A 57671-nucleotide genomic window follows, 5' to 3' on the forward strand; every position below is an offset into this window, starting at 1 on the left:
TCGTGACCCAAACAAAGTGATACTCAATTTTGTACTTCGTATGACTGCCTCTGCGGTATTCCATACGGAGAATATAAAGCAACTACTAGCTGAAAGCTACCCGGCTGAAGCCGGGGGATTTAACCTTAGAGGCGGACGATTAAAATGAGCTTCAAGAAGACCCTTTCCGTGCTTTGCGCAGGTACTGCCCTGCTTCTGTCCATGTCCACCATGTGCATGGCTGCTGACGACTACAAACTGACCCTTAAACTGAGTCACGTTTTCAGCCCCGCTGAGCAGCTTTCCAAATCCATGGACGCTGTGGCCGAGTCCATCCACGAAAAAACCGACGGCGCAATCAACATCCAGACTTTCCCGCAGGCCCAGCTGCCCGCATACAAGGAAGGCGTGGAGCAGGTTGTTCGCGGAGCTAAATTCATCTCCGTAGAAGATCCCTCTTTCATCGGTGACTATGTTCCCGATTTCAAAGCCCTTTACGCTCCCATGCTTTACCGCAGCTTTGACGAATACGTGACTCTCACCCAGTCCGACCTCGTTAAGAAAATGAAAGCTGAAGCTGAGAAACAGGGCATCAAGATTCTTGCTCTCGACTACATCTACGGTTTCCGTAACCTTATCACCCAGAAAGTCATCAAGACTCCTGCTGATCTCAAGGGCATGAAAATCCGTACCCCCGGTTCCAAATCCTACATCGACACCCTCACCGCCATGGGCGCGGTTGCTACTCCCCTGCCTTGGGGCGAAACCCTCTCCGCAGTACAGCAGGGCGTTGTTGACGGTCTCGAAGGTTCCGAATTCACCAACATCGGCACCAAAGTGTACGAAGGCCCCACCAAAAACGTAGCCAACACCCGCCACATTCTCGGTACCTGCGGTGTGTACATCTCCACCAAGGTCTGGGAAAAGATTCCTGCTAAATACCAGAAGATCATCGAAGAAGAGTTCGCTGGTGGCGCAACTCACATGGTCAACCTGCTCAAGTCCCAGCACGGCGGCGTGGTCAAGGAACTGGAATCCTACGGCGTGAAATTCAATGAAGTTGACGGCGACGCTTTCCGCGCAGCCCTCAAGCCTCTCTACAAAGAACAGAAAGGCATGACTCCCGGTATCTACCAGACTATCTTCAAAGAACTCGACGCAATGAGATAAACAATAAATTCAGGGCATGGGCGTCACATCTCCCATGCCCTGCTTTTGGTGGTGAACAATGTCTACTACAGCATGCAGATTTATTTTTAAAAATTTCGACCTCCTGCTCAGCGGTTTTTTCCTGTGCATTACCGTTGCGGTGGTCATCGTCAATGTCGGGCTGCGCTACCTTTTCCAGGGCGGTCTTTTCTGGGCCGAAGAAGTAGCGACAACCGCATTCATCTGGTCCGTTTTCGTTGGATCAGCCGCTGCATACCGCTACAAAATGCATATCGGCATTGATATGATCAGCAAGATCGGCCCCAAAGTCTGGCGCAGATTCATTGCTGTGGTCATCGACCTCATGATGTTCATCATTAACGGTTACATCGTTTATCTCAGTGTTTTCTACATTCAGGCAAACAAGCTGAAACGCACACCCGTTCTCGATATTCCCGCCATTTACGTGAATCTGGCACTTACGGTCGGTTTCTCCTTGATTACTGTCTACGCACTGGCTTTCCTGTATCAGGATTTAGGAAAACTTTTCGGCAAACAGGCAGAAGAAGGAGAATAAACATGCTTACATTTCCCGTAACCATCGTAATGGCCCTGTATTTTACCAGTATCCCCATTGCCTTTGCCCTTTTGGCCGCAGGTCTCGCATATTTCACTTTCGGCGATGTCGGCACACCGCCGGACCTGATCCTGCAAAAGTTCATCACCTCCACCGCTTCCTTTCCTTTACTGGCCATTCCATTTTTCATCATGGCCGGAGAGATCATGAACTTTTCAGGAATCAGTGCCGCCCTCATGAAGATGGCAGAAGTACTGACCGGACACCTGCGCGGCGGTCTGGCTCAGGTCAACGTACTGCTCTCCACCCTCATGGGCGGAATTTCCGGATCAGCCAACGCGGATGCAGCCATGCAGTCCAAAATTATTGTCCCGCAGATGACCAAACGCGGGTACAGCGCGCCGTTTGCTACCGCCATCACCGCCGCATCATCTGCAATTGCCCCGGTAATCCCACCGGGTATCAACCTGATCATCTACGCTCTCATTGCACAGGTTTCAGTGGCAAAAATGTTCATCGGCGGTTACACTCCGGGGCTTCTCATGTGCCTTGGACTAATGCTCACCGTACATTTCATTGCCAAGAAAAGAGACTACAAGCCTTCCCGCGAAAAAATGGCTTCCGGCAAGGAAATATTCAAACAGTTTCGCGAATCCATCTGGGGACTTTTACTCCCGCTGGGCATCATCGCCGGTATTCGTTTCGGTGTATTTACCCCCACTGAAGCCGGAGCCATGGCCGTGCTGTTCTGTATCATCATCGGAGTTTTCTTTTATAAGCAACTGAGATGGGAGCATTTCCCCATCATCATGAAAAACACCATTCTGGGCACCAGCTCGGTTATGCTGATTGTTATCGCCGCCTCCGTATTCGGGCAGTACATGAGTTGGGAACGTATTCCCCATCAGCTGACCAAGAGCATTCTGGCTATCTCCGAATCCCCGTGGCTGATTCTGGTTGTGATCAACTTCCTGCTCCTGTTCCTCGGAATGTTCCTTGAAGGGGGAGCACTGCTGATCATCGTAGCCCCGCTGCTGGTTCCGCTGGTCAAAGGCATGGGCATCGACCTTATCCACTTTGGTCTGATCATGATCGTCAACATTATGATCGGAGGGATAACGCCGCCGTTCGGCTCAATGATGTTCACGACCTGCGCCATTACCGGATCAACTGTAGGCGAATTCTGCCGTGAGATCTGGCCGTTTATTCTGGCCCTGCTCATTGTTCTGGTAATCGTGACTTACATGCCCTCCGTGGTAATGTTTCTCCCCAACATCCTATAGTGGAGTTTGAAATGATACTCATCGGCCATCGGGGCTGTAAGTACCCCGGATATAACCAGAACACCATCCGTTCCTTTACCAAAGTAACCTCCGAAGGCGTTGCGGCCATTGAATTTGATGTCCAGCTAAGCGCAGACAAAGAACTGGTTATCGTTCACAATCTTGACCTTGAAGAGGTTTCAACCGGCAAAGGCGAGGTTTCCAGTACGGATTCAGCAACCCTGAAAAATCTCTTTGCCGGAGACCCCACACAAGGAGAGGACCGCATCCCCTTCCTTGCGGACGTTTTCGATTTCTTTGCTTCCTGTGCAGCGGACAAACGCCCGGCAATCCACATGGAACTGAAAGGGAATAATACCGGCAGAATGGCAGGAGAACTGTTCAATAAATATGTTGCCGCTGAAAAGCTTAGTATGTCCGACATGCTGGTCAGTTCCTTCAATTGGAAAGAGCTTGAAGCCATCCGCGAAGTCTGCCCTGAAGTTAAAGTTGCCCTGTTGGACGGGGCCATCCGCCGCAATCTCCTGCTGAAAAAAACAGGGCCGCAGGCAGAACAATACTTTGCCGAACTTTTCGCTTACGGTAACGAAGATTACATGCTGCCGCGCTTTCCTGTTTTGGCAGATAATCTGAAACTTCTTGATAGGATTTGCGCTGATCAACAAATCCACAGTCTGCTAAGTCAGGAACTGAAAGATTGCCTTAATGGTCGCTACTACACGGATGAACTGCTGGACAGTGCTGATTCCATGAAAGCCACTTCTATCAACCTCTGGTACCGCACTGTTGCGCCCGAATTCATCGAAAAGGCCCATGCACGGGGACTTGCCGTATTCGTGTACACCGCCAACCTTCCGGAAGAATGGACGGCCCTTGCCGATATGGGGATTGACGGTGTTTTCACTGATTTTTACGCAGAGGCCGCACGTACGCTGGCAGACTATAAAATTTAACCGGACATGGGGTTCAGGCAAGGGGCTTCCGGCTTCTGCCGGACCCCGGACCAACTCCATGCCATGACCAAAATATCTTCTCTTTTCTTCGACAAACTCGATTATCAACTATTGCAAATTGTTGATGATGTTCTCAAGCGCGGCCCTAAATCCCGCGCTTTCCGCTCCCTTTTTGTTGAGTACATGCATCCTCACGGGATCAAAGAGATGGCTGCGCCGCAAGGATTGCGCATTGCCTATGCAGTGATCAGCCTGCTGGGAAGTTTTGAGAACGGCATGGCCCACGACCGCTTGAAAGCTCTACGCTCTTTGCGCGATGAAGTATTCCTTTCCTCTTCCGGCTTCTACCGCAAAAATACCGCCCGGGTACTCCTGCAAATCATGAAAAAACTGGTCCGTCCGGGCAACAGTGAACTGAGCAGACTCAAACTGGCTCATGATTTTCGCATGGTCTCAGCAGGAAACCCGCGCAAGATCAGAAAAGAACTGGCAAAATATCATCTGGTAGAAATGCCCGAAGAATGGAACCAGTACGCTTTTGACCATCACGTACATGATGCCAACACCAAAGGAAGGAAATCACCCACCCACCTGATCATGGATGCGTGGATCAAGGGCATCCGCAAGCTCACGGTGGTTTACTACAACTACGTGCGCCCGCAGGTCATTGAGGAACTGCTTGAAGCAGGAAGCATACTGGACATTAAAGTCCGGGTAGGCATCGAGCTTTCTGCTCGTTTCAGGGATAAATACGTCCGCTTCACTTGGGAGCCGAATGTTCTTTCCGACAGTTCCAGCTACCAAAAGTTTCTTGAAAAAGAACGAGTGGTCAATTTATTTGAAGAAGGTCTGGAGGTCTCGCGTTACCAGCAGAAATATGTTTTCGACGTCCTCGCTGAATTCAATAACAACCACCGCAAGGCCCTAAGCAAACAACTGAGCTTGCAACTTCCCCTGCTGAATCAGGAAGAATTTATGGGTTTTGTAGGCACCGGACAACCGTCCATCCTGCATCTTGGACGTTTCATCCACAACAAACTTTCTATTTACGCTGAAAACAAATCCAATTGCGAAGCGGATGGAGACACAGCAGAAACAATAGAGACTGCTCTCACCCCGGAACAAAAAGAAAAACTTCACGGGCTGACTGTCAGGGCCATCATTGCTGAATATCTGATACCCGAGAAGAACCCGCATTTAAACGACCCGGCAAATCCGCATGCAGAGACAGAGCTTCCAATACTCCTGCGCTGCAACATCAATGAATTGATGACCCGTTTGCTACGCATTCACTCAAGCTCGAAATTCACCCTCAATCTGGCCAACCTCACTGCGCAGGATACACTGGAACTGCTTTATGACGGCGGGGGGATGATCACCCATATTGAGGCCTACAACCTGAAAGATGCCTGCAAGGAAATCACCGAAGGGGACAACTCTCTTGAGCAGCAGAATACCCAGCTCAGCGGACAGGAAAAGCACTATAAGCTCATCGGAAGATTGCAGAAAGCCCTCAACGAAGACAGCGTAATCACCCTGAAAAGTGCCATTCGCGAAATCATTTATGATTACGACGACCAACTGGAATGTTTAAAAAAAGAAAAGACAGCCGGTACGGTAAACTTCAGCATCATGCAGGAACGCAAGCCGGAGCTGGTGGCCATCCTTTCTGATCTGGAAAAATTTCATAAAATCTACCGCAAACGAAGCCTGAAATCACGCATTGGATCTGGCTCAACCGGACAAGCGGAACACCGACACGGCATGGGTTTTGTAGTTCTAGACACCCTCCCGGCACGGGCACGCAAACCCTTCTACCGCAACATTTGCGGCGAAGGAGGCACCCGTATCCCGGTCAGCGGTCTGATGACCAAAAGCATCAAAAGCAAGGTGGGGCGTTCTGGAAAAGGGCTCTCCCGTATTTCCGAAAACAACGACAAACGCTGGATAAAATGGAGCCTTGATTCCTTCAGGATTCACGCAGGAAAACCGGGCAATGTCGGCACCCTCGGCGGCCTGACCCTTCAGTCCGAAAACAACATGGACTGCAAGAAAGAAGCAGATACGCTCGATAAACCGTGGACCTACCTGAATACCAACATCAAAAATACCGCCAAGGTCCTGCTGGGCTTTATCCCCGCCTTCCTGACCTTTTACCTGACCAAGGACTGGTGGCTGCTGTCCTATTTCGGGGCGGTAATCTGGTTTGCCATCACCGGATCACGGAATATTATCCAATCGGTCCTCGGCGGCGGAGGTTTACGCCGTTCTCCCTTACTGCCGTGGAACTCGCTGGTCAGCTGGAGCCGCATTTCCGACTCTCTGCTCTACACCGGATTCTCGGTACCCCTGCTGGATTATCTGGTCAAAACCCTGCTGCTGGACAACACCTTCGGAATAACCACCGCCACCGATCCCATACTGCTCTATTCAGTAATGGGACTGGCTAACGGTATTTATCTTTCCAGCCACAATGCCATCCGAGGACTGCCCAAGGGAGCCACTGTGGGCAACTTTTTCAGGTCCATTCTCGCCATTCCCGTAGCCGTAGCCTTAAGCGGACTGATCGGGGCCTCGCTGGGCATGGCCGGAATCCCGGACGCATCAGGAATCTTGCAGAAATGGGCTGCGATCATCTCTAAATTCGCATCAGACGGGGTTGCGGCCTTTATCGAAGGACTCGCCGACAGGCAGGCCAACATCAAAGCCAGACTTACCGGATACAAAACCAAAATAGCCCAGCTCTTTTCGGTTTTCTCCAGACTGGACCTCATGTTCCCCGAAGAAGACGTGCTTGAGATGCTCCAGACCCCTAAAATGATGATACGGACCCTTGGTAAGGAAGCGCAGGACCTTGAAAGACTGATCATCGTAAACGCCCTTGATCTCATGTACTTCTGGCTTTATCAGCCGCGTTCACGAAAAGCATTGGCCATTGTTATGCAAAACATGTCCCGTGAGGAATGGCTCATCTTCTACCGTTCACAGCTGATTCTGAAACGGCACAAAGAGATCAGTCAGGTCTTTGTGGACGGTCTGGTGGGCAAGCATTTCTCCAAGGCCCTTGCTTTTTATCTGGACCAATCCCCGCAATACTTGGCCGATATGGAGAAACTGGGCAAGAAAAGAAATTCGTAACGGGGGCAGGCAGCCTCCGCTTCTCAGAGTATGGATATAAAAAACTCTTTTTCAAGCTCTCAAGACTTGCCCCACCGGCAACAACAGGATAGGCAATGCTGCATCACGTGACACCCAAAAACGTCTTGCAAATCCCATGAGCGAATCGATTCATACCCATTGCCCCAAGCTGGCAGCACAACTCAGCACCCCCATTACCATTGGCGGAAAAACCATCCCCAACCGGTTATGGCTGGCCCCCATGGCCGGATTGACCCATAGTGCTTTTCGGCAGGTTCTCGCCCACTATGGGTCCTGCGGCCTGGCCTTTACGGAAATGTGCAACGCCAAGGCTGTTCCAACAGAAAACCCCAGAATATCCCCGGTATTTCGATGGCACGAGTGGGAACTACCCAGCCTGGTATGTCAATTGGTAGGTGCTACACCAGTAGAGTTGGTGATTGCAGCAAAACGCGTGGAGCGCGAAGGTTTTTTTGGCGTGGATATCAACATGGGATGCTCTGCGCGGGGAATGATCAAACGCGAAGCAGGAGCTGTCCTTCTCAAAACACCGGACAAAGCCGTGGCCTTGGTGGAAGCAGTTCGAAAAGCTGTGTCCATTCCTGTTTTTGTCAAATTCCGCACCGGCTGGTCCAAGGATATCGGTCCGGCAGTGGCTCTGGCCAAAAAGCTTGAAACAGCAGGAGCTGATTGCCTTGTCTTCCACCCGCGAGTGGCCCCGGACAAGCGCACCCGCCCCCCCGTGATTGACAACATCCGCTTCATCAAGGAAGCGGTTTCAATTCCAGTCTTAGGCAATGGCAATGTGACAACCCCGCAGAGCTGCCGGAATATGCTGGATACAACAGGCTGCGACGGAGTCTCCATAGGCCGTATGGCTATAGCGCGCCCATGGCTCTTTGCACAGTGGACAGAAGGCTACACGCCCGGTGACACAATTTTTGAGGATTACATCCTGCGTATGGCAACAGCATTGGAGCAGGAATTTGATCCTGTCCGGGCAATCAAACGATTTCGGATGTTCATGCCTTATTTTGCAGCCAACTTCCGATTTGGGCACAGCCTGCTGGCCACATTTTCCACGGCGAAAACCATAGAGGATGTCCGCCGATTGACCAAAGAACACATCAGGCCGGACATGCTTTTGAGCCAGTCTCCCAATATGAATTTGTACAATCTTTAAACCAGAAGACCTCACTTATAAAGCGGTAACTTCATAACCGCTACAGCACCTCCACCGGGCGGGGATAAAAATTCAAGGCTGCCGTTATTCTTTTTGATTATGCTTGAGGAAATGGAAAGGCCAAGCCCGGTCCCGCCACTGTCACGTTTGGTGGTAAAAAACGGGTCCTCGATATGACGCAGATTCTCTTCCGGGATGCCGTGTCCATTATCTTTTACGATGATCATGGCCTGCGCATCTTTATTGTTCTCATCCCGCTCCGTGTTCACAGAGATGGATAAATGGCTGTCTTCCTCTGACATAGCCTCGCAACTGTTGACTATGAGGTTCATAAGCACCTGAATGAGCCGCTGCGGGTTACCTTCCACCACCGGACCCTTTTCAGGTAGCGTAAGTTCGAAATGACGAACAGACTTTTTGATCTTATGCCGCACAAAGGTCAAAGCCCCGCGCACTATATTGTTGAGCTCCACAAGCTCGCGGGCATCTTCACTGTCCTGCCTTGAATAGTCCTTAAGCTGGGAGACTATGTCCTTGATGCGCCCCGCTCCTTCAATCATTTCGCCTAGCAGGTAAGGAAACTGTTCGCGCAATTCGGAATATTCCAACCCTCCAAGAACAAAATCACCGTGCTCGTCACTGTATTCATCAAGAATCTCCTGCGCATCATTCCAGACATCACGCAATGTGGGCAGATTCAAGGTCAGGTAGCTGTTGGGATTATTGATTTCGTGGGCCACCCCGGCCACAAGAACGCCGAGCGAGGCCATTTTCTCAGCCTGCACCATCTGCTGGCGGCGGCGGTCATTTTCCTTTCGCGTAGAAATATCGGTGAGCTTGCCCTCCACATAAAGGGTGTGCCCTTCTTCATCTTTTTCGCAGCGGGCATTGAATTCAACCCAGATGGATGTGCCGTCCTTACGGAACATGCGCGTCTCGAAGTCCTTGACCAGCTCCTGATCGCGCAGGATAGCCATGACCGTATCCCGCTCAACCGGGTCGCAATAAAGCTGACTGCTGATGTCGAGGATAGACTCCATGAGATCTTCCGGGCTGGCATACCCCAGAATTCGAGCCATCTCCTGATTGGCCTCTATGAATCTTCCTTTTGCCGTAGAGCGGAAAATTCCTTCGAGAGCCTTGTCAAAAATTGCCCGGTACTTACGGCCCTCCTCTTCTATTTCGCTCCATTCGGTAATGTCATGGGCTGCCACCGATCCGGCAACGATCACCCCATTTTCAAAAACCGGAACATAGGTATTTTCATAGAAACGGGTTTCACCTTTGCGACGCTTATATTCCCTTTTCAGGATATACGACTCGCCTCTTAGAACCCGGTCAAAATGGCCCCGTGCGGACTCACGGTCCTGATCATTGGGAAATATATCCAGAATATTCATTCCGGGCCGGATGGTCACACCCCAATTGTGCTTGATGAATTCAAAATGGGCCTGATTGTAGGTTATGTAACGATACTGCGGATCAAATGAAAACTGCATCAAATTGCGAGGGGCATCAATGAGTGTCCGCAACTGCTTTATTTCTTTACGTAAACGGCTGTTCTGCTCTGCGAGAAGACTGATCTTTTCCTTTAAGTGCTTTGTCTCTGACCCCATAATGAATCCGTCAGTTATCGTTATTTTCCCGTTTCATATTATTCAGCCTCTTATTCAAGGCCTGCCGGGAAATTCCAAGGCTCTCGGCTGCTACGGACTGGCTGTTGTCAGCACGGCGCATAGCTTCAAGGGTCAATTCCTCACACGCTTCCTTTAGAGTGGGCAATACGGCCCCGAATGCAATTTTCTGCCCTGCCGGAACAGGCTGGGAAGGATCAGCAGCCACAGAGGAGACTTTCCCAATATGCCTTTGCAACCGTTCAATGTTCAGGCTCTTACCCTCGGTACAGCTGACCGCATCCATAATCAGAAATTGGAGTTCACGCACATTGCCGGGGAAATTATAACCCATGAGCAGATTGATCAACTCCGCAGGCACATCTGGTCTGGAGCGTTTTTCGGCTTTACAATACTCGTTTATAAAATGATCCACCAACAACGGCAGATCTTCCCTGCGTTCCCGCAGTGGCGGAATGTGAATGTGGTGGGCTTTGAGCCTGTAATAAAGATCGCTACGGAACTTGTCGCTCTCGTTCAGTTCTTCGGGATCGATGTTGGTGGCGGCGATGATACGGGCATCGGTCTTGCGGGTCAGGTCCGAGCCGATAGCCATGTATTCCCGTTCCTGAACCAACCTCAACAATTTCAACTGCGAAGCATGGGCCAAGTCTCCTATTTCATCGAGGAAAAGGGTTCCCCCCGCGGCATTGACCACCAATCCCGGACGGGCCTTATCCGCCCCGGTAAAGGCTCCTTTCTTATGTCCGAAAAGGGTATCGGCAAAGATATTATCATCAAGTCCGGCCACGTTGACCGGAACAAATTCCCCGGCACGTCCGCTGGCTTTATGCACGGCACTGGCCACTAGTTCCTTGCCCACCCCGGATTCCCCGGTAATCAACACCGGTTGGGACGATTCGGCAATGGCCTCGATGTATTTGAAGATGGAACGCATGGCCGCGTTTGCAGTGACTATATTCTCAAAAATTTCAGGAAGTTCTAGACGATCATCAAAAAACCGGGAACGCAGGGTGGTGTTTTCCCTTTTAAGCTCCCTGATTTGAATCGCGTGTCTGATCCCCGAAACCAACGAACTTTTATCGTAAGTTTTGACGAAGAAATCAAAGGCCCCCAGCTTGACACACTGCACAGCAGTTTCAACCTGACTCATGCCGGTTATAACCAGAATGGGGATATCCGCATGTTTTGAGGTGACCAGTCTGATCAAATCTTCCCCTGAAACATGAGGCATAGCTAGATCTGCCGCAATAACTTCCACTTCAGTGGTTTCAAGGATTGATTCCACTTCGCGGCTGTCGTTACAGCACAAGATATTGTTTATGCCCGCAGACTTGAGGGCAAGAGAGAAGGAGCGGGTCCATGTTTCCTCGTCATCAACAAGGAGCACAGGATTTTTAGGAAATAAGGTTTTGTTCATCCAGATGCCTCCGGCGGCTCTCCGAGGGGCACCCTGCCGGGGGCCGCCTCCAGCGGGGCCAAAGAACCCTTTAAAAAGGGTTCTCTGGACTCTCCCAAACTTTTTTAATAGGGCTTCGCCGCTTTGGATGCTAAATTGTCGTTGGTAAAATGTTATTTAATATTTATCTAATATTACTCATAAGTGCGCTCATCCACAAGGGGGACAGCGTCATCTTTGATGGCATCATTGTCTGCAAGGATTTCCATGACCGGACGCAGCTTGATCTTATCCTGAAAGGCGGGGATAAACGCTTTCTCGTCCAGCTGACCTTCAAGAACCATCTTGAGGGTCAATTTGTCTTTGCCGCCCTCGTTGCTGACAACTATCTGGTGTTTTGCAATAGCCGGAAAATCCCGGATAACTTCAGCGACTTGAGATGGATAGACAAACTGGCCCTTGACTTTTGCGGTATCGTCGGCGCGGCCGAGAATTCCCGCCAGTTTAGGCGCGGTACGTCCGCACCCGCACGGCTCGTCCACCATGCGTGAAAGGTCCCCGGTAGCGAATCTGACCAGCGGATAGGAAAGGGTGTAGGGAGTGACAACCACTTCACCGATCTCGCCCATAGGCAGCGGTTCCCCGGTCTTGGGATCACATATTTCCACATAGCAGCGACTGGAAACATGCATGCCGCCAAGTTCAAGGCACTCGTAGGAGATGCAACCCAGATCAGCAGTTCCGTACCCCTGACGGACCTTCATGCCGAAGGCTTCTTCCACTTCATTGCGCAGGGATTCGGGCAGTATCTCCGCAGCCACAAAGGCCACATCGAGATTAAAATCCTTTTTCAGGTCCAGCCCCTCAGCCTGTGCTTTTTCGGCAATAACTTTCAGGTAGCTGGTCATGCCTACAAATCCGGTTACGGGCAGGCTGGTCAAAAGCTGCATCTGCACCGGGGTATTGCCCGGTCCCGCAGGAATCACCGCACACCCGATTTCGCGCAAAGGCTGCTCAAGCATAAGCCCCGCGGGAGTCAGGTGATAGCTAAAAGTCATCTGCACCAGATCGCCTTCACGGAAACCTGCGGCGTAAAAACCTTCAGTCCAGCCCCAGTAGTCAGCTTCACGACCTTCGGGATCGAAAATGGGACCGGGAGACTGATAAATCCTGCTCAACTCACCCGGTTTGGCGGTGAGCAGCCAGTCGAGCCCCTTTTCCTGCTGCAGAGAAATTAAGTCTTTCTTGCGCAGGACTGGAATTTTACTGAAAGATTCAAGGTCGGTAATATCAGCAGCAGAAATCCCCGCCGCATCCATACGCGATTTAAATTCTTTTGAAGATTCAGCCGCTTTTTCGATAACGGCTTTAATTTTAGTCAGCTGCCTTTCTGACCGAGCTTCAGGAGCATCTTTCTCATAATCATTAAATAGTCCGTTATATCTATCCACCATCTCACCTCATAAAAATTAATTAATCAGATTAATCATCGCAAAATGTTTCGAAACAAACGGCGAAGCCCCGATAAAAAAGTTTGGGATTCTTAAACCCTTTCCAAAGGGTTTAAGGCCCCCGGCAGGGACCGCCGGTAGGCTCTTATCCCAACCAGCGTTTGCGACGGCGGTAATGTTTTACGTCGCGATAGCTTCGTTTTTCTCCGCCATGGGACAGGCCGAGATAAAATTCCTGCACATCAGGATTGTGAAGCAATTCCTCGCCCTTGCCATCCATAACAATGCGCCCATTCTCCATGATGTAGCCGTAATCCGCCAAAGACAGGGCCATGCGGGCATTCTGTTCAACCAACAATACGGTTACCCCTTCCTGCTTGTTGATTTTCTTGACGATATCAAAAATTTCCTCGACCAGAAGAGGCGCAAGGCCCAGTGACGGCTCATCGAGAAGCAAAAGCCTGGGGTTGGCCATTACCGCACGGCCGATAGCCAGCATCTGCTGCTCTCCGCCGGACATATAGCCCGCCAGCTGTGAACGACGCTCTTTCAGCCTTGGGAAATATGTGTACACCTTTTCAAGATTGTCGGAAAAGTATTTGGCGGGCTGGGTGTAGGCACCGCAACGCAGGTTTTCTTCCACATTGAGATCCTCAAAAATGCGCCGCCCTTCCATGACCTGAAAAACTCCTTTACGGACCATTTTTTCCGGACTCTGGATGTTTACCGGCTTGTCTTCATAAAGGATGGTGCCGGATGTGGCTTTACCGTCCTCGCCCTCCAGCAGGCCGGAAATGGCCTTGAGGGTTGTGGATTTCCCGGCCCCGTTCGCGCCCAGCAAAGTAGTGATGGACCCTTTCTCCACATTGAGACTCAGACCTTTGAGCACCAGCACCACGTCATTGTAGACGACTTCGAGGTTTTGAACGTTCAGCAGACTCATAAATAAATCCTATTTACCCAGCCATTTGTCGTCTCGGGGCAGGGAGACTGTTTCGAGGAATTCGAGTTTACCGTCTTTTACGGTACAGACGTTAACAGCCATGCTCGGACGGTGGTCTCCGGGGAAGTAACTTATAGCCGGGGCCAGTCCCATGGGATCGTAATCGCGCATACTCTCTAAGGCTTCTTTGATGGACTGACCGGTTACCTTGCCATTTGCGGCGGCCTGCTTCATGCCCTCGACCATGACCATGGTAGAGACAAAACCACGCAGATAATGGGTCATCTTAGGCTGGCCCTTGGTCTGCTCTTCAATCATCTTCATGCCGGGAACGTCCTGACCGTAAACAGCTGCGGCCTGCATACCAAAATTGCCTTCACAGGCCGCACCGGCCATCTTGGCAAGGTTCTCATCGTTACCCCAGATATTGACCAAAAACTTACCGTTAAAGCCGAGCTTCTTGGCATCCTTCATCATGACAGCAGTGGAGGGAGTGGTACCGCCCACCCAGACGAAATCGGGATTCTGCCTTTTGAGAGCTAAAAGCTGCGGGGTCGCGTCCATGGCTTTCAGGCCGAGAACCTCATCTCCGGTAATCTCAAATCCCAACTCTTTTGCATATTCCTTCATGGCCTTGAGGGGCACATGACCATACGGCTTGTCAGGGTAGACGAATGCCAGCCTCGGGGCACGGTCTTCCTTCCAGCTGTCCTTGATATATTTCAACCCGGCACGGCCTTGGGTGGAATAGTCGGGAGCGATAGTGAAATTGTAGGGAGCCTTTTTCGGGTCCATGAGATGTGCGGAATAGGATGCGGAAAACACCGGGATACGGTCACGGGAAACAAAACGCACCAGAGCTTCGGTGTCACCGGTTCCCCAGCCCTGCAAAGCTACTATACCCTGTGATTTAAAACGTTTGTATGCGGCAAGAGCCTGCTGCACATTATAGGCGTAGTCCACCTGAATAAGCTTGATATCTTCGCCGTTAACGCCACCATTGGCATTGACATAAGCAATGCAGTCCTTCACGCCCTGAGCGTAAGGAACACCAACGCTGGAAGTAGGTCCGGTAAGGTCGGACAGTACACCGACTTTCAGGGTCGCAAAGGCTGTTGAACCTATCAGCAGGGTTACCATGAGGACCGTTAAGGTCAAAATTCTTTTAATCATTGTTCTCTCTCCTCTAAAGAATGACGGATTATTTTAAAGTGCTGCCTGCACGTTTTTGTTTAATAAGCAAAAGGATAAAGCTTCCAGTAAGCCTTGATCAGTTTCCACTTACGCACCAGCCCTTCGGGTTCGAAGATCAGGAAGAGCACGAGAGTCAGCCCGAAGACACCTTCCTTGAGCGGTGCTGCCATGGCACTTGCTTCCGGGGCCATGGTTTCAAGCATGGAAGTGGCGATATTGAGCACTTCGGGCAACAGAGTGATAAATATTGCGCCGAAGATGGAACCCAGCACCGAGCCCATGCCGCCGATGATGATCATCGCCAGATAGCTGATGGACAGCCCGATGGAGAACTGTTCCGGGGTGATGTACATGGTGTAGTAAGCCCAGAGTCCCCCGGCGATACCGGCCATGAATGAACTGGTGGCGAAAGCCTGCAACTTATATTGAAAAAGATTCACACCCACGTTCTCCGCCGACTGGTAAAAATCACGGATAGCCACAAAAGCGCGGCCCGAACGGGAACGCACGATGTTTGATACGCCGAGTACGCAGACGCTGGTGATGGCGAAAATGAGGTAAAACATCTTCTCATCGGTATCGAACATGAAACCGAAGATTTCCGGTGAATCAACAGGCATGCCGTTGGCTCCTCCGGTGAAGGATGTCCAATGCAGGAACACGTATTCCAGAATAAGCTGTGCTGCGAGTGTTGAGATGGCAAGATAAATCCCCTTCAGCCGCAGCGAAGGGATACCGAAGATCATCCCGGCAATTGCAGCCATGGCTCCACCGCCCAGCAGGCAGAAGAGGAAAGGCAGTCCTTTGGTTGCCAGAAAGGCACATCCGTAGGCCCCTACCCCCACAAAGGCTCCATGCCCCAGAGACATCTGCCCGCAAACCCCGGTGAGCAGGTTCAGGGAAACTGCGCCGATAACCGCGATCATGATCAGGTTCATTACCGATATGTAGTAGAAATCCAGTACGCAGGGCGCGGCCAGCATAGCCGCCATGAACAGCCCGAGACACGTTTTCTGAAACGTGGACGGAAAGAGCTGGTCTTCACTATTGTAAGTTGTAAAAAACAGTCCGCATTTCTGCATATTACACTCTCTCGATTTCTTTGGTGCCGAACAGCCCGTATGGCTTGACCATGAGGATGATGACCAGCACCACAAAGGATGCAACTTCCTTAAAGCCGCCGAGGTTCAGCAGATCGCGGGCAAGCCCTTCGCTGATATTCTCCAGCACACCGATGATGAGTCCGCCCAGAGCCGCTCCGAGCAGGGAGTCCAGTCCACCCAGAATAACCGCCGGGAAGACTTTCAAGCCGAGATGCCCGAGCTGGGAGTTGATGCCGTTGATGTTGCCGAGAATGATTCCGCCGATGGAGGAAACCACTGCGGCGATACACCATGACAGGGCAAAAATATTCTTGATACCGATGCCCATGGACTGCGCGGCCTGCTGGTCAAAAGCAGTGGCCCGCATGGCAATGCCCAGCGAGGAATACTTGAAGAACAGGGAGAAAACCGCAAATAGCAGCAGGCAAAGCACAAAGGCCGCAATATAAACCGGAGCAATGGGCAACCCGAAAACCATAATCGGCTCCTGCGGCAGGATGGGCGGAAAAACCCTGATCTGCGTTCCCCAGAAGACCTGCACCAGCGACTTGAGTATGGACGAAAGCCCGATAGTGACCATAACCACCGAAATGATCGGTTCCCCGATGAGTGGTCGCAGAACCATCCTCTCCACCAGTATTCCCAGTATGAGCGAGAAGACCAGTGTGATCAGGAACGAGAGCAGAAACGGCAGCTGGTACTGCACGGTCAGCGCGAAGCAGATGTACGCTCCGGCCATGACCATTTCACCCTGTGCAAAGTTAACCACCTTGGTGGCCTTGAAAATAATGACAAAACCAAGGGCCACCAGACTGTAGATGGAACCTACCACGAGGCCGTTGATTATGAGTTGGAGGTAATATTCCATTAGCGGGCCTCGCTGATTTCGCGGATGGCTATGGGGCCGGACATGGTCCGCTCCGAGCCGTCCTGATATTTGATACGGGCGGTGAGATTGATCTCCTTTGCACCGTTATAAAGAGCGTGGATGAGATCGCCGTAACGCTCGCCTATGATCTTACGGCGAATTTTGCGGGTACGGGTCAGTTCGCCGTCGTCCGCGTCCAGTTCTTTAAAGAGCAGGGCAAAACGCTTAACCGAAGTGCCGTCCTCCAGAGATTCATTGATTGATGCAACTTCTTCGCTGATAAGGTCGTAGAGATTGGGGTTGGAAGCCAGATCCTGATAGGTGGTGTAGGTCAGCTGCTGCTGTTCGGCCCAACGCCCGGCAATATCACTGTCCAGACAGATGATGGCGGTGATGTAGTCGCGATCCTGCCCGACGACCACCGCTTCCTGTACATAAGTGGAGAACTTGATCTTGTTCTCGATGAACTGCGGGGAGAAGCGGGCTCCGCTATTGAGGGTCATTACATCGGAAAGGCGGTCGATAATAACCAGCTGCCCGTTGTCCTTGAAATATCCGGCATCACCGGATTTGAGCCAGCCGTCTTCAATTGTTTCGGCAGTGGCTTCCTCATTTTTAAGGTAGCCTTTAAAGACAGCAGGACTTTTGGTCAGTACTTCGCCTTCTTCGGAAATCTTGATTTCGGTTTCCGGGATAGGTTCACCCACAGTATCAAAACTGACAGAGCCGTCCTTGTGGATACAGGAAATACCTGCCACTTCGGTCTGCCCGTAAATCTGCTTCAGGTTGATGCCCAGCGCATGAAAAAAGGTAAAGGTGTCCGGCCCCAGCGGTGCGCCCCCGGTAGACCCGCTGCGGATGCGCGAAAATCCCAGACGGTCCCTGAGAGCCCGGAACAAGCAGAGCTCAGCCAGCCAATAGCCGAACTTGTCCATGGCTGAGGGAGTCTGCCCGTGCAAGACCTTGTCAGCATAATTGATGCCCATGGGCAGAAACAGATTAAACAGCCAGCGTTTGAGCGGCGTGGTCTCCATTATACGGACACGGACTTTGGCAGCCATATTTTCCCAGACGCGGGGCGGAGAAAAAATGAGATGCGGGCCGATTTCGCGGATATTTTCCTGCACCGTATCCGGCTCTTCAGGAAAGTTTACGCAAAATCCGAAAAGCAGAGCCGAAGCCACAGCCATCATCTGTTCGCCCATCCATGCCAGCGGCAAAAAGGATACAAATTCATCGGATTCTTTTTTGGGATCGGAATCACCGAGGTTCCAGGCCATGGAAAGAAGATTCTCGTGGGTCAGCATGGCCAGCTTGGGACGTCCGGTGGAACCGGAGGTAGTGGCGATAATCGCGACATCTTCGGGAACAACTTCAGCGGTCCATTTTTCGAATTGATCAGCCTTAGCCTTGCCGAGCGACCTGATGTCATCAAAGGACATAAGTCCTTGCTCATCATAATCCACCAGCCCTTTGGGATCATGAGAAATTATGTATTTGAGGTCCGGGAGCTGGTCACGGATGGAGAGGATTTTGTCCACCTGCTCCTGATCCTCGGCAACCACGAGCCTCGCTTCAGAAAGAGTAAAAATATAACCGATTTCGTCCGCCGGAGAGTCCTGATAAAGTCCCACGGAATATCCGCCAATGCCCTGAATCGCCAGCTGAGCCCAAAGCCATTCAGGGCGGTTATCACCGATGATGACGATGGCATCGCCCTTCCCAAAACCCAATGACTTGAGTCCGGCGGCGAACTCGGATGTTATTTCAAGATACTGCTTATATGAAAACGACTGCCAGATGCCGAGATATTTCTCACGCATGGCCGTGCGGGTAGCCCGCTCGCGCCCGTTTTTGATCAGCAGTGCCGGAAGTGTTGTATTGTATGGACGGCTCATTTTACCTTCCTTGATAAAGCCCGCCCTCGTCTCCAAGGTAGGCACTAATAACTTTCTTGTTCTGCTGCACTTCATCGGGAGTTCCACAAGCGAGGATGCGACCGAAATCGAGCACCACCACGTGATCGGAAATATCCATGACCACCCCCATATCGTGTTCCACCAGAAATACTGAAATGCCCCACTCCTCATTGATGTCGAGAATGTAGCGGGCCATGTCTTCGGTCTCTTCGAGGTTCATGCCCGCCATGGGTTCGTCGAGAAGGAGCAGTTCAGGCTCGGCAGCCAGCGCGCGGCCCAACTCGACTTTTTTCTGAACCCCGTAAGGCAGGTGTCCGGCGGCCTGATGGCGGTAGGGGGAGAGCCCCAGAAAATCGATGATTTCCTCTACCCGCTCCCTGTGCGCGGATTCTTCCTTGCGGGCCTTGCCGAAGTAGAGAAGCGAGGACAATATACCGTAATTAATACGCGAATGACGCCCCACCATCAGGTTATCCAGTACGGAAAGTCCCCGGAACAGGGCAATGTTCTGAAAAGTACGGGCCATACCGAAATGGGTACGCTTGTTGGCCGGCGTACCAAGCATCTCATCCCCTTTAAGGGTAATGGAACCGGTGTCGGGAAAGTAACGCCCGGAAATACAATTGAGCATGCTGGTCTTGCCCGCGCCGTTGGGCCCGATGAGCGAGGTGATACTTCCCTTGCGCACTTCACAGTTCACCCTTGAGAGCGCGGCCACTCCTTTAAAGGTCAAGGTAACATCCTTGACCTCAAGCATAACCTGATCCATGGGGACCGGTTCACAGTCCGGTTTGAAAAAGGGGCTACTGCCATTCATCCCTGAAATCCTCCGGTCCTACGACATCGTAACCGTTCTTCTGCAAAACTGCGGCAACGGACGAGGGGTTCTCGGCATTAATCCGAATAACGACCATTCTGCGGGAATCGTGATTGAATGTTCCGGTGGAAATAATGGAATAGCCGAGCTCGTCAATGAGGCTGGAAACGTGCTTAAGCACGCCGGGGCGGTCTTCCACCTCGAAAACTATGCGTGAGCCGCCTTCAGCGAATCCCATTTCTTCAGCCAGGACATCGAGAATAACGTTGCGATTGATATAACCGAGAAGATTATTGTTAGCGTCCACCACCGCGAGTCCTGCCAGATTCTTGCGGCGCATGATCACCGCGGCTTCCTCGATTTCAGTTTCAGGGCTGACCGTGGTGATGTCTGTGCGCATAATCTTTTTAAGGGTCAGTTTGGAGAGCAGGTAGTTGATTTCGTGTTTATCCAGCCCGGTCATGGTTGAAGGCATGGCCGCGCTGATATCTTCCTTGCGCACATATCCCACCAGCTTGCTCTTATCCACGATAAGCAGCATCCAGAGCATATTGTCATCCATAAGGATGGAAGCATCTTCCGCCAGCGTATCCGGTGACTGCGGCATGAAGTCTTTCAACATCTTAAGCCCGACGTACATATATAAAAACCTCCTGAAACAAATATGGTTGGTTCTCTATTGAAAGGAACGTGCCAAAGGAGGTTGATAAATTTACTTCGCTAGTCATTAACGCAAATATTCATTTATTTAGGAGTGTTACAAAAACTGAAAATCGCAGAGGAATACAAAAAGACGCTGCTGAAAACAATTTATACAGACATGTAAAAATGTATTTTTAGCAACTTTTGTTGACAAAATTATATTGAGGCGGGGCAATAGCTACTTTTTTTGCGTAAGGAGCCGTTTCGCAACTTTAGTTGCAAGAGCAACTTTGGTTGCTATGCATTTCAATCAGCGTGATGCTGAAAATTCCCTTTTCAAATTCAGCAGAAGCAGACGATTTAAAACTGGCCGCACGACTCCGCCATTATCAGCACCAAAACCAAAAGCCCCACAATGAGATAACACATTGCCGGGCTTTACTTTTTCTTGGAACCAGCGATCGGAATTGATGGAAGAACCTATAGATGAGGGACTGTCTTTGAAAGATTAAGGTCGCCACACAAGAATTCAAACTTTTGGACTCAATGCCACAAGCCGCTCAATCTGCCCAAGAGAAATAAGATGGGCGTAAATAACTGCAAGATAGCCTTTATTCTTCAATTCAAGAAAGACATCATCCGGCAATTCATTCAAACGCTGTCCATTTACTCCGTAGATGCCTTGCAGGCTGTGCGGGCAGTTCTCCCCCGGAACTTTAATGTCCAAGGGTACTATTAATGATTTATCAGCAAGGTATGCGCTGAATTCAGTTGTTGCAGCCGCTGCCGCCTGCAATTCTCCCATGAACTGCATTATGTTGTTCAGGGTTGTGCTCTCTCTACCCTCTTCGTCAAACAAAGGCTCACCTGCACCGATATTCAGGAGTCCGCTGTCCTCGTCAAAAAGCAGTACCCATTTGTCCGGTTGGCCCTCAAAATACGAATATGAAAAAGGGTACTGACGGATGGAAGCGGGAACAAAAGGGACCAGCCACTTTCCCTCCCCATCCACAAAAAAATTCTGCCCAGGCTCAAATCCCAACATGACTCCGGGGTCAAATCCTCCGATGTCAGCGTTCTCGACAAATATAATCGGAAAAACCGAACAAGCCTGCACAAATTCAGCCAGCACCAAACGGGCAAAATGTGCACCTGCCGCAAAATCCATATTTTCGGGAGTCCTGATTTTGTACGCTGCATGTTCATTTTTATTTAAGGGCACCATTTTCATATATATTCCTCTCTTATCTTAAAACCCGGTTTCCCTGATCAACACCGCAGCCACATAACGGAAAAATCGTCCTGCAAAACTTGCTTTTTCACCCTCAAGACGCAAAGCTCCCCCGCTCACCCAGACAGGTGAAATTATCTGAGCATCCGACTGCAACTCAATCCTATAAGTTGCTGATTCCGGAACAAGTTTCCCTAGCTCTCCCGGACGGGCCGAGATTGCTCCGCCATGGATTGTAGCAAGCATCCGGTCATCAAGCGTGTCAACCGGGACAGGGTCAATTGAGGTGACATGCACAGGAATCCATTTCCAACTCCCTGTATCAGCCAGAAAAGTTCCTCGGGCACCTAATCGAATCCTGCCCAATTCTCTTTCCTCTACATATGCCTCAAACCGGGTGCCCTCCTCTGTTGAAACGGCACCTAGCTTCGTTTTAATAGAAATCCATTGTCCCGTACGGAGAGGCTCAGAAACAGAATACTTTCCACTGAAAGGAGCTTTAATTACCAGCTGCTCCAACTGCTTATTGATTCCAAACAACTGAGAATCCACTTCGGAAAGCTGTTGTTGAAGCACATTAATTGATTCCAGCTCCCTAACAGACCCTGCACTGCGCTTGATCAATTTTTGTAACAAATGACAGCGGGCATTAAGGACACGCTTACGTGTCTCAAGTTCAGGGGATCTCATACGCAGCAAAGTCTGCCCTGACTGAACAGACTCTCCCGGCTAGACCAGCACTTCTGAAACAAGACCTGTGCTTTTGGGATAAATACGCTGAAACTTATCCGTTTTCAGTACGGCGGGAAGGTTCAAAGTCGTCTGCCATGGAACAAATATAAGTATTGCTCCCAGCAAAAAGAATGCTGGTAAGAGCAGTCGTAAACCTGAAAATTTTACTCCACCGCAAAGAGGATAATCCCCAGCACCTTAAAAAAAGCATGGTAGACCAGAAAAGCAATCCCAAAAAAAAGAAAAAAGCGGTACAGCCATGTACCCCATGCATAAGCAATGAAAACAGCTTCACGGCGCGGGGACAACATTTCAGGTTTGGGATCATCAATCCCAAACAAAAACCGACGCAGACGCCAGCGGGCAAGGGCGAAGGAGCGGGATTGAAGGTTTTCTGCCCCCAGCCAGTCGGAAAGTACGTAGTAGCCGTCGAAACGCATAAACGGGCTCATATTTATCAGCAGACTGCCCACCCAACTTACTGTGGCCACAAAAAAAGCACCACTGCGCAAGAAGCCGTCATCAAGAAAACTCCACAAAAAAGTGGCGATCATAGCCAGAGCCAATTCCACCTTGACCCCGGCAAGGGATATGAGCAGCCGCTGACGGTGCGACCTCAGCCGCCATGAATCCGTTGTATCGGTATAAAGCATGGGGTACATGACCAGAAAAGCCACGCCCATAACCGGAATTTTGCAGCCCATGCGCTTGGCTGTATAAGCGTGCCCCAATTCATGGGCGGTCTTGACCAGCATCAGGGTCAACCCGAAAATGGCCACCCCGCGCAGATTAAAAAAATCCTGAAATGTAGCTTGAAATACTTCCCACTGCCGGGTGGTCAGATAGAGTCCCAGCATTCCGAGAAATAACAGAATCGGCCAGACCAGCCGGGAATAAAGAGGAGCAACCAAAGGCAATATCTTGGAGAGAAAACGATCCGGCTGAAAAATGGGGACCCGGAAATAAAGATAATTCTTGAGCAGCCATTTAAGCGGCGAAACCTTGCCCTGCTCCACCTCACGGCAAAGCCCTTCAACCTGTTGCGAAGACGAAATAACCACGAGTTTGTTGCGGATCAGGAAATCCATCAGTTCGAGAACATCTCCCCGTCCGGACCTGATACCGAAGCCGGATAACTTTTCAATAAAACCATCAAGACTCACCCCAGCCTGCCAATGACTGAGGAGAGTAAAAACCTGCCTGCCCATACGGAAAAACACATTGCGTTGCGGATCATGCAGGGTCCATTGGGGGAAGCCGTCTTCTCCGGCACCGCCTTCGATGAGCCTCAAGTTCTGCCTGATGGCCGGGAGAACCATAAGCGGACAAGCGTTTGCAGACTGCTCCATGCCTTCCACTACAGCCCTGTGGCCTGTCGCAAAGCGATAAGCGGACGCCTGAACAGATAATAGGCGATGGAGACATGTTCGCCGTAGACCTTGGCTGTTCCCTGCAACCCGATACGGGGCACATCCTGTGTTTCATCGAAAACAGCGGTCACGATATGGGCATAATCTCCTGCGGGAGTGCTTTCCGGCATATAATCCGAATACTTGACCCGCCCTTTAAGGGGGTTGAGCGGATCACTGTCCAGAAAAACCAGAACTTCATTCCCCGGCTCAAGCAGAACAGCATCCTTGACCGGAAGCATGATCCTGACCTCCACCCTGCCCGGATCGGCAATACTCATGATTGCCTCACCTACTGCCACCGGACGCCCCTCCCAACGGTCCGGGGGCGGGGTGACCGCAACACCGGGGATATCGGCGGTAAGACGGGTCCGGGCCAGAATATCTTCAGCATACTCAGCTTCTGCCTTCCGCTGCTCCACAAGGGCTTTCTGTTCGGCCAAAAGTTCCAGACTACGGGCATTGACGAATGCCCCTCGTCTTGAACTTGAATACTCCTCTTCAGCCACTTTGAGAGCTTTTCGGGCTACTTCAAACCTGTTCCGCGGCTCGGTATCATCAAGCAGGACCAGCAGTTCGTCTTTTCCCACACTCTGGCTGGAACGGACAACAATCTCTTTGACAACGCCATTAATGGGAGCTGCAACCACAAAAGGGTCAGCCGGAACCACTTCTACCGGGGCCAGTGCCGAAAGCCGCACCTGAAGAACAAACAAAAGAATAAAAGCAATAATCGAAAGAATAAAAACCGGCCTGCGCGGCAATGAGGTCAAGGCTTTTCGAAATGTTATACGCGGCTTGTACAATTGGAGGGCATGAGCGCAGGTTTCCCCGAAATGATTGAACAGGACCTGATTATTCTCACTGAAAGATTCATCCGAAGCAAACAGAAGTGCTCCCATGTCTCCACGCTGGGCGGAAAGGGGCAGCCAGTAAATATGTGCCGGACAATACTCCCCCCATTCACGGGCATCACGTTCGTCCATTTCCGTGCGTTCAACAAGGTGGGGAATTCGTCCTTTATCGCTGTTCCAGATTCTTTTGCCGACCCGTTCAAACCATTGCACAGCCGGGACATTGCGATCCACAAAAGGCTGGTCGGAGAGAGCTTCCATCCGCAATTGACCGCCATCAGCAACCATCAGGCAACCCATGGAATAAGGAACCAGATTCCGGGGTTCGTTAACCATGACAAAGCTTAAGCCTTCACGGCTTTCGGCGTTCCTTACTGACCTTTCAAGCTGGATCAGAATTGAGAACCTGTCCGGGGACGTACGGCCTGTTTCGCCCACAGCTTACTCCGGGCCTTTAAAATATACTGATCCCCCCATGCCGGGAACAAGAAAACCGTCAAGTCCCTTCAACTACACCCGCACGGGCAGGGTTTTGCTGACCGGGTCAACAGCCGCACCCACGGCTTCAACAACTCCGGAAAAAGTCTTCCCGGTCTCATCAATCACGAAATTGACGGATGACCGCGCTTGACCCATTTGAGCCAATTGGAAGGGATAATCACTTCTGCTTCAAGATCGGCAGGATTGACGATTTCAATAAGTTCCTGCTGGGCCTTGACGGACTGGTGCGCCCGGACATCAACCCGAACAACCCGTCCGTTGAACGGATCCCGGACTATGCAACGTCCTACCGCCAGCTGGGCAATGCGCAATTCAGCCTGCTTTTGAGCCAGCTCTGCCTCATCAAGAGCCAGTTCAACCGAACCGATGGAATTAAGTTTCATCAGCCTGCGGTCATTGTCCACCTTGGCTTTGACCCCTTTCAGGGAGGCTCTGGTTTTGCTCAGTTCCGCCTTGAGCATGGAACAGTCAAAGGCCAGCAGAACTTTGCCCCTTTTAAAAGATTCGCCTGCCCGGAACGGAACAGCCGCCACCCGCCCGGAAATCTCACTGGAAAGGACCACCCGGTTAACGGCCTTGATCAATCCCCTTGCTTCCCATTCCTGACCGATTGAACTTGATGAATCCTGCGCAAGACAAAAAGACGGCAGCAGCATTAAAAACAACTGAAATAGAACCAATGCATATTTACTCATCGGGCCACCTTAACGGGAACCCGCAGGACTTGTAACCTGCACAAATTTTTCGGCTACCCAGAATTCCACGCCCCGGCACACAACCTTAAGCCACTCTCCCTCTTTTTCAAGCACCCGGAGTTCAGCTCCCTTATCAAGATAAATTCCCGCAAGAGGGGCATTAGAAGCAGGTCCTTTGCGGGCATTCAGACCACGGACCACGACAATGCCTACAGAATAATCAGGCACCGGAGCCACTCCCGCATTACCGTCCGGTCCGGGCTGTACAAACGGCACTTCCGCAGGCGCGACCTCTTCCCGGTTCAACGCCTCAGCCACCTCATCCAAAGGTTTCCGTGCTGAATCCTTCACAACCGGAACCTCTACAACCTCGGAGACTTCCCTGACTGCCTCAGCTTCCTTTACTTTCGCATCACCGTTCAACATCGGGGGAGTAGCTATTTCATCATCCACATTCAGGCCGAGATATTTATCCAGATCACGATTCTGCCATTCTTCGATATTCTTTTTGATGGAACGGGCCAGATCTTCGGTTTTAAGAGAGTCCACTTTTGCCGGGACCGGATCAATACCGATGGAAACAAGCAAACGTCCGAAACTGTCCTGAAGTTCCGCATAAGCAGAGTCATTGCGGACCTCGGCCAGCAACATGTTCAGTTCCTCGCGGATTAGGGCCTGTCTGCCGTCTTTGGCTTCGGCCTCGGCCCGGACCTGTGTTAAAATCCGTGCCTGGACATCAAGGTAGTCTCTGGAAAAATTGTGCAGCCGTCTGGCCTCAATGTTGCTGACCTTGGCAAGGCTGACCTGCATAAGCACGGTGGCGGACATGGCCAGCCGCAGTTGACGATTCGGCAGCAACGTCAGCAGCTGTTGCCACTGCGGCACCATCATACATAACCCGCGGCTCAAGGGCCGCGATCAAGTTTTTATGCCCCCAAAAACCGTACAAACCAGAGGACTATTAATATTTATGCACTATTGTTAATATAGGCAAGTATAAAGAGACAAAAAAACACACAGCATTAACACACTGCGGGGCTTTACTTTTTATGGAGCCAACGAGGCGAATTGAACGCCCGGCCTGTCGGTTACGAATTGTCTGGCGAAATATTGCGCTTACCGCCGGAAACGAATGTCATCCCTTGATTCATATGGACTGCCGCTATTTCAGTTCACATCAACCCCAGAATACATCCCCTCAGCCGGAAGCCCACCGTTTAGATCGTTGCCGATACTTAATGATTTAAATGTGGTGCGGGCAGCCGGGGTGCATTTGCCACTGTAGTCCTTACCGTCAATGGTTAATTTTATCCCTCCGGCATTCCATGAAACATTTATTTCGTGATTTTCTCCCTTTTTCCAATCTTTGATTTCCTGTCCTACAACGCAGGAAGGCTTTCCTTTTTCCCAGCGGATAAGTTGCAGGAAGTCTTGCGGGGTCTTTTCAAGATACATGGAACCCCGGTTCCAGTCATGCCCGTTAAAAGCCAGCAATGCCCGTTGCTTTCCATCTCCGGCAGGCCAGTCAGGGCTGAAAGTGAAGGATATTTCACCGGAGACAGGACCGGATGATTCATTTTTTGGAGTCACGGCAGTAAAGAATTGCTCGTGACCGGATACGAAACCTTTTCCTTCTGTGCCGGGAGTTCTTCGTCCTGTCAGATCAAGATCATACCAATAGGCCGGGAATCCTTGCCCTTTTTCGTGCAGTTCAGCAGATTGCGTTTCGTTAAGAGGGGCCTGAAAAATCATCAGGTCGTCATACTGAGCCGGAGCCGGGAATTTATTCTGGTGGTCCGCTCCTAGGTGCAAGGTTTTAAAGTCCGGTTGAAATGGTGAAGATAAGCCGGAAATGGCATACTGTTTTCCATCAAGGTAAATCATGGCTTTCTTGCGTTCCCAGACAATACTTATTGTATGCCACTGAGCAGACAGTTTAATGGGCGGTCCCTGAATCATACCGCTGTAACCGTCTCTGAAGAAAATAGCCTGTAACCTGTCATCGGGAGTCAGCTCCAAGAACACGGAGCCCTTGTCCCATTTGGGTCCTTTAGCCATGAGCAGCATGCGTTTGATTTTTCCGTCTTTCCATTCCGGTAGAATTCGAAATGACAACGCACCTTCTCCGGCTTTTGTTTTCTGCGCAAACCTATATCGAAGTTTTGAATCCGCTTTGGTTTTGAAAGAATGTACCCCCGTTTGTTTGATATTCTTTTTTTCAATAATCAGGCTATCCGCTAAGCCGGCAACCAGATCGGTTTTGCTGGCTCCCGCAGTTCTGCCTTCATCGCCTTTGCGCAGATAATTCTGCATGCGTCCGGCATCGTATTTTGTGGCGCGGATGGACTGAAAATGTACCAGAATAGGATTTGTTTTCACCCCTTCCTTGAAGTCTTTGTGCTGCTTGATGAGCCTGTTTTCTGAAAGCAGGGCCGGGACTTCTCCGCCGGGATCAGAAAAGAATTCATGGGCCTGCACCAGCCAGACAGTGTCGAATTTGTCGGTCTCGCCACGCAGGTCCACATGGCTGAAGGCTTGAATAATTTTCGGCTCGCCGTCATCAGCAAAATAATAGGTGAAAGGCTCGTAAATCCACGGGGCACTGAGCACCACAGCTTCGCCGGGCTTTATATTTTCTGCTATGAATTGCGTAACTTCGCGCCATTGTTCTTTGTCGTAAGTAGTATAATAGAGCCAAAGCCCGTGAGCTGTGGCAGCTAGAAACATACCCACAACTGCCGAGCGCAGGAAAACAGGCGCGAACCCGGATATAATCAACCCTAGAAACAGACAGAATCCGGGCAGAAACTGGATGGCGTAACGTTCTACATAGATGGGTGAAAGAACGAGCGAAACAGCAAAAGGCGTAAATACTGCGCCTAGGAACCAAAGGGTCAAAAAAAGTACGCTTCGTGTTTCTGCCGGTATTTCGAGCGGTACACTGAACCTTGCACGCAGAGGCGGGATCAATTTAATTGCTGCAAACCCGAGCAAAACAAGCCCTGCAACCGCTAGGGGCAGCACTCCGCCTGCAAGCTGGATGAAGGTCCGCCACGCGGTAATGTGGTCCGGGACCATGACCCAAGAACCGGGACCTTCTCCGCCCAGTTTGGCCAGGACCTGCCGGAGCAGAAAGTACATCCATGGTCCGAACAGGACCAGCGCGCCGACATTCACGCCCACCCAATTTACGAATCGCTTGAACCGCCCTCCGGGTCTGCCTGCCCAATCCACAACATAATAAATCTGGTGGAAGAGGATGATAAACACGGTGAAGGTATGGGTGTAGAGCATGAGGGAGACTGCTACGGCGTAGTATGCGAAATTGAATCTGTTCTGTTTTTCAATGAATTTTAGCAATCCATGGCAGGCCATGAGGATAGCGCAGAGCAGCATGGTGTAGCTGCGCGCTTCCTGCGAAAAATTGATGCCCATGTAGGATACTGCCAGAAACAACGCGCCCAGCAGTGCCCCGTTGCGGTTCATCAATCTTCTGCCGACCTTATAGGTCAGGTAGACCGCCAGCACACCGAAAATGGCTGAGATCATGCGCAGGGCTGTTTCTGAGATACCGAAAATCTCGGTCCAGATATGCATGATGAAAAGATACAAAGGCGGGTGAACATCGCGGGCGCAGTATTTGATGATCTCAGCAAAGCTTTTGGTGGCATAGGCAACGGTCTGTCCTTCATCGATCCACAAACTTTCGTCTGCAATGCCGTAAATACGCAGGACCGTAGCCAGCAGCAGAATTGCCCATAATGAGTAATCTTTTTTTATCATTGTAAGCCTCCGGCGGCCCTGCCGGGGGCCTTAAACCATCTTTAAAAAAAGGGTTTAAGAATCCCAAAAACTTTTAATAAGGCTTCGCCGCTTTATATGATTATTCGTGCTAGTACATTATTCCTTTTTCTATCTCCAACATCCTACGCACAAAATTCAGTGTTTCCATATCGGTCTTCAGTGCTTCTTTTAATAGATCGAGCATTTTGCTGGCAGTATCATACCAGTTATCCGGGGATTCATTCAGCTCCAGTGCTCCGGGGGCTCCTTTGCTCCGGGCGTAAAGTGCGCGTGCTGGTTCCGGGGCCATGCCGGGCAGTTTTTCACCGTATTGCTCAGCGGATTTACGTGCGGGCAGGATGTATTTATTTTTGAGGCGCATAAAATCCGCACGTTCTGATGTCAGATGATGGAGTAATTCAAGGGCCTGTTGCGGGTGCTTGGTGCGTTTGTTTATGGCATATCCACGGGTCCAGATATGGTTGACCCGGTGTGCTTCCGGCTTGAGCATGGGCAGGAAACCGACAGCTACATGCTCCGGCCTGACCGGGAATCCTACTTCTTTGGAAAGACTAAGCAAGTACCAGACGTAATTGCCGTTGATGGACATACCCGCACGCCCGGAGCGGAATTCGCCTTCAGAAATAACGTGATCAAACTTTTCATAGTCGGGCTGGTTTTCCTGCACCAGAATTTTGAAGGTTTTGTAGACGGCAATATGTGCGGTAAGGCGGTCTTCCTCTTCTTGTCCGTCCAGTACTATCTGGAGCAGAGTGTAGTAAAATTTGTAGAGATTCAGACCCTTGGAAGGGAAAATTAGACCTTGGATGTTATGTTTCTTTTTTATGTAGCGAGTGGCGGATACCAGCTCTTCAAGGGTTTGTGGCAGGCCTGATTCCGGGAGCAGATCTTTGCGTCCGTAGAGGTATTGTACTCCGATTAATGAGGGTAGACCGTACAATTCTTTTCCATATTTATAGCCAACAACTGCCGGTTGCAGGAAATCCATTTTTTCGCGGCGCGGCAGGTTGTCGTACCATTTACCAATGGGCAAAAGCAGACCTTCCTGCGCGAAAGAGGCTGCCCAACTTCCGGGCATTTCGATAATATCCGGCTGCTTTGCTTTTGGATCACGCAGCATGCGCAGAGTTTCTTCGCGGATGGTCCACTCACTGTATTCCGGGATGACCTCAACCTTTATTTCCGGGTGGATTTCTATGAAATCATTGATGGAGCCGATTTCTGTGCTGTTTTTTTCAAAGACTCGGTTCACATCCCCGTAAACGGTAAGCAGAGCCGGATTATCCGGGGTGGGAGATTTTGCGCAGCTTGTGAGCAGTATGAGAATAAACGCTAGAACCTGTAGCTGGTGAAATTTCATTGATTCCTCCTGTACATGGCGGCTTCAAGTATCAAGCCGTTTGTTTCAAGGGTTACGGCTTTATTGATTTTTCCGTTATCGTACTTCCCTGCCATAAAACCTTTTTCAGGAGCGTGCAGGGTTGAAAGTTCCTGTACTAGTTTACGGGTGTAGGCTGTATTAAACAGCGCGTCCCAGCAGAATCCTGTTGCTGTGGAAGCCCAGAACAGCGGTAGTGATTTGTCAGCATATGGACTGATGCATTGCCATTCGTTTTTTCCGCCGGAAGTGATTACTACGCTTTGGGCCACCCACGGACTGCGATCGATGCGCCCTGCATCAGCAGCGGTAAGTTTTCCGTTTTTCTTGTTTCGTGCTGCTTGGACTTCGTAGATGGAGCGGATCATGCGGTCCTGCTCGGTATCAGTCCTGCCCAGTTCCATAAGTATGAGCGTAAACGGGGTGGATGATATGGCCGGACCGGATTTATTAAACGGAACCTTGATCCCGTATATTTTCTTGAAACCGAGTTGCGGGCGGTAATCGCGCACTTTCCACGCATTCAGATTCCAGAGTTTTAAAGCCTCAGCAGCGTATGATGGCAGCCCGAATCCTGTTTCAGGCTGAAGTTGTTCTTTGTTTAAATAAACAGACAAGCTGTTAATTATTCCGTCATTAACCAATCTTTCCGTGCGTAAGCGTTGGAAAATCTTGTCACAAACAGATTTGAATTCGGGATGCAACTCAGCTGTCTTTTTTATCCAGAGCAGTAAGCGGGCGATGTCCGGACCATTCCAGCCGATTCCGCGCGATGTAGGCTTCTGGTCTTCCCCGACCATACGTGCCGAATCCGCGAAGTATAGTTTATTGGGCAGTTCGTTGTTGTAGAGATCCATAGAGGATAGGGTTTGAAGCATCAGTCCGGCCCGTTGCCGAAACTCAGCATCAGTGATGATTTCAAGACGGTGGGCCGCGTTGAGGGCCGCAAGGGATGTGCCGATCTCCCAGACCGTGGTCACCGGGTACAGATCAAGACCGTTATATAATCCGGTGGCGGGCTGGTAATTGCGCTGAAAATACTTCCACGCAATACGCGCGGCCTGCATATATTGCTCGCTTACAGCGGGCTTTTTCTTTTGTGTCGAAGCCGCGTAGGAAGCCGCTGCTGCCGCGCTGCTGTGGTCATGGGGAACATCATTTACATGAGAAGGAGCAGAGGGATTTTGACTCGGAATGGGGCGTGCCACCGGACTTTGAGCAATATTCTGCTCATTGAGTTTGCCGGAAGATTGCGGCTGCCCCCAGACGCCTTCGGAATAAGGGATGACCGTAACCGGAGCTTCTGCACCGCCACCCATTTCATTCCAGATCTGGTCGGCGGTCATTTCGCGGCGCAACCCCGGAGCGGGACGCTTGTAATGTTTAAGTCCGAAAAGTTTCCATGCGGTAGAGAGTCTCCCTGCTTCCGGGGGCAGGTTCACTGCTGGTCCGGCAAATCCCGGCGATTGTCCCGCGCCAACTGCCGCAGGACCGGAAGCCCCCAGCCTTGCAATTTCTAGCTGCTGATCGAGGGTGGAGCGCACCTGCTGCCAGCTCATGCCTGCTCGGGCAAAACGGGCGGTAGCCATGCCCCATGACTCATAGGCCCGTGCATTTCCGGCATTCTCAGCCGCACGCGAAGCCATAACAAAAACCAGACCGCTTACTTCCGGGGAAATACCGCGCAGGTTGCGGGCCAGATCATCCAGCAGCAAGGCTGACGGATCATATTTGCCATTTTTATAAAGCACCACAGCTTCAGCAAAAGTCGGGCTTGAGACCAGCTGTCCCAATCCGTCAAAGGCGGCATAAGCTGTATGGACAGTAGATGCCACCAGTATGAGCAGCATAAATATAATTATGCGCAAAGGTTTAAACATCACATGTCCTCCCTTTCCCTGCCCGGCAGGCAGCGGGGATAGTCGCTCATGGGTAATTCTTTGCGCAGGTAAAAATCTATATAACTCGGTTCCTTGGCGACCCGCACCAAAGCCCCGTCCAGACGGTGCAACAGGGCCTCAAGGACCACCGCGTTTGTTTCCAGCACCATGACTTTGTTGATCCGCCAGTTTTTTTCATAGCGCCCTTCAAACCAGCCTCGGCCTTCTTCAAAAAAACAGCAGGCTGCGGCAGCCATAATGAATTTTGTGTAATCCGTATCCCAGATGGACCACATGCCGAAAATTGCCCGTGTGGAAAACATTGCCAGATCATAATGCATCTCACCACCACGGGAGATGGTCGGCCAGAGTTTACCCTCGGCGGTAATAGTACCGATGACTGCATAAGGAGGTTTATCGACCCCGTTTTCGCTGCGGGCAGTCATAATGCCCTCACGACGGTAACGCTCTTCCTGAATCTCATAGATACCCCGCGCGATTGTGCAGCGTTCAAGGGCGTCGTCTCCGCTATGATGTTCTTCCGGCACGCCCACATCCGAATATCCGAACTCCATTCCTTCAAGCAGAAACGGCGTCGAAGTGAGATAGACCGGAACTCCGGTAGTAATGGAATCGCGAGGGTCATAAGGAATCTTACGTCCATAAATTTCAATATAGCGAAGCGGTGAAGGCACAGATGATTTTACATCAATGCCCCACATTTCATACCCGCGTGCGGCGTAACCTTCCCAGCCCAGCCGTCCTTCGTGGATGAATTCGGTCTTACCGTTCACAAATCGACCACTACGCAACGTACCGTCTTTGTCGATGACCATGCAGAAATTCCAGCGCAGCACTGCGCGGTCCACGCCTTCGGCAAAGAGCGGATATTTTGTTTTCAGCACCCGCAGCCAGATCAGCAGCCGCCCGATATCCATGGAGGAAAATCCGGCCTTGCCCGGTTTCATATCAAACCCGACCATGCGCCCGGTATGTGAATTGTAAATAAGATTAGGCAGTTCCCCGGCGTAAAGTTCCATGGCATTGAGCCATTCCACCAGTTTTCCCACCCGCTGGCAGAACCGTCTTTCATCTAAAAGATCCATCTCATGAGCGGAGATTAGAGCGGAAAGATAAGCCGCAATTTCTCCAATGGACGTATAGGGATAATTCTCCGCGGCATTAACCAGCCCGGTCTGCGGATTGTAATTTTTCTCAAAATATGTCCAAGCCACCTCCGCAAACAATTGTCCGCGATCCGACAAACGATGGCAGTCTGTAAGCACAATATCTCCACGGTCATCGCCAAAATCGAAGCCGCATTTGACTGTCTCGTAAACAGCACCGCACCCTGCCAGCAGGTGCAGCAGGATAAGAGTTAATATGACGGCTATTCGTTTCAGCATCCAATCTCCATTCAACACGGCGAAGCCCTAATAAAAGTTTTTGAAGAGTCCAGAGAAACTTTTTCCAAAAAGTTTCTTTGGCCCCCGGAGGGCCGCCGGAGGCATCCTATGGATCATACTTATGTATAGTAATATACGGCTGATACTTCCATGGTGGCAGGGCCTTGGAAGGCAGCGAGTTGTTTTCAAAAAACTTGTTCCAATAACTTTTTTTGTTGCTGTACTTGAGCAATTTACCCTGCGCCTTGTAGAGCAGGATTTCCATGATGACGCCGTTTCCGTTCATGGTGATGGCCCGGTTGATTTTTCCGGTTTTTTCGTACCGGCCCACATAAAAACCTTTGCCCGGCTCGAACATGGTTGAGGCGACCTCGGCTAAAAGATCGGTGTAATCAGACTTGAAAAGCACCCAGAGACCGAGGGCCGCCTTGGTGTTCAAGCAGGCAAGCTCGGGCATGGCTTTACCTTCGTGGCTCAGGGTCGCATAAGGAATGCCGTGCCCGAGGATGGTGTCGTAGACAAAGTACGGGGCCTGATCCACGGCATCCTCGGTTTTGGCGGTGAGTATCCCGGTATTTAAGAACCGTCCTTCCTGTGCTTTGTAGACTGCCCACGCAAACTTGGCCTGCATGGGGTCTGTATGCTTATAAATGTTGGTATTGTGGTTCTCGGGCAGATCCCAATTGTGCTCAATGCCGTCGAGCACGAAGTTTTCAGTAACAACAAAATTCGGGGCGTGTTCGTTTTCAGGATCACGGGCGTCAAAGGGAATGGGCACACCGTAAATGGTGACCGTAGAATAAGGATGGATCTTGGAGGCGGCGGTAGTGTCAGCTCCCCAGAGCCCGAAGCCGCGCGCGGCGTATTCCTCGTAACCGAGCCTCCCTTCAGCGTAGTGAATGAGGTTGTTCTCATCGCGCTGGTAATAACTGGCCCCGAACATAGTTCCGTTGCGGTCCATGAGTTTAGTCCAGTTCCAGCGCATTACCGCGCGGTCAATCTGCTCCGCGTATTCGGGGTGGCGTTCTTTGATGATACGTAGCCATATGAGCAGTCTGCCGAGATCAAGAGCGGACCAGCCGAGTGCGCCGGGCTGGTTGGACCAGTCCACCATGGCTCCGTTGTCCGCGCTGTAAAACTGATTGGGCAGGTCTCCTCGGAAAAGCTCCATGACATTCAGCCATGAGATGATTTTGCGTATGCGCGAATCGAATTCTTTGTCATCAATTAGTCCCAGTTCATTGGCTGAAAGGATAGCCGCCATGTGCGCGGAAAGGTCCCACATGGTGAAAGGGGAATAATTGGGTTGCGCTCCGGCCAATCCGGTCTCAGGATTTACATTGTTCTGAAAGTAACTCCATGCGGTTTTGGCCCATTCAATTTCGCGCTCGGTAAGCGGGCCTTGGCGCGGGATCTGACGCGTAGCAGGCTTGATTCCCGCCATGCATGTAGCGGCGGAACCGAGCAGCACAATCAATATGCTCAGGGCAAATATATATTTAATTACCCGTATGCTCATGGTTGCGGCTCCGTTTTTCTGGTGTCCAGCATGGGCTGGAATTGCTGCTGAAATTTTTCCGGGGGCAGCCCTCGTGCTTCGAAAGATTCTGCTTTAAGGGTCAATTCCCAATATCCGGGTTGCTGGTTTGATTTGAATAGCGGCCCGGAAAGCATAAAAGCCAGCGATTCAAGAATTACGGCATTGTCGTTTAAAGAAATGGCCTTGTTGGTGGCCCCGCCGTTCTCATAAGAACCGGCATACCAACCCCCGTATTGATCAAAGAGCGGTTCAACTGCATCCATGAGCAGGTCCGTGTATTGCCCTTCGAACATGGCCCAGAGCTGAAAAGCGGCCCTGGTTGAGATGCAGGCCTGCTTGGGCTGGGGATTACCGGATTTATCCATGGTGGAGAAGGGATCTCCCAGCGCGAAAACCGAATCGATTACAAAATATGGCGGACGATCCAGATTGTGGCCCGATCGTGCTGTTAGCATCCCTTCAACCTTATAACGCGATTTCTGGACAGCGTAGAGAGCCTGAGCCAATTGCAACGCCTTTTGATCAATTTTCCAAGTTTCATAGTCAGTACCTTTAGCGGGAATCAGCCAGTTGAATTCCATGCCGTCCAGCAGTGGCGCGGTTGTGGTCACTGCTCCGGTCTGACGCGGCTCTCCCTGTGGACGAGGGATGGGCGAAATCTGAGAGTAGCGGTTATCAAAAGGCAACAGGATGTTGTTGACGGTAATTAAAGAGGTCTTATCCGACTGCACTGAGCCATCAATTTTAAAACCCCAGAGAGCAAAACCCTTGGCTGCGTATTGCAGTTCCCCGAAGCGGCCTTCGCGATATGAATGAAGTTGCCCGTTACGGTAGTAGGAACCGTAGAGCAGTCCGTCGGCATCAATGAGCTTACGGAAATTCCAGCGCATGACTGTGCGGTCAATGGCGGCAGCGTGGGTAGGGAATTCATTACGTACAATGCGCAGCCAAGTAAGCAGTCGTCCGATATCGAGGGCTGAATGTCCGTCTTCTCCGGGCTGGTTGATACCGTTCTGCGATTGTCCTGTGCGCCCATTATAAAAAGTGTTCGGCACTCCCAGTGAGTTGAGTTGCATCTTGTTAAGCCAAGTGACCAGTTTGGTCATTCGCTCGTGAAATTCAATATCTTCCAGCACGCCGATCCGCTTGGCACAGGTAAGTGCGGCAAGATATCCGGCAACGTTGGTCATAGTCAGGCTGTCACTGCCCACCGCTCCCTGTGGCAGGCCGGTTTCCGGGAAGACCGTGCGGGTGAAGTAGGCCCATGCGTAGCTGGCCATTTCCTGCTGTTTTTCCGTCAGTTGTGCCGGTTCATTTTTGGACCAGAAAGAATTGGCAGATGCAACGCGTCGCGGCTTTATTTCAGCCGTTGCAGTGCGATAAGCAAAAGGTTCGCCTTTGCTGCTGTGTATGTAATTTTTACAGCCGCAAATGAGCAGCAGCAAAACCATAAAAATAAGTTTTGATGCGCTACGCGCTTTTTTGATGATCGCATTTCGCCTCCGGCGGGCAAAGGGGATAATCCCCTTTGCAATCCCTAAGGGTGGTCTCTGCGTATAATTTCTTTTGTTCATCAGCAAAAAATCACCATTCCATGTATCTTGGTCCCCATGGGGGCCTTGTTTTGCTCGGTTTGTCTCTTCTGCGTCCGTTGTCCCGCCCGGTGAAAAATTCCCAAATGGCCTGTAAATCCAAATTATAGCCGAAGAAGACCGAGCCATCCATTAAGTCGCCGTCCTTGGCACTGTTGCCCCAAGGAAAACCATTTGGGGCATAGCTTGAATAGGCCAGTATAAATCCTCCCGGTGACCAGTCGTAGTACCCGAAACCGTAGGTGAAATCCGGGTCCCCGGCTGTTGTCTGGGACAAATCCGGGTAGAGGTTGCCCTGCGCCCATGCGCTGATATTTCCCCAGATTGGTATTGAAAAACCAAGCCCGAACCATTGTTTCCACCAGCGTCCTTCCTGATATTCCGGGGTCAGGTTGTAGGAGGTCCAGCCTAAAATTCGGGCCTCATCATCCGGGTGCAGTAAGCGTACTACCTTTTCGGGAACCTCGAACCTGTAGGTGGTGGTGATGGTTCCCTGATTGAGATCGGTAAAATCCTCCCCGGATTTGGGCGAAAGCCTGTTGCCGCCGTAATTGGAATATTCAATGGACAAGGTGTCCGGGGCATAGTTGGCGACTCCGAAGCTGTAGCTGAAATCCGGCTCGTACCCCTGCTGGTAATTGGGGTCTGCATACTGGTAGAAAGTCAGCCTTCCGTAGTAAGGCGAGAGTCCGTTGAACCCGATGGTCTGGGTAAAAGACTGTTTGACAATTTCTTTGGGAGAATTGCCGTCCTTGTTGGACTGCTTGATACTTGTCACCGCCGTGGTGTAGCCAACGTTGACGGACATCTCCCGTGCCAGCACCTCGCCGAACGAGCTTTTGCCGTTGAATTTTTTCGTATCAATTTTAAAAGAGCGTTCCAGCATATCCCAGAAACTCCAGCCTTTTTCGTCCGGGTCATGCAACTTTTTCAATCCCGGTTCAGGGATGTTTTCCATATAAAGGTCGGATGCGTGGCAGGGGGTACTCAAAAAAAGCACCAATAAAATCAAACCCGTACACAATTTACCAACCATCATTTCCACCTAATTAAAAGCCAAACACCTCGTTAAACAAAGCGGCGAAGCCCTATTAAAAGGTTTTGGGATTCTTAAACCCTTTTGCAAAAGGGTTTAAGGCCCCCGGCAGGGCCGCCGGAGGCATGCCTTTTACTTGCCCTGAATACGTAGGAAGGGACCGAATTTCTTGTAATAAAGGGTTTCCAAGATAATCCCGTTGGTGTTGCAGGTATTGACCGCGTTCACTCGTCCGTCATCTTCATAGATCCCGGCATAAAAGCCGTTCTCCTCAGTTGTTAATTCTGAAATTTTATCAACCAGTTTCGCGGTGTAGTCTGTTTCGTATAAAGAATGCCAACCCAACGCGCCCTTGGTGGATAGGGTCCTCCAGTCCGGAGACTGCAGACCTTCGGAAGTGATGCAGGCCCACTTTTTACCTTCGCCGTAAACCGTGTTGTAAACAAAGTACGGGTCTTCACTGAGCGCGGTTTCGGTCACCGCAGTGAGGATGCCTTCATTATCGTACCGTTTTTCCTGTGCGAGGTAGACGCGGTAGGCGAATTCCCTCGAGTAGTGATCAAAGCCGAATTCAATGCCGTCGAGGATGTACGGTTCACTGAGCGCGTAAGTGTGCGCCCCGAATATGGCTGAGGTCCGCACATCCACCGGGACTTCCACGCCTTCGATCTCCACCAGCCCGGTATGGTCGAGGTAGTTGTAAGCTTCGCTGATGTCGAAACCGAGCAGGGCAAAAGATTTGGAAACATATTCCTCGTAACCCAGCCGCCCTTCCTGATTCAGCTCTTCGGCTCCGTTTTTGTAGGTCACTCCGTAAAGCACGCCGTCTTTGAACATGCGCGTGTAATCCCAGCGGGAAATGATCTTGCGCACCCTCGGCGTGTATTCGCTGTACTCGTAGAGTATGACATTCAAAGGAACGAACAGCCGACCGATATCAATGGCACTCCAGCCCGTACCGGTTTCAGATGGTTTGTTCTGGTAGTCGGTCATGGAAAGCGACTTGGTGTCGTAAGCCTTGTTGGGCAGCTCGCCGTTATAAAGGGGAATACGTTCAAGGGCATCCAGGGCCTTTGCCATGCGGGTGTGGAATTCAGCGTCTTGGATAATTTCCAGCCTGTGGGCTGAAATCAATCCCAGCAAATAGGATGCGGTATCCCAGAGAGTTGTGAAATGGAATCCGGCAACAGAATCAGCCAATCCGGTATCGGCATTGTAGTTGGTTTCGAAGTATTTCCACGCCGTGCGGGCCATGGACATTTCTTCAGTAGAAAGATTGCGCAAGGGCGGACGGGGAATATCTTCGGTGAATTCCACGGCGAGCACGGCCCGTCCGTTTTCGTCCGTCCCTGCTAGGGTACGTCTTTCCTGAAGGTGACTTAGGTCCGTCAGGAAAAATATGATGAATCCGGTGGTTATCAACCCCAGAATTACCGCTATCTGACTGCGCATTTCCATAATTTGTTTTTTTAGGGTCATTATAACAACCTACTCTCATCAGTTTTCCATGTTGCGGCTCTTACGATCACCATCAGTGATGACATGTTCAGTAGCGACCAGAATGTTGCGATGATAAAACCTAACAAATCATATTCATAGCCTAGGGCCATACGGCCCAGATACCAGATGATCCCGGCCACATTCAGCGCGATTACAAATAGTTGCGGCCTGACCAGATCAAGCCGCGCTTCACTTGATCCTGTTTTGGGCGTGACCTTGAATTTAATGGTATCCCCTTTAAGTACGGTCCAGATGGCTTTGATGTTCAGAGGGAAAAAAGCCACGTAATATTGAACATTCCTGAGCGTATTCACTCCCCATGTTCCGAGCATAAAAGTAATCTGGCTGATCAACTGGAAGCTGAGAATGTGAATAAAAAAATCAAGGTCAAATCCTTTCACCGGAACCAGTCCGGTGAAATAAAAGATAGGCGGGGTGATCAGGAAAACCATCATCCAGAAGGCCGCGAAATATGAAAAGGTGGAGGCGAAATACATCAGCCTCTGACCTGTGCTCAGGCCTGGCAGGGTAGCCGGATTGTCCCGGCGCAGCAGATCCAGCGTGCCCCCGGCATATTTGAAATTTTGGGTCAGGTAGGCTTCAAGATCCTGCGGGGAGAGCATTTTGGAAAGAACTTCCGCATGATGGATGGATTTCCATTCCCGGCTGCGGTCCGCATGCAGGAGCATGGATGTATAGATGTCTTCTGAGACGTGATATTTGTAGGGTGTAACCTCGGTATCGCTCATGAATCCGCGTGCTGCACCCAGCCGGACAGCGTCGGAAAGTTCCGGGTCATCCATATCTTTGCTGGCCTCGCGGGCGTGCTCTTCCACTTCGTCCATATAACGCAGCAGGGCGGCGCGTAAAACAGCTTCACGTCGATGTAATGACCCTGCTCCGCAGCAAAATGAAGCATTGTAATTCATACGCCGCCTTTGGATGCAGTCGTAAAACATCCTTGGATCACTGCCGAAAATGTCTTTACCCACTTGGATTTTGCCGATCATGCGTTCAATAAAAGCACCAAGTCTGCCAACTTTTGAACCAAGCTTACGCTTAAGAAAATATTCCAGCCCTTCACCTTCGGGAATATCGTAAAACCATTGTGGAGTCTGGACCCATGCCACATCCGGGTCGCGAAAATATCCCATGGTCCGTTCAAGAAATTGCGGGAAAGGACGGGTATCGGCATCAAGAATTACAATGATGTCGCCGTGGGTCAGCTCCATAGCGTTACGCAGGTTCCCGGCCTTGAAGCCCCGGTTATCCGTGCGGGTAATGTAATTGACGCCCTCTTCCATTGCCACTGCGCGCATTTTCTCCCGTTTGCCGTCATCCAGCACGTGGATTTTAATGTCCACCGGGTGGGGATAGCTCACCGCTTTGGAGTCGCGGATGGAGTAACGCACCAGTTCCGGGTCTTCTGTGTATGTCGGCAGAAAGATGTCGATACTTATGGGCCGATCTTCGGGCGGCCTTTCATTCTCGGCCATAATCTCGCTGGTCATGGCCGGGGCCGGTTTGATGGGTTCGTCCTTGTGCGCCCAGAGGTTCACGATGAACAGGGTTGTACTCAGGAAAGACAGAGTTTCAGCCAGTGCCAGCGGAATAGAGAACCAGAGAGCTTCCGTGTTCAGGGAATAGAACCAGCGCCAGTGAAAATACCAGACGCCCATACATATATTGATGGTCGCCAGATACTGGTACAGGAACTGCCGCGCAGCCGAGAACGGAACCGGGCTATACGGTTTCCTGTGTTCATATTCCGTGAAGTAGAAGTCTTTCAAAAGAATGCCTCCGGCGGCTTAAACCCTTTTGCAAAAGGGTTTAAGAATCCCAAAACCTTTTATTAAGCTGTCGCTACGTATGCATTGAATCTGCATGAGTACTAATAACCTTCCAATGCATCTTTTTCACAGGGGAAACTTTGCAGGACTTTATTCAGTCTTGTAAGCCGCAACAGTTCTTCAACCTGCTCCTTTACTTCACAGAGTTTGATGTCACCTTTTACGCCGACCTGCCGCAGAGCGGAGATGATGGCTCCAAGGCCGGAGCTGTCGATGAAATCCACATTTTCCAGATTGAGCAGCAGCCGCAAATTACCTTCCTCAATCAGCTTGAGCAGGGTGTTTTTGAAGTCTACCGCTGTACTGGCATCAAGGCGATGGGTACCGGGTTTGATCACACAAATATCGTTTACGTTTCTAATATCAACTTTCAGCATATCTAGTCCTCCTTAAATTCAATACACACCCTCAGACAAAGCGGCGAAGCCCTATTGGAAAAGTTTGGGAGAGTCCAGAGAACCCTTTCCAAAGGGTTCTTTGGACCCCGGAGGGTCGCCGAAGGCCTCTTACAAATTTCTATGCAACATCCGAATGCGCATCACATCCATGAACATGCGGATTGAATCACGCAACGGGTCCACTTTTGATCCTTCGGCATGCTCCCACTTAACGGGCACTTCCTCGATGCAGTACCCAAGCTTGCGGGCCAGAAATAGCTGCTCCACATCAAAGCTGAACCCGTACAGCTTCTGCTTGTCGGCGATTTTGTGGGCCACCTCGTTGCGGAAAGCTTTGAATCCGCATTGGGTGTCTTTGATCCCGCGAATTGCGAACAGCCCCACCACTGAGTTAAAGATGAAACTCATCAAATCACGGTAAAAGGGTTTTTTCTCCACTTCCGATTCCGCCATGCGCCTTGAGCCGATGGCAATATCGCAGCCCTGTTCGAGTACGGGCAAAAGCTTGTCGATCTCCCCAATGGGCGTGGATAGGTCGGCATCGGAAAAAAGCACAAATTTGCCCTTGGCGCGCAGCATACCGCGGGCCACGGAAAACCCCTTACCAACGTTTTTTACGTTCTCCATGATGGCACTTACATTCTGGTCCTTCATCTCCTGATTGTAGATATCCACGGTTTTGACCACTTCGGTTGTCCAGTCCCGGCTGCCGTCATCCACGATGATGATCTCGCTTCTGTACGGCTGCCCGTCGAGGAACTCCTTCACCGTGTACAAGGTATCGGCAATACGCTCCTGTTCATTGTAAGCCGGGATGACCACCGAAAGGTAATATTCAAAGTTTTTATCATTCATGAGAAACCTCATTTTTTGGCCGTGAGTACTACTCCTGCTGATATTACCAGAATTCCGGCCCAGCGTGTTGCTGAAATTTGATCCCCGAACATCCACCAAGAGCCGATAGCCACCAGCACGTAACCGGAACTAAGCAGCGGATAGGCATAACTGAGATCCAGACGGCTTAAGACCGCCACCCAGATCATCATAGCCAATCCATAGGAGACAAGGCCTCCGAATACCCACGGCTGAAATACAATGGCAAAAGCGGTCATGATGGACGGATCGCCCAGCGGGCCTAGTACGGTCATACCCTTTTTCATGAAAAGCTGCCCCAGAACACCGAGAATCACCGAGCAGGCAACAAGAAGGTAGGATTTCATGATCTAGCTCCTTGAAATCAGGACGATGCCCAGTATGATGGTTGCGATGCCGATATAACGGTGCATGGGGATTTCCTCTTTAAAGAAATATTTTGAGGCGATGGTTACCAGTACGTAGCCTAGACTCATCATAGGATATGCAAGGCTCAGCTCCATGCGCGAAAGGACCATGAGCCACAGAAAAGCCCCCAGTCCAAGGGCGGTGATGCCCATGAAGATATGGATGTTTGCTGCGGCGGCAATAACAGATTTGCCCCCGGACATTTCTTCCTTGATCCGCACCGCGCCAAGCTTCTGGAAAATCTGACCCAGAGTTGTCATGGTCACTGAGAGGACGACAAGCAGGTATTCCATTTATTTATCCCCTTTCGGTGCAAGTTGTTTTTCCATGGTCAGGATATTTCCGTCCTGTCTGCGTTCATATTTTACCGAGTCCATGACTTGTTTGATCAAAAATAGACCGTAGCCGCCTTCCTGCGGGGTATTAAGGTCAGGAGTCTGGATCAATTCAAAATCAAATCCAGGCCCTGAATCTTCCACTTCGATAATTAATTTGGTCCCATCTGAGATTAAGCGCAGGGCAATGCTGGAATCCTCTGGAGAATTACTGTGCCGGATCGCGTTGGAGACTGCTTCGGAAACAGCAAGATCGATATTCTGCCCTGTTTTTTCGTCCATAGGCAGGATGGCCCTGCATTGTCTGACCATTTCTGCACTGATGGACATATTTTTCAGGTTCGCGCTGAATCTGCGGTTCATGAAAAGTGGTTTGTTCATGCTCCGTCTCCGGTACAACGTAGGGTATGAATTGTGATTTCCGGTGGGCAATTGAATCGGGCCTGCACACCGGAACATCCGGCTCCGCGCGAAGTGTAGCCGGACATATTTTTGTGCCTCCAGCTGCCAGATGTCATAGAGCGGGGACAGGTTGCGTGGGTGATGATCGGAATTCCTCCGGGGAGGCAGATTTGACCGCCATGGGTATGACCGCAGATATATAGTTCCACGGAACGGGCGGCAGCTTCCGCATACAGTTCAGGGGAGTGGCTGAGCAGAATTGTAGGGCAGCCTTGAGGCCGGGATCTAAAGGCCCGACCAAGGTCATGGGTGCCGTAGAAATGAGGATCATCCACCCCGGCAAGAAACAGATCCTCCCCGTTATGTTTGATGATTTGCCCTTCGTTAAGCAGAATGCGCATCCCGCTTTCCTCAAGTTCAGGTACTTGTTCAATGAAATCGTGATTTCCCAGTATACCGTAGACTCCGTGGGGAGCATTTATCTGGGTGACCAGCCGGGACATTCCTATGGCGGAAGGTTTATGGCTGTGGTGGGTAAGTAAACGGTAATCCCCGGTAAATACGCAAATATCGCAGCGCAGAGGGGAAATCATGGAAAAAAGGGTCTCGCCGCCGTCAATGAAACCGTCAATGTGGATGTCAGTCAGGTGGAGTATTTTGAATTCATCAAATTGTTCCGGTAGTCCGGGGATAATAACTTCGTTCTTAACTATCTTAAAATCAAGGCTGTTACGCCTGCCCCGTTCACGCATTCTGCTCAGACGCAACGCCGCGTCCACAAAATTTATAAAAGTATCCAGATTTTCCAGATGAATGCGTCCGAACCCTTTCCCATATATTGAAGCGGCATGGTCAACCTGCATTCTCAAACGCCGGGAAACAGCTTCTTCACCCATGCGCCGGGCGAGCGATGAATAAATATCGTATGGCAGAGATTTGGAACTCATGATTGTTCCCCGGTGAATTCAAGGCAGCAGATGGTTACATCGTCTTGCAGGGGCCGATTGTCGCCAAAGGCCAGCATTTCATTATAGACTCCGTCCAGCAATTGTTTTGATGTTTTTTTGTTGTGATCAAGTACACAGGATTCTAGGCGTGGTGATCCGAATTGTTCTCCGCTTGGAGATTCATATTCTGAAAGTCCGTCGGTGTAGCTGATGAGGCGGTCTCCGGGATGGAAGGGGACGGTGTCCTGCTCAAAAGGTATTCCCGCATTTATACCGATGACGCTACCGCCTTTATCCAGGTGTTCAATGCTGCCGTCCTTGCGCAGCAGAAGTGGCGGCAGGTGTCCGGCACTGCTGTATGTAAGGGTCTTTTTTGATTTGCTGATCACACTGTAGAACATGGTGAAATGTTTATTCATTCGTTCAATGGGAAAGTCTGCATCAAGTTGTTTGAGTAGTTCTGACGGAGGAATTACCTTGTTCTGTTGTGCGGTGAAATGATCAGAGCGTGAGAGCAATCGGGAGACGGAGATCGCCGCCAATGCAGCAGAAACTCCATGTCCGCTGATATCCAGCAGGTAAAAGGAGGTTTTGTCCGTATCAAGGGGAACCAGATTGAACATGTCTCCGCCAACGTCCCCGCTTGGCTTGAACAGCCAGTTTAAGCAGACATTGCCCATAGTGCATGTTTCTTGAGGCAGGAAACTTTTTTGGATGAAAGCCGCAGCCGCCAGATCTTCTTTGATGATACGGGCCTTATGTTTATTGCCGGTAATCAGTTTATGCTGCTCCAGCCCGGCGTTGATGACACTGGTGATTGTGTCACGCTCCGCAGGTTTGGTCAGAAAACGGAAAACGTGTCCTTGATTCAGGGCCGTAAGAGCTGCCTTGATGTCCGCATGCCCGGTCAGGATTATCCCGATAACGTCTTCATCCAGCTTTTCAATTTCTACAAGGAATTCCAGTCCGTTCATATCCGGCATTTTAAGGTCGGACACAACAACGGGATATGGGCCGTTCTCTTTAAAAAGTGCCAGCCCTTTTTCGGGATGGTCGGCAGTATCAATTTTAAATTCTTTACGCAGCAGACTACGAAAGGAAGTAAGTATATTCGGGTCGTCGTCCACAAAGAGAATTCTGGGCTTCATCAGCGCAAACCTCAACAAACCTGTATAGTGTTAAGCTTTGGTATGATAATAGTCTAAATTCCGGCAAAAGGTCTATTAAATAAATAGTTTTTTAGGGTTAAAGCGATATTGGCAAGGCCGCAATAGATCTCATCTTTTGATCGATGTTCTTATAATACAAAGTCTTGCGTAATTAACTGAGGGGCAGTTTAATTGTAAAAGTTGTGCCTTCATCTTGGGTGGATTCAAGGTCTATGGTTCCGCCGTGCTTGGCAACGATAATATCGTGAGCAATAGCGAGTCCTTGCCCGCTGCCTTCTCCTACTTTTTTAGTCGTAAAAAAAGGCTCGAATATTTTATCTTTGACCGATTCGGGGATACCGGTTCCGTCGTCGCTGATGCTGATTAACACCTCATCTCCATCCAAATATGTGGAAACAACTATTGTTCCGGTTTGACCTGTTCCTTCATATTTATCCTTGATGGCGTGGGCGGCGTTGACGATCATGTTCAGTAGGACCTGATTTATGTTGCCTTGAAAGCAGTTGACCAGCGGTATGTCCCCAAGCTGCATGTCAATTTCAGCAAAATACTTCCATTCATTGCGTGAAACTGTAGCCGTGTTGGTAATCAAATTATTTATATTCGCAGGTTGTTTCTTCTGTTGTCCGGGATGTGAAAAATCTTTCATTGCCTGCACAATTCCGGCAACGCGGCTGACTCCTTCCTGAGCGCGGTCACAGGATTGTGGGATTTCATCGACTAGAAATTCAAGATCTTCGTCTTCTGCAACTCGGTCACGTTTTTTCAGCAAATCCGGGAAAAGACCGGATTTACGGCACTCATCAAGAATGCGGCTGTCCATTTTGTGAATTTTCAGAAAATCTGCAAATGCTTCTTTTTGAAAAAGGACTGAGTTGCCTACATATTGAATGGGGGTATTAATTTCATGGGCAATGCCGGATGCCAATCTGCCGATGGATTCAAGCTTGCGGGCCATTTCCAGCTTACGCTCAAGATTCTTACGTTCTGAAATATCAAACAGAATTACAGCCAGATGCGGACGGGAACCTATGGTTATAGGCAGAACATGACGGGTAACAGGCAGGGTGTGCCCGTCGTTGTCGAGAATTATAGTTTCCCTGATGGATTCTGTTTCATATGATCTGGGACATATTTCTTCCAGATATTGACCTTGATCGGCAAAGATTCGATCGCAATTGCGGCCCAGAATTTTTCCCCTTGATAGCCCGAACATGTTTTCCGCTACTTCATTTGTTTCGGCAATGGTTCTTTTTTCAAGGTCGATAATAAGGAAGGCTGCGGAAATTCCATCCAGCAGAGAACGCAACAATTCCCTGTTCTGGCGTATTTCTGTTTCGGCTTTTTTACGCTCAGCTACCTCTACGGTAAGCTCTTCAGTTTTGCGGGTCAGGTCTGCGGTGCGTTCATCAACCAATTGCTCCAATTGTTCGTTGAGCATTCGAAGCTGTCGTTCCTGCTCTTTGCGTTCAGAAATATCACGCACAATAGCAGTGAACATGACAGCATCCGGGGTACGAATCTCATTGATAGAAAGGTCGATGGGAAAACGTGAACCATCCTTGCGTACTGCTTCTGCTTCTCTCCCTATCCCGAGAATTTTAGCTATGCCTTTTTTCAAATAACGCCTGATAAAGCGGTCATGGTTAGCTCTCAGTTCTGGGGGTACAAGAACTCTTACATTTTTTCCAACAAGTTCACCGGAATCGTAACCGAAAATTTTTTCTGCTGCCGGATTTATGGTTAATATTTTACCTGTTGAATCGGCAGTGATAATGGCATCGATAACTCCATTGAAGAGAGCGGATAGCTTGGCTTCACGGTCTTCGAGGGATTTTTGGGCCAGTTTCTTTTCGGTGATGTCACTTTTGATGGCAATAAAGTTGCTGACCTTTCCATTTGCATCCATTACCGGGGTGATGGTTTGCTCTTCATAGTACATTTCGCCATTTTTGCGACGGTTTATAAGTTCTCCGGTCCATGATTTACCGGCAAGGATTGTAGACCATAGCTCTTTATAAAATGCAGGTGGCTGCTTTCCCGATTTGAGAACTTTCAGAGTTTTGCCGTAAACTTCGTCAAAACGGTATCCGGTCATGGAGGTGAAGGCTTTGTTGATCCAATGTACGCGCCCTAAGTTGTCCAAAATGACAATGGCATCTGCAGCTGCGGAGAGGGCGGCTCCCTGAATGCGATATTCGGCCAGTTCTTTTTCTTTTGACGAATCTCGGGCGATAATAATGGTTGTAGGCGGTCCTTCCAGCGATTGGAGATATTGAACTTTGACAACAAAAGGAATGTTGCCAGATCCGAAGGTGTAGTTTCCTTGTTGCGAGCTTTGATTGCGCAGGGCTACAGAAAGGGGGTGAGCTTCTGGAGGCAGTTCCTGTTCCCGCTGGCAGAGAGGAAACATTTCTATAACAGGTTTGCCCATGATGAATATGCGTTTCAAACCGATTAATCGCGCAAAGCTGTCATTGCACCATTTTGCCTTGCCTTTATCGTCGGTCCAGAGGATAGCTTCATCAATTGAGCTAAGCACCGCTTCAAGCCGTCCTATTACGGAACGGAGTTCGATAATAAGTTCATCCCGCCCTTTCATGCTGATCAGCCTTCCTGCCGGGATGTTATCTGTGCAGCAAATGTTTTTCGTCCATTAACGGTTCCGCTTAGTATGTAGTGGTCTGCAAGTACAACAGAACCGTCCTCTTTCACTATTTCAAGGTCGAGATGTTGGCCCAGCAAGGATGCGTGTCCTGTTGAAGCATAAGCCGAAAAGCCTAACTGATGGGCATCTCTTAGCGCGGAGGGAATAATGGTCGTCAGTGATTTACCTACAAGGCCGGATTCGGTCCAGCCGAATTCTATGGTAAAGGGGGCGTTAATTGCCGTGATAATCCCGTTGATATCAGCAACAATAACCGGCTTGGCGGTGATGGCGAGAAGTTCTTCGAAGGTCATAATCCAGCTCCTGTATGCAAAGTCAGTTTTATAATCATCTTAAGCATGCCACAAAGACAGGATTTATGACAAGGTAGGCAAAATTGGTTAAACTAACGAGTTCATCATCAGCAGGCCACTTCAATAAATTCGGTAAGTTAACAGCATAAACCTCAGATCATTCGCAAAAGACATTTGACTTATTCCCGCCCCCGGAACTACTTACAGATAGTTTTAACAGCCAACAGACGCAGGGCGATTCACAATGGGCAAAACAGAACATTTCGGACTGGACTTCGAGACATTTGCGAGACTTATCGACAATCTTCATGATGAAATCATCATCTACGATAACAACTATCGCATGCTCTACGTAAACAAGGCCTGTGAGCGTCATTACGGATTTACTCAGCAGGAAATGATCAATATGCCTTTCTGGGATGTGGTCAGTAAACACAATTCATGGGACCGCCCCATCCTGCCTCTTGTCTATGAAAAAAAGCTCCCGGCTAAACAGGAACAGAAAACATATCTGGGCCTTGAAGTACTGACCATTGCAGTCCCCCTGCTGGATAACGAGCAGGAAGTTGAATACGTACTGCTCAGCATTCGTGACAATTTCCATGAAGGGCGTATTCTCCACCCTGAAGAACTTACTGCCAGCAACGAAGACCCTGCCGCGGCCAAGCCTGAAGACCTGATTTATCGCAGTTCATTGATGGAACAGACCGTCATTGCTGCCCGCAAGGTTGCTTCCATCAGCGCCCCCTGCCTACTTCTGGGTGAATCGGGGTGCGGTAAAAGTTTGCTGGCAAAATTCATCCACGCCAACAGCAAACGGGCTGAAAAACCATTTGTGGTGGTCAACTGTGCAGCCATCCCACATGAACTTTTTGAGTCGGAACTCTTCGGACACGTTGAGGGAGCATTTTCCGGAGCAACCAAAGCACGCGGCGGACTTATTGCCAAAGCTGAGGGCGGTACACTGTTTCTTGATGAAATTTCCGAGCTGCCCCTGTCCATGCAGGCCAAACTCCTCTATGCGGTGCAGGAACTTGAATACCGTCCGGTGGGCAGCTCTTCGCCGGTTAAAGCCGATGTACGCATTCTGGCCGCCTCCAACCGCAATATGGAACGCATGGTTGAAACCGGAGCTTTCAGGCAGGACCTCTATTTCCGGCTCAATGTTTTCGACATCGTTATCCCGCCCCTGCGCGACCGCCAGGAAGACCTGATTCCCCTGCTGCACTACTTTTTCAACCGCTACGGCAAAACACACGGCAAAGGCAAACGCCTTTCCTCCGCTGCGCAAAACCTGCTCTGCCAATACTCATGGCCCGGAAACATCCGCGAACTGGCCCATCTTGTGGAACGTCTGGTGGTAACTGTGGAGGAAGAGATCATCACCATGGACCACATTCCGTCTTCCATTTACGAAACCACAGCCACTCCCATTTCGCCTCTGACTTCCGCAGAAAGCCTTGACGATGCCCTTGAAACAGTGGAACGCCAAATGATTATGGATGCCGTTGCCAAACATGGCAGCAGTCGCAAGGTAGCTTCAGCCTTAAAAATCAGCCAATCCCGAGCCTCCCGCCTGATTAGAAAATATCAAATCAAATCGAACTACTAGCGAAACTGAGTCACACTTGACTCGCGAGTCGCTATCGACTCATTCCTTACAAAAACCCGCCCAGCAAAGGGTTTATTCAATACCGAGTCATTAACGACTCAAAATATTTTTATTGATTGAATGATCATACAGCCGTTATAAATCTTAACATACTGGTATTTTTCATCTTTATTTAGTGAAAACTATAACTTTTGGTTGGCACATGACTTGCTCAAAGAGACTCAACACATATTCAAATCAGATTGATGCAGTGTCCGCCGTGGGAAGGAAAATTGCTATGGAGGTAGCAATTAAATACGGACAAACGGGGTGTTTGATTTCGTATAAGGCAACAGCATCACTATTGTGTTCGTGGAGGCAGCCGCATAATAGATTGAATGCGGCATTCAAAAGAGGTGATTTAAAATTCAAGGGAGAGACTGTATGTTTAAGGACAAAAGGTATTACGGGATGGCGTGTGCCCTGCTTGCAACAATGCTTTGGGCCGGTGCTTTTGTTGTTGCCAGACTGGCGGTAGGCCAGATTTCCCCCATGACCCTCGGCGCCAGCCGCTGGTTCATTGCCCTGCTTATCCTGTGTGCTTTCACACTGCCCAGAGTAAAACGCGAATGGCCCGTAGCCAAAAAATTTCTACCCCAGATCATTGCAGCAGCACTGACCGGTGTAGCGGCATACTCTCCGCTCAGTTATTTTGCTGCCCAAACCACTTCAGCCATCAACCTTTCCCTTATTTCCGTAACATCGCCGATCTTTATCGTCATGATCTCTTCACTGCTGGGCCAAAAGCAGTCCATGAACACATGGATCGGTTGTACCGTTGCCCTGATCGGTTCTTTCTACCTTGTATCCGGCGGCGAGCTTCAGCAGCTCCTGGGCCTGCACTTTGCTTCCGGTGATATCCTCATGCTGCTGGCAGCTGTGGGCTTTGCTGTATACAGCCTGATCCTGCGCAGAATCCCCGAGGGACTCTCCCAGCTCACCGTTATGACTCTCATGTCTTTCTTCGCAGTACTCATGCTTATCCCCTGCGTTATCTGGGAATCCACCCAGCCGAGCATGGTCTTCAACATGAACGGCGTTGTATTCTTCAGCATCGTTTTCTCCGCAGTATGTTCCTCAGTCATCGCATGGCTGACCTGGAACATCGGCATTGAACACGCAGGACCTGCAACTTCCGGCATGATCTACTACAGCCTTCCCCTCTGGGGCGGACTGTTCGCCTTTGTCTTCCTCGGCGAGACCATGAACTCCGTCCATCTTGTCTCCGGCGTACTGATCATCGGCGGTATCATCTGGGCCAGCCGTGGCCCCAAAGAAGTCACCGCTGCTCAGGCAGCCGCTAACGAAGCTTAAGCACCTTGACTCCATAGATCCGGGGCGGGCCGATTGCCTGCCCCTTTAGACTCCTTGTTTCTCCCGGAGGTTTAAAAACCTCCGGGAACAGGAAAGGTGCGTCCGGCTACCAGCCACATAAAGGTCTGCAAAGACCATTTCGGAATAACTAACCATTTAAGGAATTGGACAATGAATCGCGACGAACAACAGAAAAAGCTCATTCATCTCAATGTGAACGGCGAAGTCCATTCACTGCATGTAGAGCCGCACTGGACCCTTTCCAAAGTTCTGCGCAATGACTGCGGTCATACCGGGACAAAGGAAGGTTGCGGCGAAGGAGCCTGCGGCTCCTGCACCGTGCTCATCGACTCTGTAGCAGTGCCTGCCTGCATGGTTCTCGCCGTTGAACAGCAAGGCAAGGAAATCGAAACCATCGAAGGACTCTCCAAGGACGGCAAGCTGCATCCCATTCAGGAAGCATGGCTTGAAGAGTACGGCTCCCAGTGCGGGTTCTGCTCTCCGGGTATGATCATGTCCACCAAAGCCCTGCTGCAGAAAAACGCTAATCCAAGCGATGATGAAATCAAGGAAGCCATCAGCGGGAACATCTGTATTTGCAGCAACTACGAGCACATCATCAATGCCGTGCGCAGTGCGGCAAAGAAAATGGCCAAGGAGCAGTGCTAATGATCAAAACCAACTCCATCGGAACCTCCGTCCGCCAGAAAGACGGCCCGGCCCGCGTAACCGGTTCCGCAAAATATTACGCTGACTTCATCTTTCCGGGCATGCTCCAGATCCGCATTCTGCGCTCCCCCTACCCTGCTGCCGATATCGTTTCCATCAACACCAGCGCGGCGGAGAAGATGGACGGCGTCCATCTGGTCATGACCCACGAGAATTGCCCCAAGGCATTCCGCAAATCCCTTTACTATGTAGGAGACCTTGTCGCTGCCGTGGTTGCCGATGATGAAACCATCGCCTACGAGGCCATGGAACTCATCAAGGTTGAGTACGAAAAGAAAAAGCCGGTATTGTCCATCGAAGACGGCATTAAAGAAGGTTCCCCACAGGTATTTGAGGGTGTGGACAACTGTCAGGACTGGGCTTTCCACGCCATCCTCAGCGACCGCGACCCGGAAACACGTCTGTTCAAGACCAAAACCCCGGCGGAATACAATGGTTTTGGAGATATCGACAAAGGCTTTAACGAAGCTGACGTTGTTATTGAGCAGAAGGGCCTCAAATACGCCTATTGCAAAGGTCCGGCCATGGAGCCACGCGGCTGTTCAGCTAATTTCGACGGCACCAAGCTGCATGTCTACACCCACTCTCAGGGCCTGCATGACGAAAAGCTCTGCCTTGCGCAGGCTCTGGGCATCAGCGCCAACATGCTCAACTATGTTTCCCCGTTCACCGGATCAAGCTTCGGCGGCAAAAACGCATTCCCGCTGGACCGCAACATCGCGTCCCACTATCTGGTAATCGCCGGACTGGCCTGCCTTGATCTTAAAAAACCCGTACACTGCCCCTATTCCCGTGAAGAAGAGATGGTTTCCGGCTGGTCACGCGGCAGCATCGGTGATGTAAAGATCGGCTTCAAGGACGACGGCACCCTGACCACCATGGAAATAGCCCACTGGCAGGAAACAGGAGCGGGCGGTGATAAATATCCCGCTAAAAACGCCATGCTGGCAACGGGCGCGGTTATGTATTCCCATAACTGCGAACATTTGCGCGGCAAAATACGCTACGTGAACACCAACCGCTTCCCGGCTGCCGGCTGGCAGGGGTACGGTGCACCCGAAGGTGTCTTTGCCGTGGAAACCACCATGGATATCGCCGCCGACAAGATGGGCATGGACCCGGTTGAAATCCGCAAGAAAAACTGCATGCGCACCGGAGATATCGACTCCGGCTGGGACCCGCTGATCTATAAGTCCTGCTACATTTCATCTTCAGGCATCCGCGACTGCCTTGATGAAGGAGCCAAGTTTCTCGACTGGAAGAACAAATGGCAACACCCCAGTAAAAAAGAAGGCCGTATCCGCAGCGGCATGGGCGTGGCGATCTTCGCCATGGGCGCAGGACGTCCCGGACCGGGCAACTCCAGTGAGGCCATGGTCAAAATCTACCCTGACGGATCAGCCGCGCTGGTCTGCGCCATTGCCGATATCGGACAGGGCCAGCACACTGTCCAGTGCCAGATCGTAGCCGATGTACTGGGACTTCCCTACAAAAAAATCGGAATTGTCTGCCACGACACCGACTCTACTCCGTTCGCGACACTGGTTGCCAACAGCTGCGGCACATGGATTCAAGGCTGGGCAACCTACGAGGCAGCACTTGATGCCAAACGTCAGGTTCTAGACCTTGCCGCTGCTCAGCTGGGAGTTCCGACACAAGCCCTTTCCATGAACGAGAAAGGCGTCTTCGTCACTGCCGAACCGGAAAAAGGGCTGACCTTTGCCGAAGCATTCGGCGCACGCGGTCATTACGGCGGTATCCACGAAGTCACCGGATACTACGTCAACAATTCCCCGCATCCCAACGGACTCAAGGACGGCAAAGAAGATCAGGTTTATATTCCCAAGGAAAAGGGCGCGCAGTTCATTTCTCTCGACGTGGATACCGAGACCGGAATGATCTCCAATGTTAAAGTCATCATGGCCCAGAACGTCGGTAAAGCATTGAATCCCAAAATTGTAGCCGGACAGCTTTCCACCTCCCGTCACGGAGTTGAAAATGCAATCCTCGGTAATGACTGCATTGTGGACAAACGCAACGGCTGGCTGATGACTCCCAACTGGGTAGATTACCGCCACTCCACTGCCATGGAATGCGACGTTGAACCCATCATCATTGAGAAACCGGGCGATCCGACCCACCCCTTTGGAGCCACCGCCTGCGGTGAAGGCGCAGCCTGCCCCTCTTTGGCCGCGTTCTCAAACGCCATTTTCAACGCCATCGGCGTCAGAATCATCGAAACCCCGTTCACCCCCGACAAAATCCTTGAGGGCCTCGGCAAAATTCAGCCCAAAAGGAGGAAGAAATAATGAGACGTTTCAATCACTTTGATGCTTCCAGCATTGAGGAAGCCGTATCCCTTTTGCAGGAATACAAAGACTCCTCCTACGTAATCGCAGGCGGCAGTGACCTCATGGGCTGCCTCAAAGATAACCTCTGGATGGAATATCCCAAGGCAGTCATCAACCTGAAAACCATCCCCGGACTGAATGATATACAAGTCGAGGAAGACGGGCTGCACATCGGCGCACTGGTGACCCTCACCGAGCTTTCCGAATCCGCTCCCGTCAAAGAAACATGGCCCGGACTTGCAGAAGCCGCCCGCCGCACAGCATCCCCCTTGCTGCGCAATATGGGCACTGTTGCCGGGAACATCTGTCAGGAAAACCGTTGCTGGTACTACCGCTACCCGGACAAAATAGGCGGACGCATCGACTGCGTGCGTAAAGGCGGAAAACGCTGCCTCGCCGTCCCCGGTGACCACCGTTTCCATTCCATCTTCGGCGCGGTGAAAAAATGTATCGCTGTAAACCCCAGTGATACTGCCCCCGCCTTTGTGGCCCTTGATGCGACCGTCAAGACTACTAAGCGCGAAATCCCCATTGACGAATTCTTCTCCGCTGAAAACGGCGCAGGTTCCACTGTGCTGGAGCGCGATGAAATCGTCACTGAAATCTTCGTGCCCCGCCCGCAAGCAGGTTCTACCAGCGCATTCATGAAGATCGCCTACCGCAAGTCCATTGACTTCGCCATCGTCAACTGCGCCGCGAGTATCACCGTCACAGACGGCAAGATCAGCGCGGTCCGCATCTGCCTGAACGGAGTTCATAACAATCCCCGCCGCTGTGAAACTTCCGAGGAAGCACTCATCGGTAATCCCCTTTCCGAAGAGCTGGCAGCACAGGCCGGAGAACTGGCAGTGGCGGAAGCAAAACCGCTCTTCCAGAACATCCACAAAGTCCAGATGGCCAAAACCATCGTAGCCGACACCCTTATGGAGTGCGCCAAATAAGCGCAGGAAGGTTAGCCCTATGGCAGATCAAAGCTTCAAACAGGAAATAGCAAAGACCTCCGGCATTATTCTCGCAGCCGGAAAAGCAACCCGCATGGGCAGGGACAAATTGTCTCTGCCCTTCCGGGGCAAGCCCATGGTCCAGCATGTCATCGACGCCGCGCGGGCTTCCCAGCTCAGCAACGTAACTGTCGTACTGCCCGAAAAGTCGGAACTGCACGACATTCTCGACCTTGAAGGATGCGAAGTCGTCACCAGCCCCGAGCGCGACAAAGGGCAGGCTGAATCCTTCAAAGCCGGTCTTCGCAACGTTAAGGACCGCGTGCAGGGAGCAATGTTCTTTCTCGGCGACCAGCCGCTCATCGAGCCGGAAACCATCAACAGACTGGTCTGGGCATTTTCGCAGGAACCGCAGTGCTGGGTCGCGCCCATTCAGGAAGGAATGCGCGGCAATCCCATCACCATCCCCAGCACATGGTTTGAACGCGCCCTTGAACTGGAAGGTGATACCGGAGCAAGGCCGCTGCTGGCTGCCCCCGGACTGGCCCTGCGGCTGGTGCGTATCCACGAAGTCGGCCCGTTCATCGACGTAGATACCGAGCTGGAATACCAGCAGCTGCTGGATCGCTACGAAAGTAAAAGTGCTTAAGAAAATTTAGTGCTAAAGCGGCGAAGCCCATTAAAAGTTTTAGGAGAGTCCAGAGAACCCTTTTCCAAAAGGGTTCTTTGGTCCCCGAAGGGCCGCCGGAGGCAAACATGAATCAAACACCCATAATCGCCATTCGCGGCGCAGGCGACCTTGCTACAGGCATTGCCATGCGCCTTTACCGCGCAGGCCTACGCCGCATCATCATGCTTGAAACCGGGCATCCGCTGGCTGTCAGGCGCACCGTAGCTTTTTCCGAAGCCGTTTATCACGGCGAAGTACAGGTGGAAGGCGTAAGTGCTGTCTTCACTGAAAACATGGAAGAAGCTGCTGCCGCATGGGACAAGGATGCGATTGCAATTCTATGCGATCCCTGTCTGCTTAAATTGGATGAGATCAAACCCGAAATTCTAATCGACGCCATCATTGCCAAGAAGAACCTCGGCACTGAAATCCACATGGCCCCGCTGGTTATCGGGCTGGGACCGGGCTTCACCGCCGGAGAGAATGTACACAAGGTCATTGAGACCAAACGCGGGCACCACATGAGCAGGGTCATCCATGAAGGGGCAGCCGAACCGAACACCGGGATTCCGGGCAGCGTTAAAGGATTCACCGTAGAACGGGTCTACTGGGCAGAAAATGGCGGAGTCTTCAACACAACCTTCGATATCGGCGACGAGATTTCAGAGGGCGAAACACTGGGCGATGTGGACGGCACCCCGGTGGTAGCGAAGATTTCCGGGGTTATCCGCGGACTGTTGCGTAACGGCACCCCGGTGCGCAAACGGACCAAGCTGGGTGACATCGACCCCCGGGCAACAAAGACATATTGCGGAGAGGTTTCGGACAAAGCACTGTCCATCGGCGGCGGGGTTCTGGAAGCGGTTTGCGCACACATTTTTT

At 50.8% G+C, this 57671-nt stretch carries 49 protein-coding genes (1 of these 49 running past the window's edge); 13 read left to right on the top strand and 36 right to left on the bottom strand.

The genetic code is table 11. The features are described from left to right. Positions 1-144: 144 nt before the first annotated feature. From FMS18_RS16225 to FMS18_RS16250, 6 genes are all read left to right on the top strand, one after another. The gene (locus FMS18_RS16225) at positions 145-1149 is read left to right on the top strand and encodes a C4-dicarboxylate TRAP transporter substrate-binding protein (protein ID WP_163295729.1); all 1005 of its coding nucleotides are present in this window, start codon (positions 145-147) and stop codon (positions 1147-1149) included. A 58-nt stretch (positions 1150-1207) separates the two neighbouring features. Beyond that, positions 1208-1705, top strand: coding sequence for a TRAP transporter small permease (locus tag FMS18_RS16230; RefSeq protein ID WP_163295730.1), 498 nt, complete (start codon positions 1208-1210; stop codon positions 1703-1705). A gap of 2 nt (positions 1706-1707) precedes the next feature. Beyond that, a complete protein-coding gene (locus FMS18_RS16235) occupies positions 1708-2988 on the top strand; it encodes a TRAP transporter large permease (RefSeq protein WP_163295731.1) in 1281 nt (426 codons plus the stop codon). A gap of 11 nt (positions 2989-2999) precedes the next feature. Further along, positions 3000-3941 carry a glycerophosphodiester phosphodiesterase gene (locus FMS18_RS16240; protein ID WP_163295732.1) on the top strand — a complete coding sequence of 314 codons (942 nt, stop codon included), beginning with the start codon at positions 3000-3002 and terminating at the stop codon, positions 3939-3941. Positions 3942-4004: 63 nt separating this feature from the next. Next, a complete protein-coding gene (locus FMS18_RS16245; RefSeq protein ID WP_163295733.1) occupies positions 4005-7079 on the top strand; it encodes a hypothetical protein in 3075 nt (1024 codons plus the stop codon). A gap of 136 nt (positions 7080-7215) precedes the next feature. Then, positions 7216-8262, top strand: a complete 1047-nt coding sequence (locus FMS18_RS16250; protein WP_163295734.1) for a tRNA-dihydrouridine synthase — start codon at positions 7216-7218, stop codon at positions 8260-8262. 11 nt (positions 8263-8273) lie between these two features. Here the strand turns inward: FMS18_RS16250 and FMS18_RS16255 are convergent, their stop codons facing one another. The 36 genes from FMS18_RS16255 to FMS18_RS16430 all read right to left on the bottom strand — a co-directional run bounded on the left by FMS18_RS16255 (position 8274) and on the right by FMS18_RS16430 (position 49133). After that, positions 8274-9878: a PAS domain-containing sensor histidine kinase gene (locus FMS18_RS16255; RefSeq protein WP_163295735.1), complete on the bottom strand. Its 1605-nt coding sequence runs from the start codon at positions 9876-9878 to the stop codon at positions 8274-8276. A 10-nt stretch (positions 9879-9888) separates the two neighbouring features. Continuing rightward, positions 9889-11316 (bottom strand): sigma-54 dependent transcriptional regulator, encoded by a 1428-nt coding sequence (locus tag FMS18_RS16260; protein ID WP_163295736.1) that lies wholly within the window; start codon positions 11314-11316, stop codon positions 9889-9891. A gap of 173 nt (positions 11317-11489) precedes the next feature. Continuing rightward, positions 11490-12749, bottom strand: a complete 1260-nt coding sequence (locus tag FMS18_RS16265; RefSeq protein WP_203544678.1) for a phenylacetate--CoA ligase family protein — start codon at positions 12747-12749, stop codon at positions 11490-11492. Positions 12750-12891: 142 nt separating this feature from the next. Continuing rightward, complete coding sequence (locus FMS18_RS16270; protein WP_203544679.1) at positions 12892-13689, bottom strand: ABC transporter ATP-binding protein; 798 nt, start codon at positions 13687-13689, stop codon at positions 12892-12894. 9 nt (positions 13690-13698) lie between these two features. Next, complete coding sequence (locus FMS18_RS16275; RefSeq protein ID WP_163295737.1) at positions 13699-14862, bottom strand: ABC transporter substrate-binding protein; 1164 nt, start codon at positions 14860-14862, stop codon at positions 13699-13701. 59 nt (positions 14863-14921) lie between these two features. Then, positions 14922-15965 (bottom strand): branched-chain amino acid ABC transporter permease, encoded by a 1044-nt coding sequence (locus FMS18_RS16280; protein ID WP_163295738.1) that lies wholly within the window; start codon positions 15963-15965, stop codon positions 14922-14924. A gap of 1 nt (position 15966) precedes the next feature. Then, positions 15967-16854, bottom strand: a complete 888-nt coding sequence (locus FMS18_RS16285; RefSeq protein ID WP_163295739.1) for a branched-chain amino acid ABC transporter permease — start codon at positions 16852-16854, stop codon at positions 15967-15969. Continuing rightward, positions 16854-18752: an AMP-binding protein gene (locus FMS18_RS16290; protein WP_163295740.1), complete on the bottom strand. Its 1899-nt coding sequence runs from the start codon at positions 18750-18752 to the stop codon at positions 16854-16856. The genes FMS18_RS16285 and FMS18_RS16290 overlap by 1 nt, the downstream gene beginning before the upstream one ends. A 1-nt stretch (position 18753) precedes the next feature. Continuing rightward, positions 18754-19590, bottom strand: a complete 837-nt coding sequence (locus tag FMS18_RS16295) for an ABC transporter ATP-binding protein (protein ID WP_163295741.1) — start codon at positions 19588-19590, stop codon at positions 18754-18756. Continuing rightward, positions 19577-20230: a CBS domain-containing protein gene (locus FMS18_RS16300; RefSeq protein WP_163295742.1), complete on the bottom strand. Its 654-nt coding sequence runs from the start codon at positions 20228-20230 to the stop codon at positions 19577-19579. Before FMS18_RS16300 ends, FMS18_RS16295 begins: the two co-directional genes overlap by 14 nt. A 531-nt stretch (positions 20231-20761) precedes the next feature. Beyond that, complete coding sequence (locus FMS18_RS16305; protein ID WP_163295743.1) at positions 20762-21463, bottom strand: SapC family protein; 702 nt, start codon at positions 21461-21463, stop codon at positions 20762-20764. 18 nt (positions 21464-21481) lie between these two features. Beyond that, positions 21482-22153, bottom strand: a complete 672-nt coding sequence (locus FMS18_RS16310) for an HlyD family efflux transporter periplasmic adaptor subunit (RefSeq protein ID WP_163295744.1) — start codon at positions 22151-22153, stop codon at positions 21482-21484. A 206-nt stretch (positions 22154-22359) separates the two neighbouring features. Then, positions 22360-23544, bottom strand: coding sequence for a M50 family metallopeptidase (locus FMS18_RS16315; protein ID WP_163295745.1), 1185 nt, complete (start codon positions 23542-23544; stop codon positions 22360-22362). An 8-nt stretch (positions 23545-23552) separates the two neighbouring features. Then, positions 23553-24896, bottom strand: coding sequence for an HlyD family efflux transporter periplasmic adaptor subunit (locus FMS18_RS16320; protein ID WP_163295746.1), 1344 nt, complete (start codon positions 24894-24896; stop codon positions 23553-23555). 72 nt (positions 24897-24968) lie between these two features. Next, entirely contained in the window at positions 24969-25064 is a 96-nt protein-coding gene (locus FMS18_RS20735) for an efflux RND transporter periplasmic adaptor subunit (RefSeq protein ID WP_163295747.1), read from the bottom strand. Then, on the bottom strand, positions 25061-25654 hold the full coding sequence (locus FMS18_RS16330; protein ID WP_163295748.1) for an efflux RND transporter periplasmic adaptor subunit: 594 nt from the start codon (positions 25652-25654) through the stop codon (positions 25061-25063). The genes FMS18_RS20735 and FMS18_RS16330 overlap by 4 nt, the downstream gene beginning before the upstream one ends. Positions 25655-25663: 9 nt before the next feature. Then, positions 25664-26482: an SH3 domain-containing protein gene (locus FMS18_RS16335; protein ID WP_163295749.1), complete on the bottom strand. Its 819-nt coding sequence runs from the start codon at positions 26480-26482 to the stop codon at positions 25664-25666. Next, the gene (locus FMS18_RS21095; protein ID WP_368854181.1) at positions 26430-26549 is read right to left on the bottom strand and encodes a hypothetical protein; all 120 of its coding nucleotides are present in this window, start codon (positions 26547-26549) and stop codon (positions 26430-26432) included. Before FMS18_RS21095 ends, FMS18_RS16335 begins: the two co-directional genes overlap by 53 nt. Positions 26550-26821: 272 nt before the next feature. Beyond that, entirely contained in the window at positions 26822-29437 is a 2616-nt protein-coding gene (locus FMS18_RS16345; RefSeq protein WP_163295751.1) for a glycosyltransferase family 39 protein, read from the bottom strand. 109 nt (positions 29438-29546) lie between these two features. Then, complete coding sequence (locus FMS18_RS16350; protein WP_163295752.1) at positions 29547-30818, bottom strand: ABC transporter substrate-binding protein; 1272 nt, start codon at positions 30816-30818, stop codon at positions 29547-29549. Next, positions 30815-32716, bottom strand: coding sequence for a DUF3131 domain-containing protein (locus FMS18_RS16355; protein ID WP_163295753.1), 1902 nt, complete (start codon positions 32714-32716; stop codon positions 30815-30817). Before FMS18_RS16355 ends, FMS18_RS16350 begins: the two co-directional genes overlap by 4 nt. Then, complete coding sequence (locus tag FMS18_RS16360) at positions 32716-34122, bottom strand: DUF3131 domain-containing protein (RefSeq protein ID WP_163295754.1); 1407 nt, start codon at positions 34120-34122, stop codon at positions 32716-32718. Before FMS18_RS16360 ends, FMS18_RS16355 begins: the two co-directional genes overlap by 1 nt. Before the next feature lie 106 nt (positions 34123-34228). Next, on the bottom strand, positions 34229-35641 hold the full coding sequence (locus FMS18_RS16365; protein WP_163295755.1) for a DUF3131 domain-containing protein: 1413 nt from the start codon (positions 35639-35641) through the stop codon (positions 34229-34231). Then, on the bottom strand, positions 35638-37236 hold the full coding sequence (locus FMS18_RS16370; RefSeq protein ID WP_163295756.1) for a DUF3131 domain-containing protein: 1599 nt from the start codon (positions 37234-37236) through the stop codon (positions 35638-35640). Before FMS18_RS16370 ends, FMS18_RS16365 begins: the two co-directional genes overlap by 4 nt. Positions 37237-37246: 10 nt before the next feature. Next, positions 37247-38290, bottom strand: coding sequence for a hypothetical protein (locus tag FMS18_RS16375; protein ID WP_163295757.1), 1044 nt, complete (start codon positions 38288-38290; stop codon positions 37247-37249). Between the two features lie 132 nt (positions 38291-38422). Then, entirely contained in the window at positions 38423-39769 is a 1347-nt protein-coding gene (locus tag FMS18_RS16380; protein ID WP_163295758.1) for a DUF3131 domain-containing protein, read from the bottom strand. Then, positions 39769-41580, bottom strand: coding sequence for a glycosyltransferase (locus FMS18_RS16385; protein WP_163295759.1), 1812 nt, complete (start codon positions 41578-41580; stop codon positions 39769-39771). The genes FMS18_RS16380 and FMS18_RS16385 overlap by 1 nt, the downstream gene beginning before the upstream one ends. Positions 41581-41681: 101 nt before the next feature. Beyond that, entirely contained in the window at positions 41682-42017 is a 336-nt protein-coding gene (locus FMS18_RS16390; RefSeq protein WP_163295760.1) for an STAS domain-containing protein, read from the bottom strand. Between the two features lie 129 nt (positions 42018-42146). After that, positions 42147-42893, bottom strand: coding sequence for a dolichyl-phosphate beta-glucosyltransferase (locus FMS18_RS16395; protein WP_163295761.1), 747 nt, complete (start codon positions 42891-42893; stop codon positions 42147-42149). A gap of 8 nt (positions 42894-42901) precedes the next feature. Next, on the bottom strand, positions 42902-43258 hold the full coding sequence (locus FMS18_RS16400) for a 4-amino-4-deoxy-L-arabinose transferase (protein WP_163295762.1): 357 nt from the start codon (positions 43256-43258) through the stop codon (positions 42902-42904). Positions 43259-43261: 3 nt separating this feature from the next. Then, on the bottom strand, positions 43262-43612 hold the full coding sequence (locus FMS18_RS16405; RefSeq protein WP_163295763.1) for an EamA family transporter: 351 nt from the start codon (positions 43610-43612) through the stop codon (positions 43262-43264). Next, positions 43613-44035 carry an ATP-binding protein gene (locus FMS18_RS16410; protein ID WP_163295764.1) on the bottom strand — a complete coding sequence of 141 codons (423 nt, stop codon included), beginning with the start codon at positions 44033-44035 and terminating at the stop codon, positions 43613-43615. Continuing rightward, complete coding sequence (locus FMS18_RS16415) at positions 44032-45003, bottom strand: metallophosphoesterase (RefSeq protein WP_163295765.1); 972 nt, start codon at positions 45001-45003, stop codon at positions 44032-44034. Before FMS18_RS16415 ends, FMS18_RS16410 begins: the two co-directional genes overlap by 4 nt. After that, positions 45000-46151, bottom strand: coding sequence for a SpoIIE family protein phosphatase (locus FMS18_RS16420; RefSeq protein WP_163295766.1), 1152 nt, complete (start codon positions 46149-46151; stop codon positions 45000-45002). Before FMS18_RS16420 ends, FMS18_RS16415 begins: the two co-directional genes overlap by 4 nt. Positions 46152-46323: 172 nt before the next feature. Next, the gene (locus FMS18_RS16425; protein WP_163295767.1) at positions 46324-48774 is read right to left on the bottom strand and encodes a PAS domain S-box protein; all 2451 of its coding nucleotides are present in this window, start codon (positions 48772-48774) and stop codon (positions 46324-46326) included. 5 nt (positions 48775-48779) lie between these two features. After that, the gene (locus FMS18_RS16430; RefSeq protein ID WP_163295768.1) at positions 48780-49133 is read right to left on the bottom strand and encodes a PAS domain-containing protein; all 354 of its coding nucleotides are present in this window, start codon (positions 49131-49133) and stop codon (positions 48780-48782) included. Positions 49134-49377: 244 nt separating this feature from the next. Here FMS18_RS16430 and FMS18_RS16435 point away from each other — a divergent pair, with 244 nt between their 5' ends. The 7 genes from FMS18_RS16435 to yqeB form a co-directional block, all read left to right on the top strand. Further along, a complete protein-coding gene (locus FMS18_RS16435) occupies positions 49378-50745 on the top strand; it encodes a sigma-54-dependent Fis family transcriptional regulator (protein WP_163295769.1) in 1368 nt (455 codons plus the stop codon). 423 nt (positions 50746-51168) lie between these two features. Beyond that, positions 51169-52098, top strand: a complete 930-nt coding sequence (locus tag FMS18_RS16440) for a DMT family transporter (RefSeq protein WP_163295770.1) — start codon at positions 51169-51171, stop codon at positions 52096-52098. Between the two features lie 171 nt (positions 52099-52269). Then, positions 52270-52767, top strand: a complete 498-nt coding sequence (locus tag FMS18_RS16445; protein WP_163295771.1) for a (2Fe-2S)-binding protein — start codon at positions 52270-52272, stop codon at positions 52765-52767. Next, positions 52767-55136, top strand: a complete 2370-nt coding sequence (locus FMS18_RS16450; protein ID WP_163295772.1) for a xanthine dehydrogenase family protein molybdopterin-binding subunit — start codon at positions 52767-52769, stop codon at positions 55134-55136. Before FMS18_RS16445 ends, FMS18_RS16450 begins: the two co-directional genes overlap by 1 nt. Continuing rightward, positions 55136-56119, top strand: a complete 984-nt coding sequence (locus tag FMS18_RS16455) for a xanthine dehydrogenase family protein subunit M (protein WP_163295773.1) — start codon at positions 55136-55138, stop codon at positions 56117-56119. The genes FMS18_RS16450 and FMS18_RS16455 overlap by 1 nt, the downstream gene beginning before the upstream one ends. A 19-nt stretch (positions 56120-56138) precedes the next feature. After that, positions 56139-56768: an NTP transferase domain-containing protein gene (locus FMS18_RS16460; RefSeq protein ID WP_163295774.1), complete on the top strand. Its 630-nt coding sequence runs from the start codon at positions 56139-56141 to the stop codon at positions 56766-56768. Between the two features lie 107 nt (positions 56769-56875). Next, a protein-coding gene (yqeB, locus tag FMS18_RS16465; RefSeq protein ID WP_163295775.1) for a selenium-dependent molybdenum cofactor biosynthesis protein YqeB crosses the window boundary here: on the top strand, positions 56876-57671 show its 5' portion. It continues 11 nt past the right edge of the window; 796 of the gene's 807 nt are visible here — the first part of the coding sequence; the start codon lies at positions 56876-56878; its stop codon lies beyond the right edge, outside the window.

The organism is Desulfovibrio sp. JC022 (genome assembly GCF_010470665.1).
Lineage (GTDB): Bacteria > Desulfobacterota > Desulfovibrionia > Desulfovibrionales > Desulfovibrionaceae > Maridesulfovibrio.

Coding starts and splice junctions, on each gene's coding strand:
- FMS18_RS16380 (WP_163295758.1), bottom strand. CDS start 39,769: ATGACCCTAAAAAAACAAATTATGGAAATGCGCAGTCAGATAGCGGTA.
- FMS18_RS16250 (WP_163295734.1), top strand. CDS start 7,216: ATGAGCGAATCGATTCATACCCATTGCCCCAAGCTGGCAGCACAACTC.
- FMS18_RS16345 (WP_163295751.1), bottom strand. CDS start 29,437: ATGATAAAAAAAGATTACTCATTATGGGCAATTCTGCTGCTGGCTACG.
- FMS18_RS16245 (WP_163295733.1), top strand. CDS start 4,005: ATGACCAAAATATCTTCTCTTTTCTTCGACAAACTCGATTATCAACTA.
- FMS18_RS16310 (WP_163295744.1), bottom strand. CDS start 22,153: ATGAGATCCCCTGAACTTGAGACACGTAAGCGTGTCCTTAATGCCCGC.
- FMS18_RS16445 (WP_163295771.1), top strand. CDS start 52,270: ATGAATCGCGACGAACAACAGAAAAAGCTCATTCATCTCAATGTGAAC.
- FMS18_RS16440 (WP_163295770.1), top strand. CDS start 51,169: ATGTTTAAGGACAAAAGGTATTACGGGATGGCGTGTGCCCTGCTTGCA.
- FMS18_RS16430 (WP_163295768.1), bottom strand. CDS start 49,133: ATGACCTTCGAAGAACTTCTCGCCATCACCGCCAAGCCGGTTATTGTT.
- FMS18_RS16415 (WP_163295765.1), bottom strand. CDS start 45,003: ATGAGTTCCAAATCTCTGCCATACGATATTTATTCATCGCTCGCCCGG.
- FMS18_RS16290 (WP_163295740.1), bottom strand. CDS start 18,752: ATGAGCCGTCCATACAATACAACACTTCCGGCACTGCTGATCAAAAAC.
- FMS18_RS16240 (WP_163295732.1), top strand. CDS start 3,000: ATGATACTCATCGGCCATCGGGGCTGTAAGTACCCCGGATATAACCAG.
- FMS18_RS16265 (WP_203544678.1), bottom strand. CDS start 12,749: ATGGTGGATAGATATAACGGACTATTTAATGATTATGAGAAAGATGCT.
- FMS18_RS16405 (WP_163295763.1), bottom strand. CDS start 43,612: ATGGAATACCTGCTTGTCGTCCTCTCAGTGACCATGACAACTCTGGGT.
- FMS18_RS16275 (WP_163295737.1), bottom strand. CDS start 14,862: ATGATTAAAAGAATTTTGACCTTAACGGTCCTCATGGTAACCCTGCTG.
- FMS18_RS16225 (WP_163295729.1), top strand. CDS start 145: ATGAGCTTCAAGAAGACCCTTTCCGTGCTTTGCGCAGGTACTGCCCTG.
- FMS18_RS16315 (WP_163295745.1), bottom strand. CDS start 23,544: ATGGAGCAGTCTGCAAACGCTTGTCCGCTTATGGTTCTCCCGGCCATC.
- FMS18_RS16375 (WP_163295757.1), bottom strand. CDS start 38,290: ATGGTTGGTAAATTGTGTACGGGTTTGATTTTATTGGTGCTTTTTTTG.
- FMS18_RS16235 (WP_163295731.1), top strand. CDS start 1,708: ATGCTTACATTTCCCGTAACCATCGTAATGGCCCTGTATTTTACCAGT.
- FMS18_RS16260 (WP_163295736.1), bottom strand. CDS start 11,316: ATGAACAAAACCTTATTTCCTAAAAATCCTGTGCTCCTTGTTGATGAC.
- FMS18_RS16360 (WP_163295754.1), bottom strand. CDS start 34,122: ATGCTGAAACGAATAGCCGTCATATTAACTCTTATCCTGCTGCACCTG.
- FMS18_RS21095 (WP_368854181.1), bottom strand. CDS start 26,549: ATGTATGATGGTGCCGCAGTGGCAACAGCTGCTGACGTTGCTGCCGAA.
- FMS18_RS16370 (WP_163295756.1), bottom strand. CDS start 37,236: ATGAACAAAAGAAATTATACGCAGAGACCACCCTTAGGGATTGCAAAG.
- FMS18_RS16285 (WP_163295739.1), bottom strand. CDS start 16,854: ATGGAATATTACCTCCAACTCATAATCAACGGCCTCGTGGTAGGTTCC.
- FMS18_RS16300 (WP_163295742.1), bottom strand. CDS start 20,230: ATGTACGTCGGGCTTAAGATGTTGAAAGACTTCATGCCGCAGTCACCG.
- FMS18_RS16395 (WP_163295761.1), bottom strand. CDS start 42,893: ATGAATGATAAAAACTTTGAATATTACCTTTCGGTGGTCATCCCGGCT.
- FMS18_RS16450 (WP_163295772.1), top strand. CDS start 52,767: ATGATCAAAACCAACTCCATCGGAACCTCCGTCCGCCAGAAAGACGGC.
- FMS18_RS16270 (WP_203544679.1), bottom strand. CDS start 13,689: ATGAGTCTGCTGAACGTTCAAAACCTCGAAGTCGTCTACAATGACGTG.
- FMS18_RS16390 (WP_163295760.1), bottom strand. CDS start 42,017: ATGCTGAAAGTTGATATTAGAAACGTAAACGATATTTGTGTGATCAAA.
- FMS18_RS16460 (WP_163295774.1), top strand. CDS start 56,139: ATGGCAGATCAAAGCTTCAAACAGGAAATAGCAAAGACCTCCGGCATT.
- FMS18_RS16365 (WP_163295755.1), bottom strand. CDS start 35,641: ATGAGCATACGGGTAATTAAATATATATTTGCCCTGAGCATATTGATT.
- FMS18_RS16295 (WP_163295741.1), bottom strand. CDS start 19,590: ATGAATGGCAGTAGCCCCTTTTTCAAACCGGACTGTGAACCGGTCCCC.
- FMS18_RS16230 (WP_163295730.1), top strand. CDS start 1,208: ATGTCTACTACAGCATGCAGATTTATTTTTAAAAATTTCGACCTCCTG.
- FMS18_RS16335 (WP_163295749.1), bottom strand. CDS start 26,482: ATGTCCGCCACCGTGCTTATGCAGGTCAGCCTTGCCAAGGTCAGCAAC.
- FMS18_RS16435 (WP_163295769.1), top strand. CDS start 49,378: ATGGGCAAAACAGAACATTTCGGACTGGACTTCGAGACATTTGCGAGA.
- FMS18_RS16255 (WP_163295735.1), bottom strand. CDS start 9,878: ATGGGGTCAGAGACAAAGCACTTAAAGGAAAAGATCAGTCTTCTCGCA.
- FMS18_RS16455 (WP_163295773.1), top strand. CDS start 55,136: ATGAGACGTTTCAATCACTTTGATGCTTCCAGCATTGAGGAAGCCGTA.
- FMS18_RS16400 (WP_163295762.1), bottom strand. CDS start 43,258: ATGAAATCCTACCTTCTTGTTGCCTGCTCGGTGATTCTCGGTGTTCTG.
- FMS18_RS16420 (WP_163295766.1), bottom strand. CDS start 46,151: ATGAAGCCCAGAATTCTCTTTGTGGACGACGACCCGAATATACTTACT.
- FMS18_RS16305 (WP_163295743.1), bottom strand. CDS start 21,463: ATGAAAATGGTGCCCTTAAATAAAAATGAACATGCAGCGTACAAAATC.
- FMS18_RS16280 (WP_163295738.1), bottom strand. CDS start 15,965: ATGCAGAAATGCGGACTGTTTTTTACAACTTACAATAGTGAAGACCAG.
- FMS18_RS16425 (WP_163295767.1), bottom strand. CDS start 48,774: ATGAAAGGGCGGGATGAACTTATTATCGAACTCCGTTCCGTAATAGGA.
- FMS18_RS16355 (WP_163295753.1), bottom strand. CDS start 32,716: ATGTTTAAACCTTTGCGCATAATTATATTTATGCTGCTCATACTGGTG.
- FMS18_RS16330 (WP_163295748.1), bottom strand. CDS start 25,654: ATGAGTAAATATGCATTGGTTCTATTTCAGTTGTTTTTAATGCTGCTG.
- FMS18_RS16410 (WP_163295764.1), bottom strand. CDS start 44,035: ATGAACAAACCACTTTTCATGAACCGCAGATTCAGCGCGAACCTGAAA.
- FMS18_RS16350 (WP_163295752.1), bottom strand. CDS start 30,818: ATGAAATTTCACCAGCTACAGGTTCTAGCGTTTATTCTCATACTGCTC.